Origin of the sequence: Pseudomonas sp. Teo4, assembly GCF_034387475.1 — a bacterium.
GTDB lineage: Bacteria > Pseudomonadota > Gammaproteobacteria > Pseudomonadales > Pseudomonadaceae > Aquipseudomonas.
Window position 1 is genome coordinate 1,552,215 of the sequence record NZ_JAXCIL010000002.1, and the last position, 57,142, is coordinate 1,609,356.

At 61.8% G+C, this 57,142-nt stretch carries 50 protein-coding genes and 1 tRNA gene (2 of these 51 only partly in view); 19 read left to right on the top strand and 32 right to left on the bottom strand.

The genetic code is table 11. The features are described 5' to 3' along the window. On the bottom strand, positions 1-208 hold the 5' end (the start) of the coding sequence (locus PspTeo4_RS23390) for a LysR family transcriptional regulator (protein WP_322366176.1). The gene continues 716 nt to the left of window position 1, outside the view; the window shows 208 of its 924 coding nt (coding positions 1-208); its start codon is at positions 206-208; the stop codon falls past the left edge of the window. Positions 209-418: 210 nt separating this feature from the next. On the opposite strand from PspTeo4_RS23390, the gene PspTeo4_RS23395 reads away from it, so the two are divergent. Both PspTeo4_RS23395 and PspTeo4_RS23400 read left to right on the top strand, forming a co-directional pair. Continuing rightward, entirely contained in the window at positions 419-1,699 is a 1,281-nt protein-coding gene (locus PspTeo4_RS23395; protein ID WP_322366177.1) for an aspartate aminotransferase family protein, read from the top strand. Positions 1,700-1,866: 167 nt separating this feature from the next. Beyond that, positions 1,867-2,025, top strand: a complete 159-nt coding sequence (locus tag PspTeo4_RS23400; RefSeq protein ID WP_009681539.1) for a YqaE/Pmp3 family membrane protein — start codon at positions 1,867-1,869, stop codon at positions 2,023-2,025. 124 nt (positions 2,026-2,149) lie between these two features. On the opposite strand, the gene PspTeo4_RS23405 is transcribed toward PspTeo4_RS23400, so the two are convergent. The 17 genes from PspTeo4_RS23405 to rpsU all read right to left on the bottom strand — a co-directional run bounded on the left by PspTeo4_RS23405 (position 2,150) and on the right by rpsU (position 22,304). Further along, the gene (locus PspTeo4_RS23405) at positions 2,150-3,952 is read right to left on the bottom strand and encodes a S9 family peptidase (protein WP_322366178.1); all 1,803 of its coding nucleotides are present in this window, start codon (positions 3,950-3,952) and stop codon (positions 2,150-2,152) included. Further along, the gene (gene pqqE, locus PspTeo4_RS23410; RefSeq protein WP_322366179.1) at positions 3,939-5,099 is read right to left on the bottom strand and encodes a pyrroloquinoline quinone biosynthesis protein PqqE; all 1,161 of its coding nucleotides are present in this window, start codon (positions 5,097-5,099) and stop codon (positions 3,939-3,941) included. The genes PspTeo4_RS23405 and pqqE overlap by 14 nt, the downstream gene beginning before the upstream one ends. After that, complete coding sequence (pqqD, locus tag PspTeo4_RS23415; protein ID WP_322366180.1) at positions 5,071-5,346, bottom strand: pyrroloquinoline quinone biosynthesis peptide chaperone PqqD; 276 nt, start codon at positions 5,344-5,346, stop codon at positions 5,071-5,073. Before pqqD ends, pqqE begins: the two co-directional genes overlap by 29 nt. Then, positions 5,343-6,098 carry a pyrroloquinoline-quinone synthase PqqC gene (gene pqqC, locus PspTeo4_RS23420; RefSeq protein WP_322366181.1) on the bottom strand — a complete coding sequence of 252 codons (756 nt, stop codon included), beginning with the start codon at positions 6,096-6,098 and terminating at the stop codon, positions 5,343-5,345. The genes pqqD and pqqC overlap by 4 nt, the downstream gene beginning before the upstream one ends. A 127-nt stretch (positions 6,099-6,225) precedes the next feature. After that, on the bottom strand, positions 6,226-7,137 hold the full coding sequence (gene pqqB / locus PspTeo4_RS23425; protein WP_322366182.1) for a pyrroloquinoline quinone biosynthesis protein PqqB: 912 nt from the start codon (positions 7,135-7,137) through the stop codon (positions 6,226-6,228). A 78-nt stretch (positions 7,138-7,215) separates the two neighbouring features. Continuing rightward, positions 7,216-7,287, bottom strand: coding sequence for a pyrroloquinoline quinone precursor peptide PqqA (gene pqqA, locus PspTeo4_RS23430; RefSeq protein WP_008365141.1), 72 nt, complete (start codon positions 7,285-7,287; stop codon positions 7,216-7,218). Positions 7,288-7,450: 163 nt separating this feature from the next. Continuing rightward, the gene (gene pqqF, locus PspTeo4_RS23435; RefSeq protein ID WP_322366183.1) at positions 7,451-9,736 is read right to left on the bottom strand and encodes a pyrroloquinoline quinone biosynthesis protein PqqF; all 2,286 of its coding nucleotides are present in this window, start codon (positions 9,734-9,736) and stop codon (positions 7,451-7,453) included. A gap of 271 nt (positions 9,737-10,007) precedes the next feature. Beyond that, entirely contained in the window at positions 10,008-10,802 is a 795-nt protein-coding gene (locus PspTeo4_RS23440; RefSeq protein WP_322366184.1) for a carbon-nitrogen hydrolase family protein, read from the bottom strand. A 14-nt stretch (positions 10,803-10,816) separates the two neighbouring features. Further along, on the bottom strand, positions 10,817-12,499 hold the full coding sequence (locus PspTeo4_RS23445) for an NAD(P)/FAD-dependent oxidoreductase (RefSeq protein WP_322366185.1): 1,683 nt from the start codon (positions 12,497-12,499) through the stop codon (positions 10,817-10,819). Positions 12,500-12,659: 160 nt separating this feature from the next. Then, positions 12,660-12,974 carry a transcriptional regulator gene (locus PspTeo4_RS23450; protein ID WP_322366186.1) on the bottom strand — a complete coding sequence of 105 codons (315 nt, stop codon included), beginning with the start codon at positions 12,972-12,974 and terminating at the stop codon, positions 12,660-12,662. After that, a complete protein-coding gene (locus PspTeo4_RS23455) occupies positions 12,952-13,224 on the bottom strand; it encodes a hypothetical protein (RefSeq protein ID WP_416196974.1) in 273 nt (90 codons plus the stop codon). The genes PspTeo4_RS23450 and PspTeo4_RS23455 overlap by 23 nt, the downstream gene beginning before the upstream one ends. Positions 13,225-13,362: 138 nt before the next feature. Next, positions 13,363-13,824: an Lrp/AsnC family transcriptional regulator gene (locus PspTeo4_RS23460; RefSeq protein WP_322366187.1), complete on the bottom strand. Its 462-nt coding sequence runs from the start codon at positions 13,822-13,824 to the stop codon at positions 13,363-13,365. Positions 13,825-13,932: 108 nt separating this feature from the next. Continuing rightward, positions 13,933-14,009 (bottom strand) — tRNA-Ile (locus PspTeo4_RS23465). A gap of 16 nt (positions 14,010-14,025) precedes the next feature. Continuing rightward, positions 14,026-17,769 carry an EAL domain-containing protein gene (locus tag PspTeo4_RS23470; protein WP_322366188.1) on the bottom strand — a complete coding sequence of 1,248 codons (3,744 nt, stop codon included), beginning with the start codon at positions 17,767-17,769 and terminating at the stop codon, positions 14,026-14,028. Between the two features lie 121 nt (positions 17,770-17,890). Continuing rightward, positions 17,891-19,744, bottom strand: a complete 1,854-nt coding sequence (gene rpoD / locus PspTeo4_RS23475; RefSeq protein ID WP_322366189.1) for an RNA polymerase sigma factor RpoD — start codon at positions 19,742-19,744, stop codon at positions 17,891-17,893. A 67-nt stretch (positions 19,745-19,811) separates the two neighbouring features. Further along, complete coding sequence (gene dnaG / locus PspTeo4_RS23480) at positions 19,812-21,794, bottom strand: DNA primase (RefSeq protein WP_322366190.1); 1,983 nt, start codon at positions 21,792-21,794, stop codon at positions 19,812-19,814. Positions 21,795-22,088: 294 nt separating this feature from the next. Further along, complete coding sequence (gene rpsU / locus PspTeo4_RS23485; protein ID WP_003255575.1) at positions 22,089-22,304, bottom strand: 30S ribosomal protein S21; 216 nt, start codon at positions 22,302-22,304, stop codon at positions 22,089-22,091. A 205-nt stretch (positions 22,305-22,509) separates the two neighbouring features. Here rpsU and tsaD point away from each other — a divergent pair, with 205 nt between their 5' ends. Then, a complete protein-coding gene (gene tsaD / locus PspTeo4_RS23490; protein WP_322366191.1) occupies positions 22,510-23,535 on the top strand; it encodes a tRNA (adenosine(37)-N6)-threonylcarbamoyltransferase complex transferase subunit TsaD in 1,026 nt (341 codons plus the stop codon). A 17-nt stretch (positions 23,536-23,552) separates the two neighbouring features. Here the strand turns inward: tsaD and plsY are convergent, their stop codons facing one another. Then, positions 23,553-24,122, bottom strand: a complete 570-nt coding sequence (gene plsY, locus PspTeo4_RS23495; protein ID WP_322366192.1) for a glycerol-3-phosphate 1-O-acyltransferase PlsY — start codon at positions 24,120-24,122, stop codon at positions 23,553-23,555. A gap of 74 nt (positions 24,123-24,196) precedes the next feature. Here plsY and folB point away from each other — a divergent pair, with 74 nt between their 5' ends. Together folB and folK are read left to right on the top strand one after the other, a co-directional pair. Then, on the top strand, positions 24,197-24,553 hold the full coding sequence (gene folB / locus PspTeo4_RS23500) for a dihydroneopterin aldolase (RefSeq protein ID WP_019471281.1): 357 nt from the start codon (positions 24,197-24,199) through the stop codon (positions 24,551-24,553). After that, complete coding sequence (gene folK, locus PspTeo4_RS23505; RefSeq protein WP_322366193.1) at positions 24,544-25,053, top strand: 2-amino-4-hydroxy-6-hydroxymethyldihydropteridine diphosphokinase; 510 nt, start codon at positions 24,544-24,546, stop codon at positions 25,051-25,053. The genes folB and folK overlap by 10 nt, the downstream gene beginning before the upstream one ends. Positions 25,054-25,238: 185 nt before the next feature. Here folK and PspTeo4_RS23510 read toward each other — a convergent pair whose 3' ends face one another. From PspTeo4_RS23510 to PspTeo4_RS23560, 11 genes are all read right to left on the bottom strand, one after another. Next, positions 25,239-26,342 (bottom strand): multifunctional CCA addition/repair protein, encoded by a 1,104-nt coding sequence (locus PspTeo4_RS23510; protein WP_322366194.1) that lies wholly within the window; start codon positions 26,340-26,342, stop codon positions 25,239-25,241. 59 nt (positions 26,343-26,401) lie between these two features. Beyond that, positions 26,402-27,970, bottom strand: a complete 1,569-nt coding sequence (locus tag PspTeo4_RS23515; RefSeq protein ID WP_322366195.1) for a SpoVR family protein — start codon at positions 27,968-27,970, stop codon at positions 26,402-26,404. Beyond that, positions 27,967-29,238, bottom strand: a complete 1,272-nt coding sequence (locus PspTeo4_RS23520) for a YeaH/YhbH family protein (RefSeq protein WP_322366196.1) — start codon at positions 29,236-29,238, stop codon at positions 27,967-27,969. The genes PspTeo4_RS23515 and PspTeo4_RS23520 overlap by 4 nt, the downstream gene beginning before the upstream one ends. Positions 29,239-29,358: 120 nt before the next feature. After that, positions 29,359-31,281 carry a PrkA family serine protein kinase gene (locus PspTeo4_RS23525; protein ID WP_322366197.1) on the bottom strand — a complete coding sequence of 641 codons (1,923 nt, stop codon included), beginning with the start codon at positions 31,279-31,281 and terminating at the stop codon, positions 29,359-29,361. Positions 31,282-31,563: 282 nt separating this feature from the next. After that, positions 31,564-31,896: a thiosulfate sulfurtransferase GlpE gene (gene glpE / locus PspTeo4_RS23530; protein ID WP_322366198.1), complete on the bottom strand. Its 333-nt coding sequence runs from the start codon at positions 31,894-31,896 to the stop codon at positions 31,564-31,566. A gap of 14 nt (positions 31,897-31,910) precedes the next feature. Further along, complete coding sequence (locus tag PspTeo4_RS23535; protein ID WP_322366199.1) at positions 31,911-32,777, bottom strand: symmetrical bis(5'-nucleosyl)-tetraphosphatase; 867 nt, start codon at positions 32,775-32,777, stop codon at positions 31,911-31,913. Further along, positions 32,777-33,157, bottom strand: a complete 381-nt coding sequence (gene apaG / locus PspTeo4_RS23540; protein ID WP_322366200.1) for a Co2+/Mg2+ efflux protein ApaG — start codon at positions 33,155-33,157, stop codon at positions 32,777-32,779. The genes PspTeo4_RS23535 and apaG overlap by 1 nt, the downstream gene beginning before the upstream one ends. A gap of 195 nt (positions 33,158-33,352) precedes the next feature. After that, positions 33,353-34,153, bottom strand: a complete 801-nt coding sequence (gene rsmA / locus PspTeo4_RS23545) for a 16S rRNA (adenine(1518)-N(6)/adenine(1519)-N(6))-dimethyltransferase RsmA (RefSeq protein ID WP_322366201.1) — start codon at positions 34,151-34,153, stop codon at positions 33,353-33,355. After that, on the bottom strand, positions 34,150-35,139 hold the full coding sequence (gene pdxA, locus PspTeo4_RS23550) for a 4-hydroxythreonine-4-phosphate dehydrogenase PdxA (protein WP_322366202.1): 990 nt from the start codon (positions 35,137-35,139) through the stop codon (positions 34,150-34,152). The genes rsmA and pdxA overlap by 4 nt, the downstream gene beginning before the upstream one ends. Further along, positions 35,136-36,455 (bottom strand): peptidylprolyl isomerase SurA, encoded by a 1,320-nt coding sequence (gene surA / locus PspTeo4_RS23555; protein ID WP_322366203.1) that lies wholly within the window; start codon positions 36,453-36,455, stop codon positions 35,136-35,138. The genes pdxA and surA overlap by 4 nt, the downstream gene beginning before the upstream one ends. After that, positions 36,436-39,240 carry an LPS-assembly protein LptD gene (locus PspTeo4_RS23560; RefSeq protein WP_322366204.1) on the bottom strand — a complete coding sequence of 935 codons (2,805 nt, stop codon included), beginning with the start codon at positions 39,238-39,240 and terminating at the stop codon, positions 36,436-36,438. The genes surA and PspTeo4_RS23560 overlap by 20 nt, the downstream gene beginning before the upstream one ends. A gap of 130 nt (positions 39,241-39,370) precedes the next feature. On the opposite strand from PspTeo4_RS23560, the gene PspTeo4_RS23565 reads away from it, so the two are divergent. Genes PspTeo4_RS23565 through PspTeo4_RS23575 form a run of 3 tightly spaced genes read left to right on the top strand, consistent with a single transcriptional unit; the run spans position 39,371 to position 41,812 of the window. After that, complete coding sequence (locus PspTeo4_RS23565; RefSeq protein ID WP_322366205.1) at positions 39,371-40,378, top strand: aminoglycoside phosphotransferase family protein; 1,008 nt, start codon at positions 39,371-39,373, stop codon at positions 40,376-40,378. After that, positions 40,375-41,046: an N-acetylmuramate alpha-1-phosphate uridylyltransferase MurU gene (murU, locus tag PspTeo4_RS23570; protein ID WP_322366206.1), complete on the top strand. Its 672-nt coding sequence runs from the start codon at positions 40,375-40,377 to the stop codon at positions 41,044-41,046. Before PspTeo4_RS23565 ends, murU begins: the two co-directional genes overlap by 4 nt. A gap of 1 nt (position 41,047) precedes the next feature. Then, a complete protein-coding gene (locus PspTeo4_RS23575; protein WP_322366923.1) occupies positions 41,048-41,812 on the top strand; it encodes a TerB family tellurite resistance protein in 765 nt (254 codons plus the stop codon). An 82-nt stretch (positions 41,813-41,894) separates the two neighbouring features. Here PspTeo4_RS23575 and PspTeo4_RS23580 read toward each other — a convergent pair whose 3' ends face one another. Beyond that, positions 41,895-42,893, bottom strand: a complete 999-nt coding sequence (locus tag PspTeo4_RS23580) for an alpha/beta hydrolase family protein (RefSeq protein ID WP_322366207.1) — start codon at positions 42,891-42,893, stop codon at positions 41,895-41,897. A gap of 95 nt (positions 42,894-42,988) precedes the next feature. Here PspTeo4_RS23580 and PspTeo4_RS23585 point away from each other — a divergent pair, with 95 nt between their 5' ends. From PspTeo4_RS23585 to trpE, 9 genes are all read left to right on the top strand, one after another. Then, positions 42,989-45,376, top strand: coding sequence for a PAS domain S-box protein (locus PspTeo4_RS23585; protein ID WP_322366208.1), 2,388 nt, complete (start codon positions 42,989-42,991; stop codon positions 45,374-45,376). 7 nt (positions 45,377-45,383) lie between these two features. Further along, a complete protein-coding gene (locus tag PspTeo4_RS23590) occupies positions 45,384-46,016 on the top strand; it encodes a response regulator transcription factor (RefSeq protein ID WP_322366924.1) in 633 nt (210 codons plus the stop codon). A 290-nt stretch (positions 46,017-46,306) separates the two neighbouring features. Beyond that, complete coding sequence (locus PspTeo4_RS23595) at positions 46,307-47,431, top strand: ABC transporter ATP-binding protein (protein ID WP_322366209.1); 1,125 nt, start codon at positions 46,307-46,309, stop codon at positions 47,429-47,431. A gap of 40 nt (positions 47,432-47,471) precedes the next feature. Then, positions 47,472-48,506, top strand: coding sequence for an ABC transporter substrate-binding protein (locus PspTeo4_RS23600; RefSeq protein WP_322366210.1), 1,035 nt, complete (start codon positions 47,472-47,474; stop codon positions 48,504-48,506). A gap of 161 nt (positions 48,507-48,667) precedes the next feature. Continuing rightward, positions 48,668-49,915 carry an ABC transporter permease gene (locus PspTeo4_RS23605; RefSeq protein ID WP_322366211.1) on the top strand — a complete coding sequence of 416 codons (1,248 nt, stop codon included), beginning with the start codon at positions 48,668-48,670 and terminating at the stop codon, positions 49,913-49,915. An 11-nt stretch (positions 49,916-49,926) separates the two neighbouring features. Next, positions 49,927-50,754 carry an ABC transporter permease gene (locus tag PspTeo4_RS23610; protein ID WP_322366212.1) on the top strand — a complete coding sequence of 276 codons (828 nt, stop codon included), beginning with the start codon at positions 49,927-49,929 and terminating at the stop codon, positions 50,752-50,754. Between the two features lie 210 nt (positions 50,755-50,964). Continuing rightward, positions 50,965-51,639 (top strand): ribulose-phosphate 3-epimerase, encoded by a 675-nt coding sequence (gene rpe / locus PspTeo4_RS23615; protein WP_322366213.1) that lies wholly within the window; start codon positions 50,965-50,967, stop codon positions 51,637-51,639. Then, a complete protein-coding gene (locus PspTeo4_RS23620) occupies positions 51,636-52,454 on the top strand; it encodes a phosphoglycolate phosphatase (RefSeq protein WP_322366214.1) in 819 nt (272 codons plus the stop codon). Before rpe ends, PspTeo4_RS23620 begins: the two co-directional genes overlap by 4 nt. A gap of 70 nt (positions 52,455-52,524) precedes the next feature. Further along, entirely contained in the window at positions 52,525-54,003 is a 1,479-nt protein-coding gene (gene trpE / locus PspTeo4_RS23625; protein WP_322366215.1) for an anthranilate synthase component I, read from the top strand. Between the two features lie 121 nt (positions 54,004-54,124). On the opposite strand, the gene estP is transcribed toward trpE, so the two are convergent. Beyond that, positions 54,125-56,014, bottom strand: a complete 1,890-nt coding sequence (gene estP, locus PspTeo4_RS23630; RefSeq protein WP_322366216.1) for an esterase EstP — start codon at positions 56,012-56,014, stop codon at positions 54,125-54,127. A 382-nt stretch (positions 56,015-56,396) separates the two neighbouring features. Here estP and PspTeo4_RS23635 point away from each other — a divergent pair, with 382 nt between their 5' ends. Beyond that, a complete protein-coding gene (locus tag PspTeo4_RS23635) occupies positions 56,397-56,990 on the top strand; it encodes an aminodeoxychorismate/anthranilate synthase component II (protein ID WP_322366217.1) in 594 nt (197 codons plus the stop codon). 9 nt (positions 56,991-56,999) lie between these two features. Then, positions 57,000-57,142: the 5' end (the start) of an anthranilate phosphoribosyltransferase gene (gene trpD, locus PspTeo4_RS23640; RefSeq protein ID WP_322366218.1), read on the top strand. 907 nt of this gene lie beyond the right edge of the window; only the first 143 of its 1,050 coding nucleotides appear in the window; it begins with the start codon at positions 57,000-57,002; its stop codon lies beyond the right edge, outside the window.

The following is a 57,142-nucleotide window of genomic DNA, read 5'->3' on the forward strand; positions in this document are numbered from 1 at the left end:
GCAGGGCATGGTTGTACAGGGTATGGGCGGCCAGGGTCGGCAGCAGCCGCTTGTTGCTGCGCTCGAACAGGCTCAGGTCGAGGCTGTGTTCCAGTTGCCTGATCTGCTGTGACAGCGCGGGTTGTGACAACGACAGGCGTTCGGCGGCACGGCCCACATGGCCTTCTTCATACACCGCGACGAAATAACGCAGTTGGCGAAAATCCATAAGTGATACTTATCGAAAAAGCTGGAAAAACGGAATGGCTTCAGCAGCCTGCGAAGCCTAGTCTATCGCCGTATTCCAGCAGGTTACAGCGCTGATTAAGGCGATTGTTACCTCGGATGAAAAACACTTTTGATAGGCAAGGCAAAATATCAAGCGCCGGCGTTTCGACCGGACCCTGCCCGCCCTTTACCGTGATTGGTTGGAGCCCCGATGAACCTGTTCAACCTGCGCCGTTCGGCCCCTGCCGCGGTCGCCGAGCCCAAGCGTGCGCCGGTGATCGTGCCGGATGCGCCGCAGTTGTCCCGTGAGCGTCTGATGCCGACTAGCGAGCGTGCCCCGCAGGTGTTCGTCAGGGGCCAAGGCTCCTGGTTGTGGGACAACGAAGGCCATGCCTATCTGGACTTCACCCAAGGTTGTGCGGTCAATAGCCTCGGTCATAGCCCCAGCGTGCTGGTCAAAGCCTTGGGCAACCAGGCCCAGGCGCTGATCAACCCAGGTTCGGGGTTCCATAGCCGTGGTTTGCTGGCGTTGGTCAACCGACTGTGCCAGAGCACCGGCAGCGACCAGGCTTACCTGCTCAACAGCGGTGCCGAAGCGTGTGAAGGGGCAATCAAGCTGGCGCGTAAATGGGGCCAGATGCATCGCAACGGTGCCTATCACATCATCACAGCCACGCAAGGGTGCCACGGCCGTAGCCTGGGCGCGCTGTCAGCCTCCGACCCGCTGCCGTGCAACCGCTGCGAGCCGGGCCTGCCAGGCTTCAGCAAAGTGCCATTCAATGACCTGGCGGCGCTGCATGCCGAGGTGGATTCGCGCACCGTGGCGATCATGCTCGAGCCCATTCAGGGCGAGGCAGGCGTGATTCCAGCAACGCGGGAGTATCTGCAGGGTGTCGAAAAACTCTGCCGCGAGCTGGGCATCCTGCTGATCCTCGATGAGGTGCAGACGGGCATCGGTCGCTGTGGCGCGCTGCTGGCCGAGCAAACCTATGGTGTGCGTGCCGACATCGTCACCTTGGGCAAAGGCCTGGGCGGGGGCGTGCCCCTGGCGGCATTGCTGGCACGCGGTACAGCCTGCTGCGCCGAACCAGGCGAGCTGGAAGGCAGCCACCACGGCAATGCACTGATGAGTGCCGCAGGCCTTGCCGTACTGGATACCGTGCTGGAGCCGGGCTTCTTCGAACAGGTCCAGGACAGTGGCCGTCATCTGCGCGATGGGTTGAGCCGCCTGGCCGGCCGCTATGGTCAGGGCGAAGTGCGTGGCCAGGGCCTGTTGTGGGCGTTGCAGTTGCAGGAGGACTTGGCTCAAGACCTGGTCCAGGCCGCCTTGCACGAGGGCTTGCTGCTCAATGCGCCCCAGGCTGATGTGGTGCGCTTTTCGCCAGCGCTGACCGTGAGCAAGGGCAACATCGACGAGATGCTTCTACGTCTTGCCCGCGCCTTCGCCAGGCTCCATGCGCAACAGCAAAACCGCCGCGAGGTGCCGGCCTGACCGGTAGTCGCGACTCACCCGATTTTCAACGAACCGTCTCGCGTTTCTGCGCATCGCCCTTGGCCAGCTTCATTTGGCTCGGGGCGTTTTTTTTTGCCTGGCGTTTGCTGTGGAACCTCTGGCTGGCGCGGCTAGTCTCTGTTGAAACCCCTTCAGGAGAGATTCACATGGACTTCATCCGCATCATCATCGCGATCATTCTGCCGCCCTTGGGCGTGTTCCTGCAGGTGGGGTTTGGCGGAGCGTTCTGGCTAAATATCCTGCTGACCTTGCTGGGGTACATTCCGGGAATCGTGCATGCGGTGTACATCATCGCCAAGCGCTAGCCTGTCAGGGCCTCATCGTCGCGGTTCGTCGCCACGACAAGCCGGCTCCCACAGAACCGCGTTGATCTTCAGATCACTGTAGGAGCCGGATTGCCGGCGATTGGGCTGCAAAGCAGCCCAGGTCTCACAACCCCAGCACCCGGCAATAGAACTTCCACTCTTCCTCCAGCGCATGCGCCAGGTTCTGCGCATTGCGAAACCCATGGCGCTCGCCTGCGTAGAAATGCCCCTCGGCCTCGACGCCATTGGCCTTCAAGGCCGCCAACATCGATCGAGTCTGCTCTGGCACCACCACCGCATCCAGTTCACCCTGGAAGAAAATCACCGGTGCCTTGATACCTGCTGCATGCAGCAGCGGCGTGCGCTGGCGGTAGCGCTCGGCATCCCGTTGCGGGTCGCCGATCAACCAGTCCAGGTAGTCGCCTTCGAACTTGTGCGTGGCGCGGCCCAGCGCAACGGGGTCACTGACGCCATACAGGCTGGCCCCGGCGCGGAAGACATCATGGAAGGCGAGGGCGCACAACGTGGTATACCCACCTGCGCTGCCTCCTCGAATGAACGCCTTGCGCGCATCGATCAGCCCCTGCCCAGCCAGATGCTCTACGGCTGCGCAGGCATCTTGCACATCGCATTCGCCCCAGCGCAGGTGCAGGGCCTGGCGGTAAGCCCGGCCATAGCCGCTGCTGCCCCGATAGTTGAGGTCGGCAACCGCAAAGCCACGCTGGGTCCAGTACTGGATGCGCGGGTCGAGCACCGGGTAGCAGGCTGAAGTCGGGCCGCCATGTATGAACACCACCAGTGGCGTCGGGCCTTGCACATCAGAAGCCGGGTAGAAGAAGCCATGGGCGATTTCGCCAGCGCTGTCGTAGTGGATCGGCTGAGGCAGGCTGACACGTTGGGGCGGCAGTACTTCGGCGCCACCTGCCAGTACGTGCACCTGGTGGGTATGGCGGTCGATGGCGACCACCGCTGGTGGGCTGACCGGGGACGCAGCGATGGCATAGAGTTGATCGGCATCCATGGCCAGGCTGCGAAAGCGCGTATAGGCGCTGGCGAAACGTTCGACCTGGTTACCCGGCGTACGTAGCCCCAGCTGCCCGAAACCATCTTCAAACCAACTGGCCAAGTAGCTTTGCGGCCCCATTGCCAACCAGCTGCTGGCGCCGAGTTGCCAAGGCGCGGCAGCGTGGTCGGCCGGTTCAGCGGGCAGGGCCTGCCAGCGGTCATTGACCTCGCCCCAGGGCTGCCAGAAGCCGTTACGGTCGGACAGGCAGTACAAGCGGCCTTGTGTGTCGAAGCGTGGTTGCTGCAGGGACTCGTCGCCTGCCACCACACACCGTGTCGGCCCCCAGACGCCGTCGGCATCCTGTTGGCGCTGCATCAGGCGGGTACGGGTCCAGGGCTGGGCAGGGCGGTCCCACTCGACCCAAGCCAGGCGCGTGCCATCGTCACTCAGGGTGGGGGATGCGTAGAAGTCAGCGCCTTCGGCGAGGACTTCACGGGTTCCCTCGCCGAGCGCAACCAGGCAGTGCTCGACACTCGTACCACGGCGCTCTTCGACGGCCAGCACCTGGCCGGCATGCCATAGCAGATCACCGTAGCGGCATTCCGGGTTCTGGGTAATCGGGCGAGGTGTAGCGCCCTCCAAGGCCTGGGTATAGATCTGTTGATCCTGCTCGTTGACGAACAACAGCCCGTCGCCCCCCAGGCAGAAACTGCCGCCGCCATACTCATAGACCCGGCTGCGCACACTGAAACCATCGGGTGTGAGGCAGTGCGCCTGCTGGTCGCGCCAGTGCCAGATACGGCAGGCGCCATCGGCCGGGCGGAATTCGTTCCAGAACAGCCCCGCCTCACCGACCTTGAGTTCGGCAAAGTCGGTGCTGGCAGCCACCGCCTGGGCGGCACTGAACTCAGCCACGGGCAATCACACGGGAGTTGCGCGCATTGCGGAAAGTCATCTGCTCGATTTCCAGTTGGGCTGTTTCAGCCTCTTCACGGGCCTTCAGAATGATGCCGTGGTCGGCCGACTTGGCGCACACGGGGTCGGCATTACTGGCATCGCCGGTAAGCATGAATGCCTGGCAGCGGCAGCCTCCGAAGTCTTTTTCCTTCTCGTCGCAGGAGCGGCAGGGTTCTGCCATCCACTCGTAGCCGCGGAAGCGGTTGAAGCCGAACGAGTCGTACCAGATGTGGTGCAGGTCATGGTCACGTACATTGGGGAACTGCACCGGCAACTGTCGGGCGCCGTGGCACGGCAGGGCGGTGCCGTCCGGGGTGATGGTGAGAAACAGGCTGCCCCAGCCGTTCATGCAGGCCTTGGGGCGCTCTTCGTAGTAGTCGGGGGTGACGAAGATCAGCTTGCACGGGTTGCCCTGGGCCTTGAGCTTGTCCCGGTACTCGTTGGTGATGCGTTCGGCGCGTTCGAGCTGGTCGCGAGTCGGCAGCAGGCCCAGGCGGTTGAGGTGCGCCCAGCCATAGAACTGGCAGGTGGCAAGCTCCACAAAGTCGGCTTCCAGCGCGATGCACAGTTCGATGATGCGGTCGATCTTGTCGATATTATGCCGGTGCGTGACGAAATTGAGCACCATCGGGTAGCCGTGGGCTTTCACCGCGCGGGCCATTTCCAGCTTCTGCGCGAAGGCTTTCTCAGAACCGGCTAACAGGTTGTTCACCTGCTCGTCACTGGCCTGGAAGCTGATCTGGATGTGGTCCAGGCCAGCTTTCTTGAAGTCGGCGATGCGTGCTTCGGTCAGGCCGATGCCCGAGGTGATCAGGTTGGTGTAGTAACCGAGCCGGCGAGCCTCACCGATCAGCTCGGCAAGGTCCTGGCGCACCAGCGGTTCACCGCCGGAAAAACCGATCTGTGCGGCTCCCATTTCGCGGGCTTCGGCCATCACCTTGAACCACTGCGCGGTAGTCAGCTCCTGGCCCTGGGCGGCGAAGTCCAGCGGGTTGGAGCAGTACGGGCATTGCAGCGGGCAGCGGTAGGTCAGTTCGGCCAACAGCCACAACGGCAGGCCGACCTCGGGTGTGGGCGGCAACTCAGGCGAAGACGATCCAGTGTTCGGCACGGGCCACCTCCATGAACTGCTCGATGTCGTCGGCTACTTCCGGGACACCGGGGAACTGCTGCTCGAGTTCGGCAATGATTGCCGCCACGTCGCGCTGACCATCGATCAGGCCACCGATAAGCCCAGCACTTTCGTTGAGTTTGATCATGCCTTCGGGGTACAGCAATACGTGCCCCTTCTGTGCTGGCTCGTACTGGAAACGGTAGCCGGGGCGCCAGTTCGGCACCAGCTTGCGATCGAAACTCATAGGGCGATTCCCTTGTGCCAGACCCGCTCGCGGGTGACGGAATGGTAGGGCGGGCGGTTCAGCTCGTAGGCCATGCTCATGGCGTCGAGCATGCTCCAGAGGATATCCAGCTTGAACTGCAGGATCTCCAGCATACGCTCCTGGCCCGCGCGGGTGGTGTAGTGCTGCAAGGTGATCGCCAGGCCGTGCTCGACATCGCGTCGGGCCTGGCCAAGGCGCGTACGGAAGTACTCGTAGCCGGCCGGGTCGATCCACGGGTAGTGCTGTGGCCAGCTGTCCAGGCGCGACTGGTGGATCTGCGGGGCGAACAGTTCGGTCAGCGAGCTGCTGGCCGCTTCCTGCCAGCTGGCGCGGCGGGCGAAGTTGACGTAGGCGTCCACGGCAAAGCGCACGCCGGGCAATACCAGTTCCTGGGAGCGCAGCTGGTCCGGGTCCAGGCCCACGGCCTGCCCCAGACGCAGCCAGGCCTCGATGCCACCGTCCTCGCCGGGCGCACCATCGTGGTCGAGCAAGCGCTGGATCCATTCACGGCGTACTTCGCGGTCAGGGCAGTTGGCCAGGATCGCAGCATCCTTCATCGGGATGTTGATCTGGTAGTAGAAGCGGTTGGCCACCCAGCCCTGGATCTGCTCGCGGGTGGCGCGGCCTTCGTACATCGCCACGTGGTAGGGGTGGTGGATGTGGTAATAGGCGCCCTTGGCGCGCAGGGCCTGCTCGAACTCGGCAGGGGACATCGGGGTTGTATCGCTCATTCAGCGTACTCCAGAAACAGCAGGGCCTCTGTGGGAGCTGGCTTGCCAGCGATCACCGGCGAAGCCGGTGCCATGTAGCGCGGTACCTGCATCGCCGGCGAGCCGGCTCCCACAGAAAGCGCGTGCCTCACAGTTCGATGCTCATGCCGTCGTAGGCGACTTCCACACCACGGCGCTCCACCTCGGCCCGTTCCGCTGAGTCTTCGTCCAGGATCGGGTTGGTGTTGTTGATGTGGATAAGCACCTTGCGCTGACGCGGGAAGCCATCCAGCACCTCGAGCATGCCGCCTGGGCCATTCTGTGCCAGGTGGCCCATCTCGCGGCCGGTACGGGTACCGACGCCGCGCCGTTGCATTTCATCATCCTCCCACAGCGTGCCATCGACCAGCAGGCAATCGGCGCCGTGCATCATCGCCAGCAGCTTGTCGTCCACCTGACCAAGCCCAGGGGCGTAGAACAGCTTGCCGCCGGTGCGGGTGTCTTCGACCAGCAGACCCAGGTTGTCGCCCGGGTGCGGGTCGAAGCGGTGCGGGGAGTAGGGCGGCGCAGCGCTGCGCAGAGGGAAGGGGGTGAACTTAAGGTTCGGGCAGGCTTCGATCACGAAACTGCCTTCAAGCTCGATGCGGTTCCACACCAGGCCACCGTTCCAGTGGCTGAGCATGTTGAACAGCGGGAAGCCGGTGGTGAGGTCCTGGTGGACCATGTCGGTACACCAGACCTGGTGCGGGCAACCTTCGCGCAGGCTGAGCAGGCCGGTGGTGTGGTCGATCTGGCTGTCGAGCAGGACGATTGCATTGATGCCGGTGTCGCGCAGGGCACGGGCCGGCTGCATGGGCGCAAAGGCCTGGAGCTGGGCACGGATGTCTGGTGAGGCGTTGCACAGGATCCAGTGCTCGCCGTCGTCGGACAGGGCGATGGATGACTGGGTGCGTGCTGTGGCGCGCAGGCTGCCATCGCGGTAGCCCTTGCAGTTGGCGCAGTTGCAGTTCCACTGCGGGAACCCGCCACCGGCGGCTGAGCCGAGAATCTGGATGTACATGGTTACTCTCTACCCGAAAAAGCGTATCCGAAAAACGAAAACGCCCCGGCGGGCCGAGGCGTCGAACCGCGACTGGGCTTAGCGGCTGGCGAAGTACATGGTCACTTCGAAGCCGATACGCAGGTCAGTGTAAGCAGGCTTGGTCCACATGGGTTTGCTCCTTCCGGGTGGGTTGAGGTTGTCAGTTGGCAGGTAGGTTGCCGCCCTGCTTGGACGGCGCCATAAACTGAGATTGCGCTATCTTACAAGAAAAATTTGTACCGAAAGGTTAATTCTTCGAAAAGCGCCGTTGCAGTCTGCGTAACAATCCACCTCAGGCTTGCTGCCAGGTTTCATCCGGTGGCGCTGCATTGGCCAGGCAAAGCCAAGCAGCATCAGGGTTTGAGCAAGCATGCAGCAGATCGTCCAGGTCGCTTTGCTGTGTCTGCAGGATAGACCACCGTAGGTCGGACAGTTCTCTCGAATGTGTAGCCAGATGTGCCTGCCAGGCCCACTCGACCACCTCGGCGTTCACCATGTTGGGTTCGCAGAACTGCGCCGCCAGGGCTTGGCGAGCGTTGGGGTCAAGCTGCACGCCTTCAAGCAGGAGGTGCTTGAGGTGGTCAAGAATTTCGTCATGGGAGGCATGCGGCGATTGCACGCCAAACAGCAGCCCGTTGATGCCTTCGATCTGACGGAAGGCGCTGAACACTGCGTAGCCCAGTTGCAACTCTACGCGCAGGCGCTGGTACACCGGCCCTTGCAGCAATTGGGCGAGCAATCGACCGGTGGCTTCATCTGCGGTTTGAAGAGGGCAGAACAGCAGCAGGGCATTTTCACTGCCCGCTATTTCAGCGTGATGCCAGCGGCGACGGGCCCACAGTCTTGGCTGTTCGGGTACCGAGCCGTTGCCTGGACATGCTTGCAGAGCGGCACCCAACCCCTGCAGCCCGTCATCATCGAGACCCACCGCCAGGCCATGCCACGGTGCGTGCTGCCATACGCCATCAAGTTGCAGTTGGTCGAGTACGCAAGAAGGCAGAGGCTCTGGTTTCGCTGGCTGCAGGACGTCCGGCAGTTGCTTGAGCAATGCCCGGATTGGGATCAAAGCAGGCTCTGGTTGCGGCCTGACTTGCCAGCTGTCGGGGTTGCGCAGCTGTGCCAGTGCTTGCTCGACGGTGCGGATCACTGCCGCAGGCAGCCCACTGGCACGTAATTGCCAGCATTCGCCTGATGCATCGAGGTGCAGCTGTACGCCGGCTCGCTCGGCACGTTCTTGCAAGGGTTTCAGCGCCTGTACAAGCAGGCCATGCAGACGCTCGCGCAGTGGCGATTTAATGCACCAACGCAGGTAGACGGCGGCGAACTGGCGTGTGGCAGGGAGTTCGTTGCTGACGGCCAAGGCCGCTGGCAGTGATCCGCGGCCAGCGGGCAGCTCGGTAATCGACAGCACGTCGGTCTCTGGCAGATGCCATTGGCCTTGGTTGCGCCATGGAAGGTTGTCGAGCAGTGCACGAAGCGCAAGCAGCCCGTTGTCGTCCAAGGCTGAAAAGGGTTTACCGGCACTGTCCCGGCGCGCCAGTTCAAGGGCGCTGGCAAGCTGTTCGCGGCTCTGCTGCAGGAGGGCAAACTCGGCGTTGAGTTGTCCGCTATCGGCTTGGCGAATGAAGCCGAACCAACCTTGCAACATGGCATTGGCCTCATCGGCGCTGGCAGATGCGCTGAGCTGCAACTCGATATGCCAAAGCAATTGTCCCGCGTAGGCGTACAGCGTCTCTGCCTTGAACCCTTGCAGCCAGCTGCGCTGGCGCAACGTTGCAAGCCAGCCACCGGGACGGGTGTCGCTTAGCAAGGTAACCAGCAGGTCGAGCGCCTGTTCAGCACCATCGCCCAAAGCTTCATGGGCGAATGTCATGGACCTAGCGGTGGCCGATAAGGCTGGAGGCGGACTCTGCCGTACCTTTTCTCCAGAAGCGAACTGGCTGCCGTATAGCTTGCCTAGCTGCTCCAACTCATCCAGCGTCTGTGGGCCAGTCAGGCTCAGGACCATTTGACCGCCCTGGTAGAAGCGCTGGTGGAAGCCTCTCAGTGCCTGCTGAAAGTCAGGGCTTTGCAGGGCGAGGGTATGCCGGTTACCGGCATGAAAGCCGCTTAGCGGGTGGTACGGCGACACCTCTTGCAGCAGGCTGAACTGGCGCTGGGCCTCAGGGTTGCGCGACCAGGCGATGAATTCAGCGTGGATGACTTCACGTTCGCGGCGCTGGCGCTCGATGCCCAGGTCAGGTTCGGCGAGCATCTGGCACAAGCGCTCCAGCCCACCGGCCAGAGCAGTGGTCGGCACCTCTAAGAAAAAGTCCGTGGTGCGTTCCCGTGTGCTGGCGTTGACCTGTCCGCCAAGCGTCTGGACATAGCGCATCAGGCCGTCGTTCAGCGGGAAGAGGGTGGTGCCCAGGAAGAACAGGTGTTCCAGAAAGTGGGCAAGGCCCGGCCAGCGAGGTGGTGCGTCGTGGCTGCCAGCGTGAACCCGCACGGCGGCTGCCGAACGCTTCAGGCGCGGGGCGTGGCGCAGAGTGAGCTGCAAGCCGTTGGTGAGGGTGAGGTGGCGGATGGCGTCAGGCATGGGAACTCCGGGGCAGGTGTTCATGCTAACCCATTTGTATTGCCTGGCCGGGCCTCATCGCCGGCAAGCCGGCTCCCACAAGGACCGCGCAGATCTTGAGATCACTGCAGTACCTGTGGGAGCTGGCTTGCCGGCGATGAGGCCGGTACAGGCAGCGCAAGACAGTTGCTCCCACAGGTACTGCAGTGGTTTTGAAGACGGTGCGGTCCATGCGGGAGCCTGCTTGCCGTAGCGACGAACCGCGGCGATTGGGCCGCATGGCGGCCCCTCGTCAGCTGCTGCGCGAATGCAGGTCCTGGCGCAGATCTGCCAGATACGGAAACGCCTCCCGTCCCAGTGTCACCCGCTCATGCGCAAGCTCAGCCAGCAACAGGCATTCATCATGCCCAGCCACGGCCAACTGGCTGCCATCCGGCCCAACGATGCTGCTTTGCCCGCAATACTTGATCTCGCCTTCGGCACCGCAATAGTTGGCATACACCAGATAGCACTGGTTCTCTTGTGCCCGAGCCCGCACGGTCACTTGGCAAACGAAGTCGTAGGGTTCCATGTTCGCCGTAGGCACCAGAATCAGATCGGCACCCGCCAGCGCCAGGCGCCGCGCATTTTCCGGAAACTCGATGTCGTAGCAGATCAGCATGCCGACCTTCCAGCCCTCCAGTTCGACCACCGGAAAGTGGTCGGGGCCGGCGCTGAACATGGAGCGGTCCAGCTCGCCGAACAAGTGTGTCTTGCGGTAGTTGCTCAGGCTGCTGCCGTGGGCATTGATCAACTGCACGCTGTTGTAGATGGACCCGTCATCGGCACGCTCCGGGTAGCCGTACACGATGGCGATGCGGTGGGCCTGGGCAATCTCTACCACGCTCATGGCCGACGGCCCATCAGCGGCTTCGGCGAGGTGTTCCACCTGTGCCAGTCCGATGTTGTAGCCGGTCAGAAACATCTCCGGGCACACCAGCAGTTGCGCCCCTCGCTCGGCCGCCAGCTGCGCCTGGTGCTGCAGCCGTTCAAGGTTGCCGGGCACGTCCAGTGGCTTGGGCGTGCCCTGGAACAGAGCAATGCGCATGGCGCCTCCTTGTCTCAGTCGGCCAGGGCGATGGGACCGATTTCATCGAATACATCGCCAGGGCCTGGGTTGTCCGGGTGGGTGCTGCCACCGAAGTGGCTCATGATACCCCACACCGCATTCAGCGAGGTCTGTACCGCGCCCTCGACCCAAGCGGGGGTCCATGAAACGTCGTCGCCGGCGATGAACATGCCACGTTGCTCGGCAGGCATGTCCTGTTGCATGAAGTGCGCGTACATGCGCTGGTTGTAGCGGTAGTGCCCCGGCAGTGCCCCTTTGAACGCCCCCAGGAAGTGCGGGTCGGCCTCCCAGGAAATGGTGATCGGGTCGCCGATGATATGCCCGGCGATGTCGGTCTTGGGGTAGATCTTCTTCAGCGCATCGAGGGCCAGCTGTACGCGCTTTTCCACCGGGTGTGGAAGCATTTTCAGGGCGTCGCTCATCCAGGCGTAGGACAGGCAAATCACCCCAGGCTTGTCGTCTCCGTTGTCGAACAGATACGTGCCCCGGGTCAGGCGGTCGGTGAGGGTCATGCTCATCAGGTCGCGGCCGGTTTCCGGGTCTTTGTCCTTCCAGAACGGGCGATCGACCATGACGAAGGTTTTTGACGACTGCATGTAGCGTGTGCGGTCCAGTGCCATCCACATCTTCTGCGAGAACAGCGACTCTTCGCAGTCGATCTGGGTGGTCAGCAGCCAGCTCTGGCAAGTGGCGAGCACAGCGCCGTAGTGGCGGGTATCGCCCCAGTTGTCGGTGACGGCCAGGCGGCCATCGGCGGCGCGGGCAATGCGTTTGACCCCAGTGCGCGGCGCGCCACCGTGCAGCGCGCTCAGGCTGGTGCCCTCTGGCCAATGGGCACAATGCTCCGGAACATGACGCCAGATGCCCTGAGGCACTTGTTCTACACCGCCGACAATCAGGTGCTGGTGGTCGTCGCAGTTGGTCATCACCACCCGGAAGATTTCCAGCATCGAGTTGGGGAAGTCCGAGTCCCAGCCGCCGGTGCCAAAACCGACTTGGCCGAACACTTCGCGGTGCTGGAAGCTCAGCTTGGCGAACGAGCGCGAGGTGGCGACGAAGTCGTAGAAGGTGCGGTCGTCCCACAGCGGCACCAGTTTGTTCCACAGTTCTTTGAGGCGTGGTACGTCGCGGTCGCGGATGGCTTGCTGGATATCGGCGAATTGGGCGCCGCTTTCCAGTGCGTCGGCCCAGGCGTCAGCTACCTCGTGGAACAGCGCAGGAAGGTCGGTTGCCTTCTCGGCGTAGTAGGTCTGGCCTTCCAGGTCGATCACCGTGCTACCCGAGGCAGAGGTCAACGGGTTAGGGAAGGGTTTGGTTTCTAGGCCCAGCTTGTCCACGTAGTGATAGAAGGCTGTGGACGACACTGGAAAACGCATGCCTCCCAGCTCGGCGATGATCCCGTCGGTACCGTTGAACGGCTGCGAGCGCAGCCGGCCACCCAGCTTGGAGGCTTCGTACACCACCGGCTTGAGGCCAAGTTTCATCAGCTCGTACGCCGCCACCAGGCCAGCGATGCCGGCACCGACGATAGCGACTTCCTCGCCATGGCGCTCAGCCGGAATGCTGCCCAGGCCAGCGGGGTGTTCCAGCCAGTTGTCGAAGGCAAAAGGGAAGTCTGGGCCGAAGATGGTGATGGGTTGCTTGCCGTCGGCGGGGTGGCGGTTTTTCTTGTTCATAAATGACCTTGCCAGAGGGCTGCGCAGGGGGCGGAGCCTGAGTATAGGAGATGGCTGGTGGTCATTTTATGAAGCGGGGTGTTCGTAATTAAGATGCAGAGTAGTGGCGAAATGTGTTTTTTATCGTCGTAATGTCGTCATGATGGATGCTTATGACGAATCAGTTCAGGGCTGCCAAGTGCTCCACTGTCTCTGGAAATTTTTGCACCAGTCGAATCAGCGCAACCGCCTGGGCGTTGGGTCTGGAGCGGCCCTGTTCCCAGTTTTCCAATGTGCGGGCGTTAGTACGCAGGTAGTTCGCAAACAGCGCTCTAGACATGTTGAGGCGATGGCGAAGCTCTACCAGCTCGCTAGGTTCCAGTGGAGTGAGTGACTGGAAAGCCACCTTGTGTGAGCGCAGCGTCATCTTGTCTGTGCGCTCATCAGCCAGGGCGTCGAAGCCTTCAGTGAGTTCAGTGAAGAGGTTGCGGGGCATGGGGAGTCCTCATGAGTTGTTCGCGTTCGAGCAAGTTCTTCAGCGCTTGCCGCTGCAGATCGGTCAATTCGTCCTGCATGTCCTTTCCGTACAAGGTGAATAACCAGAACTGCGCGCCGGTCAGCCAGTAGTAGATGACACGGATGCCGCCGCGCTTGCCCTTGTGCCGCAGAACGTCAGAGAAACGAAGCTTTCTGAGGCCTGGTTCCTTTGATGACGTCGCCTGCATGTGTGTACGGGTCACCCACATGGGTTACACAAAAGTTCACTCACATAGGTGACAACACCTCGCCGCTCTGCGCTAGCGTGAGTGATTTGCAGGGTGTAACGCTTGTAGGAAGCTTCCGAAAAGTTGCGAAGGCTGATGTACCGCTTGCAGGAAGCCTTCCTAGATCGGCTGTCCGCGATCGACCTTGCTGCTGAGGATGATCGACGTGGTGGTTTTCTCCACCCCATCGACGCTGCCAATCTGGTCGAGCAACTGGTCTAGCTGTTCTGGCGAATCGCTGCGCAGCCAGGCCACATAGTCGAACTCGCCGCTCACCGCACACAGCTGCTGCACTTGGCCCATCGCACTCAAGCGCCGCACCACTTCCTTGCCGGAACGTGGCTGCACCTTGATGCCCACATAGGCCTGCAGGCCACCGCCGACCAAGCGCTGGCCAAGACGCACGCCGTAGCCGGTGATGACCTTGTTCTTCTCCAGACGCTCCAGCCGCGAATTGACCGTGGTGCGGGCGATGCCAAGCTGGCGGGCGAGGGTGGCGACGCTTTCGCGGGCGTTGATCTGGAGGAGGGCGATCAGCTGGCGGTCGATTTCGTCCAGGGCGATGGCGCGGGAGTCCGGCATGGTGGATCTCTACGATGGGTGCGTTAGCCTAGCCACCCTGAGGCAGAAAGAGCAAGGCTGCACAGTAGGCACAAAAAAGCCGCGGCTGATGCGCGGCTTTATCGTATTTGGTGGGCCCACACGGACTCGAACCGTGGACCAAAGGATTATGAGTCCTCTGCTCTAACCGACTGAGCTATAGGCCCTCAGAAGGTGGGCGGATTATAACGAGGGTTTTGAAAGCGTGCCATCCGAAAGATCGGACAGTGCTATGCGAAGAAACGTAGCAGCGAACTCTTCCGGAGAAAGGGGCAGGCTTACGATGTAGCCCTGAATCTGTTCACAGCCTTCATTGGCCAGGAAACGTTGCTGGGCCTGGCTCTCCACGCCTTCGGCAATGATGGTCAGCTGCATGCTGCGGCCGAGGGCAATGATGGCGCGGGCGATGGCGGCGTCGTGGGGGTCGTCGGGCAGGCCGCGGATGAACGACTTGTCGATCTTCAGGATGTCCAGAGGCAGGCGCTTGAGGTAGCTCAGCGAGGAGTAGCCAGTACCGAAATCATCGATGGCCAACTGAACGCCCAGTTGCTTGAGCTGGTGTAGCACGGCCAGGGCTTCCTCGGCCTGGCTCATGATGAAGTTCTCGGTGATCTCCAGTTGCAGGTCGCCGGCTTTGAGTTGGTAGGTCTTGAGCAGGCTTTCTATGCGTTTGGCCAAACCAGGGTGGCGTAGCTGGGCGCCAGCCAGGTTGATCGACAGTGGACCGAAGGCGCTGTAGCGCTTCTTCCAGGCGTGCATCTGCCGGCAGGCCTGTTCCAGCACCCAGTCACCCAGTTGCAGGATGGTGCCGTTTTCCTCGGCCAGATGAATGAAGTGCTCTGGCGGGACTTCACCGAAAGTGGGGTGGCTCCAGCGAAGCAGGGCTTCGGCGCCGACCAGGCTTTGGGTCTTGAGGCTGAACTTGGGTTGGTAGCTAAGGCTCATCTCGTTGCGTTCGATGGCGCGCCGCAGTTCGTGCTCCAGGGCAATACGCTCGCTGGCCTGGACCGTGAGGTCGCGGGTGTAGGCCTCGACACGGTTGCGGCCCTTGGCCTTGGAGCGGTACATGGCTGCGTCGGCGTTTCGAATCAGTGTGGCGACGTCGGTGCCGTCCTGTGGATAAAGGCTGATGCCAATGCTGGCGCTGGTGAAGAATTCATGTTCTCCCGCTTGGAACGGCGCGTTGAAGCAGGCCAGCAACTTGTTGGCGATGGCGCTGGCGTCGCTGGGCTTGTGCAGGCCTGGAAGGAGGATGATGAACTCGTCGCCACCCAGGCGCGCCACGGTGTCGACGTCCCGTACCTGTTCCTTGAGGCGCTGTGCGATACCTTTGAGCAGCAAGTCGCCGACTGGGTGGCCGAGGCTGTCGTTGATGTGCTTGAAGCGGTCCAGGTCAAGGAACAGCACCGCACCCTGGCGGTTGGAGATTTGCGCGCAGGTCAGCACAGCTTGCAGGCGGTTCTCGAACAGGGCGCGGTTTGGCAGGCCAGTCAGCGGGTCGTGGTGGGCCTGGTAGTCGAGCTTGGCCTGGGCGTGCTTGAGGCTGGAGATGTCAGCAAATACTGCGACGAAGTGGGTAATTTCGTTGTCGCTGTTACGCACGCCGCTGATGGTCAGCCAGCCCGGGTACAACTCGCCGTTCTTGCGCTTGTTGTAGATTTCGCCTTGCCAATGGCCCTCGGCGGTAAGCTGGTGCCACATGGCGGCGTAGAAGGCGCTGTCATGCTGGCCGGAAGCGAGCAGGCGCGGAGTCTGGCCTAGGGCCTCAACCTCGCTGTAGCCGGTGATCTCGCTGAAGGCGCGGTTAACCGCACTGATGCGCTGGTCGATGTCGGTGATCAGCACGCCTTCGGCGGTGTTTTCGAACACGGTGGCAGCCAGTTGCAGCTTTTCCTGCATCAGGTGGCGTTCGGTGATGTCGCGGGCGATGGTCAGCATGCAATCGACGCCGGCAATCGGCAGCGGCCGCGCAGAGAGCTCGCAAAGGCGTATCTGCCCATCGCTTCGACGAATCAGGCAGCTGAAATCACGAACGAAGCCATCACGGTTGAGTAGCTCGATCAGGCGCTTGCGTTCGTTCAGGTCCACCCAGATACCAAGGTCCAGGGATGTCTGGTCGATGGAGGGGGTGAAGTCGTAGCCGGTGAGACGACAGAAACCCTCGTTGACCTCGATCAGCAGGCCATCGCTCTGGCGCGACAGCAGCAAGCCGTCAGGAGAGGCGTGGAAGGCTTTGGCGAACTTCTCTTCCGAGGTTTGCAGCTGTTGTTGTGTTTCCTTGAGTTGGCTGATGTCGCGCACCGCCACTACCAATGCCTGGGTGCCGTCGAGTTCGAAGGTTTCGGCCGATGTCAGGCCGGTGAACAGCTGGCCGTTGCTGCGTCTGAAGCTCATTTCCAGGTTGCGGATTCCGCCTTGGTGCAGGCGCTCGAGCAGCAGTGGTCCGGTACCGTCGACGCCCCACAGGTTCAATTCGGTGGCGGTGCGGCCGATCACCTGGCCCGGCGGAAGGCCAATCTGTTCCTCGAAGGCTTCGTTGACCTCCAGCAGGCAGCCGTCGCTGTGGCGGGCGATGAGCAGGATGTCGGGGCACTGTTGGAAGACCGAAGCGAATTTTTGCTCGGACAGGCGCAGGGCGTCTTCGGTCCGTTTGGTTTCGCTGATATCGATCATCAGCCCGCGCATCAATGGTCGATGGCCGTGTTCGATCATGCTGACGATATTGCGGATCCACACTGGCTGCCCGTCGGCCCGCATCACCCTGTAATCCAAGCTGTGGTCACGGCCTGCAGCGGTTTCGCTTTCGCTGAACGCCTGGGCCCACAGGGCGTCCTCGGGGTGAAGGATGCTGCGCCAGAAGCCGGGCTTGAGCCAGTCGTGCAGCGGGTAGCCGAGCAGGTCTTCGGCATGGGGCGAAACGTAGCTGTAGGTGAAGTCGTTGGCGTCGGCTTCCCAGGCAATCGCCGACAGGCTCTCGACCAGACCACGATAGTGGTATTCGCTGCTGCGCAGTTCCTGTTCCAGGGCAATGCGCCTAGAAATTTCAGAACTCAGCCGGCGATTGATGCGGATCACTGCGGCAAGTATGGCCACCAGCACCATAACGCCCGGCAGGCCGTAAAGCAGCATGTCGTGCCAGAAGGTGCGCTGGTCGACCACATTGCCAACCCAGCGTTGCTGAATCTGATTGATCTCGCTGCTGGACATGTCGGCCATGACTTTGTCGAGGATGCCAACCAGGATTTTTTTATCCCTGGGGGCGGCCATTGCCAGCTGGTAGCGATAAGGCGTTTCGCCGCTGACGTACAGGCCGTCGAGCTTCAGCTGGCGCAAGCTCCAGATGCTTGAGGCCAGGTCGCCGACGACTGCATCCACTTCGTCGGTGGCCAAGGCCTGTAATGTCGAGCTGACGTTGGGCATGGCCACCAGGTTGAGGTCCGGGTGGTGCGTGCGCAGCAGTTCGTGGGGTGCGTAGTTTTCCACCACGGCGATCTTCAGGCCGTACAGGTCCTTAAGCGTGCGGGGCTGGGGGCCGCCTTCGTGGGCAAGGATGACAATGGGGAAATCCAGGTACGGGCGGGTGAAGGCCAGGTAGGTCTGGCGTTCTGGCGTGGACATGATGCCAGGTAGCAGGTCTATGCGACTGGTTCGCGCCTGCTCCAGCACTTCGGTCCAACTGCTGGGCTCGACTGGTTTGAGCGCTACCCCAAGGCGCTCCTGAATCAAGGCGATGTAATCGGCGGCCAATCCCTGGTATCTGCCCTCCTGGTCGCGGAACTCGAAAGGTGGCCAGGAAGCATCGACACCCAGCCTCAGCTGCGGGTGGGCAGCTAGCCAGGTCTTTTCCTCGTCAGTCAGGGTCAGGGCGCCGGCCGTTGTGTTCCAAAGGATAAGGAGCAGCAACAGAATGGCCGGCATCAAGGGCATAGCGGCCTCGCATTCAGGTGGTCTGAAGTCGAGTGTAGACGGGCATTTCGCCTATGGGGTAGCCGTGTACCACAACCTTTTTTTGCATAAGAAAAACCCCGGCCTGGGCCGGGGTTCGTCATCACTCGTCGAGGAAGGAGCGCAAGTGCTCGCTGCGGGTCGGGTGGCGCAGTTTGCGCAACGCCTTCGCTTCGATCTGACGGATCCGCTCACGCGTTACGTCAAACTGCTTGCCCACCTCTTCGAGAGTGTGGTCGGTGTTCATGTCGATACCGAAGCGCATGCGCAGCACCTTGGCTTCGCGTGCGGTCAGGCCCGAGAGCACGTCACGGGTCGCTTCCTTGAGGCTTTCGACCGTGGCCACGTCGATCGGGGACTGCATGGTGGAGTCCTCGATGAAGTCGCCCAGATGCGAGTCTTCGTCGTCACCGATCGGGGTTTCCATGGAGATCGGCTCTTTGGCGATCTTCAATACCTTGCGGATCTTGTCCTCAGGCATTTCCATGCGCTCACCAAGCTCTTCCGGGGTCGGTTCACGGCCCATTTCCTGCAGCATCTGCCGGGAAATACGGTTGAGCTTGTTGATCGTCTCGATCATGTGCACCGGAATACGGATGGTGCGAGCCTGGTCGGCGATCGAACGGGTGATCGCCTGACGAATCCACCAGGTGGCGTAGGTCGAGAACTTGTAACCACGACGGTATTCGAACTTGTCGACCGCCTTCATCAAGCCGATGTTGCCTTCCTGAATCAGGTCGAGGAACTGCAGGCCACGGTTGGTGTACTTCTTGGCGATGGAGATCACCAGACGCAGGTTCGCCTCGACCATTTCTTTCTTGGCGCGACGGGCCTTGGCCTCGCCGATGGACATGCGACGGTTGATTTCCTTGATCTCGGCAACGGTCAGGCCGGTCTCGGTCTCGAGGTCGATCAGCTTTTGCTGGCAAGCAACGATGGCAGCGTCCTTTTCACCCAGGGCGGCAGCCCATTTGGTGTTGCGCTTGGCCAGGTCACCGGACCAGGTCTGGTCGGTTTCATTGCTTGGGAACAGGCGCAGGAAGTCGGCACGCGGCATGCGCGCATCACGTACGCACAGCTGCATGATGGCGCGTTCTTGCTGACGCAGGCGGTTCAGGGCGTCGCGTACACGCTCTACGAGGCTGTCGAACTGCTTGGGCACCAGCTTGATCGGCATGAACAGATCGGCCAGGGCCTGCATCGCACCGATGCTTTCGGCATGATCGCGACCGTGCTTTTTCAGCACCTTGAGGGTGATGGCGAGTTGATCCGAGACGGCACCGAAACGCTGGCGTGCGACTTCAGGATCCGGGCCGCTTTCGCCCTCTTCCTCGTCGTCACTGCTTTCTTCGCCTTCTTCGTCTTCGTCCTCTTCTTCCTTCGCAGCCGCGCCGGTTTTAGCGCCTGGAACAGGCACTTCATCGGTTTCGGCAGCGATGTTGTCGTCAGGGTCGATGTAACCGCTGAGAACATCCGACAGACGGCCACCCTCGGTAGTGACACGGTCATATTCGCTGAGGATGTAGTCGACAGTGCCCGGGAAGTGGGCGATGGCGCCCATGACTTCACGGATGCCTTCCTCGATACGCTTGGCGATTTCGATCTCGCCTTCGCGGGTCAACAGCTCGACGGTACCCATTTCGCGCATGTACATGCGCACCGGGTCGGTCGTGCGGCCGATATCGGTTTCAACGGCCGCCAACGCAGCAGCGGCTTCTTCGGCCGCAGCTTCGTCGGTGTCGGCTTCCGCCAACAGAAGGGCATCCGCATCCGGAGCACTCTCGAATACGTTGATCCCCATGTCGTTGATCATGCGGATGATGTCTTCCACCTGTTCCGGATCTGAAATATCCTCAGGCAGGTGGTCGTTGACCTCCGCGTAAGTCAGGTAGCCCTGCTCACGACCGCGGGTGATCAACTCTTTGATACGAGACTGCTGTTGCGCTTTTCCGGACATAACACCCTATCCACTGAAGGTCTTGGCGGGCAAAAAACAAGCCGAGGATTATACCCGAGCATGGGCCTCACGCGCCAGATGAGGTCGGCGTTTGTGCGGGAACATTCCGGCTCAGCAGGGCGAGGAGCTGAGATTTTTCCTCGCTGGTCAATTCGCTTTGACGTGATTTCCTGAGCAGTTGTTCCAGGCTGCGCTCGCGTTGGCGGGCGGACAAGCTAGTTATAGTGTCGAAAAACTGTTGTTCAAGGTTGTCGGCCACGATCAGCCATTCCTTTTCCGCCAGAGCCCGCAACAGGCGACCTTGTTCGGTGCCGTGCCAGCGTGCGATCAGCTGCATTGAGCTTAGCCCAGGATTTTTCTGCGCGGCTTCGATCAGCGCAACCAGTAGCTGGCTGTACAGGTGTTCTTCGTCGGCGAAATGGCTGGCGTCCTCCACTTTCCCCGCCAGAAGCGGGTGATGCAGCAGGGTTCGCAGGGCGGCCAGGGTGGGCGGTTCCACCGGCGCGGGCACTCGCGGCGGGGCTTCGTCACGTTGCTGCCAAGGCTTGCCGCCCTTGCGGTTCTTGTCCCAGGGCTTGTCGCTCCACTGCTTCTTGCCGCCCCCCTTGTTGGGCTTCCACTCCTGCTCCTGGTGGGCGGGGGCGTAGTCGTGCTGCGGCATGTCGCCGTAGTCGGGGGTGTAACTGGCCATGGCGTCGTAGTCGTAGCCAGGGTCGTAGTCCGGCACGCTGCTCGGGGCTGGAGCGTGTTGGGCCAGCTGTTCTACCTGCTGTGGATCGAGGCCGGTGATTTCCTTCAGGCGATTGCGCATCAGCTGACGCAGGTTGGCGCCTGGAATCTTTTCGATCAACGGTGCGGCCAAGGTCGCCATATGGGCCTTGCCTTCCAGTGAGCGAGGGTCGGCCTCGTTGCTCAGTTGCTCGAAGAAGTAGTCTGCCAGCGGTTGGGCGTGCTGGTTGATGCGGGCCATGAAGGCATCGGTGCCTTCGGCGCGTACCAGGCTGTCCGGGTCTTCACCTTCGGGCAGGAACAGGAAACGCGCGCGCCGGCCATCCTGCAGGGTCGACAGGGTCGACTCCAGGGCGCGCCAGGCAGCCTTGCGCCCGGCCTGGTCGCCGTCGAAGCAGAAAAGCACGCTGGGTACCACGCGGAACAGGCGCTTGAGGTGTTCTTCGCTGGTGGCGGTGCCAAGGGTTGCCACGGCATTGCGCAGACCCTGCTGGGCCAGTGCGATGACGTCCATGTAGCCTTCGACGACGATGATTTCATCGAGGTTGCGATTGTTCTTGCGTGCCTCGTACAGCCCGTAAAGCTCCTGGCCCTTGCGGAACACAGGGGTTTCCGGGGAGTTGAGGTACTTGGGTTTGTCGTCGCCCAGCACGCGGCCGCCGAAGGCGATGATGCGGCCGCGGCTGTCGCGAATCGGGAACATCACGCGGTCGCGGAAGCGGTCATAGCGCTTGCCGCTTTCGGCGTTCTCGATCAGCAGGCCGGCATCGATCATCACCTTTTGCTGCAGGCTGTCGGCGCCAAGGTGCTTGAGCAGGTTGTCCCAGCCAGGTGGTGCGAAGCCCAGGCCAAAGTCGCGGGCGATTTCGCCGGACAGGCCGCGGCCTTTGAGGTAGCCCACCGCCGCCTTGCGGGTTGGGTGGCTGCGCAGGGCCTGGCGATAGAAGCCAGCGGCGGCATCCAGCAAGGGATACAGCGGTGAGTCGGTCGGCTGACGGGGCTTCTGCGCGCGCCGGCCTTCCTCGCGAGGTACTTCCATGCCCGCTGCGCGGGCCAGTTCTTCCACGGCCTGGGGGAAGTCCAGGTTGTCGTGGTCCATGACGAAGCCCAAGGCATTGCCACCGGCCCCGCAACCGAAGCAGTAGTAGAACTGCTTGTCAGGGCTGACCGTGAAGGAAGGTGTCTTTTCCTTGTGGAACGGGCAGCAGGCGGAGTAGTTCTTGCCGGTTTTTTTCAGCTGGACGCGCGAACTCACCACGTCGACGATGTCGAGGCGGTTGATAAGGTCGTCAATGAAACTCTGGGGAATCAGCCCGGCCATGGCAGTCTCGTCATCTGGCAACTGGCAAGTCTAATCGCTAACGCGCCACATCGGAGTGGGTGCTGCTTTGGGGAAGTGCGAGGGAATGTGTGCTCGTCGCCAGCCGGTAAGGGCTCGTCAGTCAGGACGTGCACGACTGGTCGTAGACCAGCTCTGACGTGTTCAGGCAGGTTGCCGCTGTGCAAAGGAACTGCACTGGGCGCCTCAAGCGAGAAGCTCAAGGATTGAAACAACTGCTGCCATTAGCCCGGCATGGTGCCGGGCTGGGCAGAAGCTCTGCGTAGAACGTCTGTATTAGTACAGACGAACGGCGCGGCGCTGTTCGCGCTGAACTTTCTTGGCGTGACGCTTAACAGCAGCAGCTGCTTTGCGCTTACGCTCGGCGGTCGGCTTCTCGTAAAACTCGCGGCTACGAACTTCAGCCAGTACACCGGCTTTTTCGCAGGAGCGCTTGAAACGACGCAGAGCTACGTCGAAGGGTTCGTTCTCTTTAACTTTGACGGCTGGCATCCAGGGCTACCTTAATTCATTACCGGGGTAGACGTGCTCCTGGCAAAACAAAAGGTGTGCTGGAGAACGTCGGTTTTCAAGGGTTGCGGATGTTAACCCTTAGCTGGCCGGAATGCAAAGCCTCTGATCGAAAACCGCTGGTCGGCACCCGGCACGGGGACTATCATGCGCGGCTTCGAATTCAGCCCCCACAAGGGACGAACCCATGCTAGTACTGGGATTGGAAACATCCTGCGACGAAACCGGCGTCGCATTATACGACAGCGAGCGCGGTTTGTTGGCCGACGCGTTGTTCAGCCAGATCGACCTGCACCGCGTGTTTGGCGGAGTGGTGCCAGAGCTTGCGTCGCGTGACCACGTCAAGCGCATGCTGCCGCTCATCCGCCAGGTGCTGGATGAGGCCGGCTGCGTGGCCACCGAGATCGACGCCATCGCCTACACCGCGGGTCCTGGCCTGGTCGGTGCGCTGCTGGTGGGTGCCTCGTGCGCCCAGGCCCTGGCATTTGCCTGGGATATTCCGGCAATCGGCGTTCATCACATGGAAGGCCATTTGCTCGCACCCATGCTGGAGGAACAGCCTCCTGAGTTTCCGTTCGTCGCCTTGTTGGTGTCCGGCGGCCATACTCAGCTGGTGCGTGTCGATGGCATCGGCCGCTATGAACTGCTGGGCGAGAGCCTGGACGATGCGGCCGGCGAGGCATTCGACAAGACCGCCAAGCTGATCGGCCTCAACTATCCGGGTGGCCCTGAGATTGCTCGTCTGGCCGAGCAGGGCGTCCCAGGGCGCTTCGTGTTCCCGCGTCCGATGACTGATCGTCCTGGCCTGCAGTTCAGCTTCAGTGGCCTCAAGACATTCGCGCTCAACACCTGGCAGCAATGCCGCGATGCCGGTGACGACAATGAGCAAACCCGTTGCGACGTGTCCCTGGCGTTCCAGCAGGCGGTGGTGGAGACTCTGACCATCAAGTGCAAGCGTGCTCTCAAGCAAACCGGCCTCAAGCGCCTGGTCATCGCCGGTGGCGTGAGCGCCAACAAGGCGCTGCGGGCATCGCTGGAAGAAATGCTGGCCGGCATCAAAGGCAACGTGTACTACGCTCGCCCCAGGTTCTGCACTGACAACGGCGCGATGATCGCCTATGCCGGCTGCCAGCGCTTGCTGGCCGGGCAGCAGCAGGATCTGGCGATCAGCGTGCAGGCCCGCTGGCCTATGGAGCAGTTACCGCCGGTCTGAAAAAGACCGCAGGTTTGTCAGAAGTGGCGTTCGCGTCCGGCAAAAAGGTCCCGCAGATTGTTGCGGTGCCGCCAGACGATCATGACGGTCAGCACGCTGATTGGCAGCAGCGCTTCTGGCTCGCGCCATGCCAGTAATGGCAGGGTCAATGGCGTGGCGATCAATGCGGCCAGCGAGCTGGTGCGGGTGAGGTAGAACGTAAGCATCCAGGCGCCGATGGCCAGCAGTGCGGCGGGGAAGTACAGGCCCATGAGCATGCCGGCTGCTGTGGCAACGCCTTTGCCACCCTGGAAGTGGAAGTACAGCGGGAACAGGTGCCCAAGCACTGCGCAGACGCCAACCCAGCCCTGTTCCTGAAGGTCCAGGCCAGCAAGGCGGGCCAGCAGGACGGGCAAAAGCCCCTTGCACAGGTCGCCAAGCAGGGTCAGGATCGCGAGTTTACGGCCCGCCAGGCGTAGCATGTTGGTGGCGCCAGCATTGCCCGAGCCGCTGGAACGCGGGTCCGGGCTGCCTGTAAGGCGGCTTAGGACAATGGCGAAGGACAGCGAGCCGAGCAGGTAGGCGAGCAGCGCCAATAACCAAAACATGCTAACTATTCCGGGCGAGGACGCCCTGATTCTAACGGCGCCAGTCGCCCTTGTCGTGCTGTGGAGAGAAGTGCTTGGACAGAGTGTTCATCGAAGGCCTGGAAGTCGATACCGTCATCGGTGCCTATGACTGGGAGCGGGATATTCGCCAGTGCCTGCGCCTGGACCTGAGTTTCGCCTGGGACAACCGCCCCGCAGCGGCCGGTGACGATCTCAGCCTGGCGCTGGACTATGCCAGCGTTTCGGCGCGTATCCAGGCATTCGCCGAGCAGGCACGCTTCGAACTGGTGGAAACGTTCGCCGAGCGTTTGGTCGCCACGCTGATGGAAGAGTTCCATATCCCTTGGGTGCGGCTGAAACTGACCAAACCAGGTGCGGTCCCGGCAGCCCGTGGCGGTGTTGGCGTGGAGATCGAGCGCGGATGTCTCTGAGCACGGTATACCTGGGCCTGGGTAGCAACATAAACCGCCAGGCACACCTGTGTGCCGGGCTGGACGCGCTGGCGGGCATTCTCACGGACATGCGCTGCTCTCCGGCATTCGAGAGCCAGGCGGTAGGGATCAAGAGTGGCCCGTTCATCAACTTCGTGGTCACCGGCAAGACAGACCTTCCACTGATGGAGTTGGACCGCCGGCTCAAGTTCATCGAGGCGGATAACGGCCGCTACGCACCTGACCGCAAGGGCTTGCCACTGGATATCGACGTGCTGATGTATGACGATCTGCACGGCACCTTCGATGGGCTGGTGTTGCCCAGGGCAGAGATTTTGAAGAACGCTTTCGTGCTGTGGCCGTTGTCGCTGCTGGCGCCTGAGTTGGTGCATCCGGGGGCCGGGAAGAGCATGGCGCAGTTGTGGCAAGAGGCGAGCATCGATCAGGTGCTGGCGCCCGTGGCGTTCGAGTGGCGGGGGTTGCAGCTGACCCTGGTTTGACCCGGAGCTTGGGTCGAATCTGCTGGCCCTATCGCCGGAAAGCAGCTCCCACTTGGACCAGGCTGATCTTGGGATCACTGCAATACCTGTAGGAGCCGGCTTGCCGGCGATGAGGCCGGTACACTCACCGCAAGACAATTGCTCCCACAGGTGCTTCGCCACCCCTGTGGAAGTGGGTGTAAAGCTCAGTGTTTGTAGGCCTGCAGCGCCTCTAGCCGCTTGTTCTTCAATGCCTCTCCCAAGGCCTGCCCAGTCAGTCCTGCCTCCACCAACGGCTTCACGTCCACCTCTCTGGCCGCCGCTGCCGCTCCACGCAAATACCCAGCCTGTGGATAAGTTTGTTCGCCGCGCCCAAGCGCCGCCATCTCGCACGCGGTAATGAAATCCTCGAAGCGCTGCGGCCGCCGATACACGTCGAATTTCTGCAGCATCTCCAGCAAGGCTGCAGGCTCAAGGTCCAGAGCCCCATCGGCACGTGCGGAAAACTCTCCCATCAACACAGCCAGTTCCTGGCATTCACGCGGTGCCTTGAAGCGCTGGTTGACGGCCTTGATGGCTGTCGGCTCCACGGTGTGCAACAAGCAAGCCCAGCGCACGTGCAGCGGTTGGTGATGCTCGGCTGCCTGTACCAGCGCTGCCAGTGAAGCCTCTTCATTGGGGAGCTCGGGCATCATCTCCTGAAGTGCATCGCAGTCGCGCATCACCTGGAAGAACACTTGTGGCCGGTCCTCCATCAGTGCTCTTTCGATCTCTTTCCAGCTGCGCTCTGCGGTCAGTGCCTGCAGTTCGCCTGATGCAGCGATCTGCCGCATCAGCGCCAGAGTCTCGTCAGCGACCCGGAAACCGAGTGGTGCATAACGTGCGGCAAAGCGGGCAACTCGCAGCACACGAAGGGGATCTTCGGCAAACGCCGGGGAAACATGGCGCAGGATTCGATGTTCAAGGTCGGCTTGGCCGTGGTAAGGATCGAACACAGTTCCTTGGTCATTCTCGGCCATCGCATTGATGGTCAGGTCGCGGCGAATGAGGTCCTCTTCGAGCGTCACGTCCGGGCTGGCATGGAAGGTAAACCCGCCATAGCCGCGTCCGCTCTTGCGCTCGGTGCGCGCCAGCGCGTATTCCTCTCCCGTCTTGGGGTGCAGGAAAACCGGAAAATCAGCGCCGACCGGGCGAAAGCCCTTGGCGTGCATTTCTTCGACCGTAGCACCCACCACCAGCCAGTCGATGTCGCTGACCGGGCGCCCGAGCAGACGATCACGCACCGCGCCGCCGACTTTGTAAATTTGCATGTGCAGCCTCCATAACTGCCCACAGGATACCCTGTTGGCAGTTATGGCGGTGCGTCGAGCTAGAGGTGGTGAATGACAGCCAGGTCCATGCGGCCATAGTCGCCGCTATCGCTGTGCTCGCCGCGGGGCGGCATGTGGTGGGTTTTCATGATCTGGTCGCCTTGTACGGTTTCCAGGTGGATATCGAAGCCCCATAGCCGGTGCAGGTGCTTGAGCACTTCATCGGTGGAGTCGCCAAGCGGCTTGCGGTTGTGTTGCTGGTGACGCAGGGTCAGTGAGCGGTCGCCGCGGCGATCGATACTCCAGATCTGCACGTTGGGCTCGCGGTTGCCAAGGTTGTACTGGGCAGCCAGCTGTTCACGGATGATCCGGTAGCCGGCTTCATCATGGATGGCAGGCACCAGCAAGTCGTCGCGCTGGTCGTCATCGAGGATGCTGAACAGCTTGAGGTCGCGTATCACCTTGGGTGACAGGTACTGCAGGATAAAGCTCTCGTCCTTGAAGCTGCTCATGGCGAACTTGATGGTCGACAGCCAGTCGCTGCCAGCGATGTCCGGGAACCAGCGGCGATCTTCCTCGGTCGGGTTCTCACACATGCGGCGGATGTCGGTATACATCGCAAAGCCCAGCGCATAGGGGTTGATGCCGCTGTAGTACGGGCTGTCGAAACCAGGCTGGAACACCACGCTGGTATGCGACTGCAGGAACTCCATCATGAAGCCTTCGGTGATCAGGCCCTCGTCGTACAGGTCGTTCATCAAGGTGTAGTGCCAGAAGGTCGCCCAACCTTCGTTCATCACCTGGGTCTGGCGTTGCGGATAGAAATACTGGGCAATCTTGCGCACGATGCGCACCACTTCACGCTGCCAGGGCTCGAGCAGTGGCGCGTTTTTCTCGATGAAGTAGAGGATGTTCTCCTGTGGCTCGGCGGGGAAGCGCGCATCATCACGCTCACCGCCTTTTTCGGCTCCCTTGGGAATGGTGCGCCAAAGGTCATTGATCTGCCGTTGCAGGTGTTCCTCACGCTCGTTCTGGCGGCGCCGTTCTTCTTCGGCGGAAATGGGGTAGGGGCGTTTGTAGCGGTCCACGCCATAGTTCATCAAGGCGTGGCACGAGTCGATGAGGTCTTCGACGGCATCAATACCGTGGCGCTCCTCGCACTGGGCAATGTACTGCTTGGCGAACACCAGGTAATCGATGATTGAGGTGGCATCGGTCCAAGTGCGGAACAGGTAGTTGCCTTTGAAGAAGCTGTTGTGGCCATAGCAGGCATGGGCGATCACCAGTGCCTGCATGCACATGGTGTTTTCTTCCATGAGGTAGGCGATGCACGGATCTGAGTTGATCACGATTTCGTAGGCCAGGCCCATCTGGCCGCGGCTGTAGGATTTCTCGGTACTGAGGAACTGCTTTCCGTAGGACCAGTGGTGGTAACCCAAGGGCATGCCGACGGAGGCATAGGCGTCCATCATCTGCTCGGCAGTGATCACCTCGATCTGATTGGGGTAGGTGTCCAGGGCGTAACGCTCGGCCAGCCGGCTGATTTCCCGATCGTAGGTCTGGATCAGCTCGAACGTCCACTCGGACCCCGTGGAGATGGGTTGGCGTCTCTGTGCTCTGGCGGTCATGTGGCTAACCTGCGCTGGAAGAGTTCACGGAAGACCGGGTAAATATCGCCGGCCGATACCAACTGCTGCTGGGCGAATGTGTCGGGGAAGCCCTCGCCGATTCGCTCGTACTCGTACCACAACGCCTGATGTTCTCGCGGGGTGATCTCGACGTAAGTGTAGTACTGCACGTGCGGCATGATCTGCTTGGAGAGGATCTCGCGGCAGATCGGTGAGTCGTCGTTCCAGTTGTCGCCATCGGAGGCTTGCGCGGCGTAAATGTTCCAGTCGCTGGCCGGGTAGCGCTCGGCCATGATTTCCTGCATCAGCTTGAGCGCACTGGAAACGATGGTGCCGCCGGTCTCCCGGGAGTAGAAGAACTCTTCCTCGTCGACTTCGCGGGCGCTGGTGTGGTGGCGAATGAATACCACCTCGATGCGGTCGTAATTGCGCTTCAGGAACAGGTACAGCAGGATGAAAAAGCGCTTGGCGATGTCTTTGGTCGCCTGGGTCATGGAGCCCGATACGTCCATCAGGCAGAACATCACCGCCTTCGAACTGGGGTTGGGCTGTTTCACCAGCAGGTTGTACTTGAGGTCGAAGGTGTCGAGGAAGGGCAGGCGGTTGATGCGCGCCTTGAGGCGCTCGATCTCCGCTTCGGTGTCCTGAATGTCGGTGAAATTGTCGGGTTCTTCGACTTTAAGGCGATCCAGCTCCTTCTGAGCTTCGCGCAACAACGCACGGCTGCTGCCGGTCAGGGCAATACGCCGGGCATGGGCTGAGCGCAGGGTGCGTACGATATTGATCCGGGACGGGTTGCCTTCGTTGGCGATGCCCGCGCGGACCGTCTTGAACGTGTCGGCACCAGTCAGGTGGCGTTTGACCAGATTGGGCAGCTCCAGGTCCTCGAACATGAACTCGAGAAATTCCTCCTGAGTGATCTGGAAGACGAATTCATCCATGCCCTCGCCGGAATTGCCTGCCTTGCCGCGACCCCCACCGCCGCCGCCACCTTGGGGCCTGGGGATGTGCTCACCAGCGGTGAACTCCTTGTTGCCAGGGTGCACGATGGTCTGCTTGCCACCTCGACCGTGGTGCAGCACCGGTTCATCGATGTCCCGTCCCGGAATGCTGATCTGCTCGCCATGCTCCATGTCCATGATGGAGCGGCGGCTCACCGCTTCTTCGACGGCTTTCTTGATGTGTTCACGGTAACGCCGCAAGAAACGCTGGCGATTGACCGTGCTCTTGTTCTTGCCGTTCAGGCGTCGGTCGATAACGTAGCTCATGGTCCCTCCCGGTAGCTGGGAACAGCTGCACGCTTCAAGCTACGAGCTGCATACAAAAGCAGCCGCCGCCGCCCGCGGCTGACAGGGCAGCCTTGGGCGCGCGGCGTGTAGCTTGCCGCTTTATTGCGATTTCCTGACCCGCAGGTACCATTCCGACAGCAAGCGCACCTGCTTGTCGGTGTAGCCACGTTCCACCATCCGGGTGACGAAGTCGTTGTGTTTCTTCTGGTCCTCTTTGCTGGCCTTGGCGTTGAAGCTGATGACCGGCAGCAGGTCTTCGGTGTTGGAGAACATTTTCTTCTCGATCACCACCCGCAGCTTTTCATAGCTCAGCCAGCTTGGGTTCTTGCCGTTGTTATTGGCGCGAGCACGCAACACGAAGTTGACGATTTCGTTGCGGAAGTCTTTCGGGTTGCTGATGCCAGCTGGCTTCTCGATCTTCTCCAGTTCCTCGTTGAGTGCGATGCGGTTGAGGATCTCGCCGGTTTCCGGGTCGCGGTACTCCTGATCCTGAATCCAGAAATCGGCGTACAGCACGTAGCGGTCGAATATGTTCTGCCCGTATTCGCTGTAGGACTCCAGGTAAGCGGTCTGGATTTCCTTGCCGATGAATTCGATGTAGCGCGGCGCCAGGTATTCCTTCAGGTAGCGCAGGTAGCGTTCGCGCACTTCGGCCGGGAATTGCTCCTGTTCGATCTGCTGTTCAAGCACATACAGCAGGTGGACCGGGTTGGCCGCGATCTCGTGTGGGTCGAAGTTGAAGACCTTGGATAGAATCTTGAAGGCGAAGCGGGTCGACAGGCCGTTCATGCCTTCGTCCACGCCCGCCGCATCGCGGTACTCCTGGATCGACTTGGCTTTCGGGTCGGTGTCCTTGAGATTTTCGCCGTCGTAGACCCGCATCTTGGAGTAGATGTTGGAGTTTTCCGGCTCTTTAAGGCGCGAGAGCACGGTGAACTGGGCAAGCATCTTGAGTGTATCCGGTGCGCAGTGGGCCCTGGCCAGCGAACTGTTGATCAGCAGTTTGTCGTAGATCTTGATCTCATCGCTGACGCGCAGGCAGTACGGCACCTTGACGATGTAGATACGGTCGATGAACGCTTCGTTGTTCTTGTTGTTGCGGAAGGTGTGCCATTCCGATTCGTTGGAGTGGGCCAGCAGAATCCCGGAATACGGGATCGCGCCCAGGCCTTCGGTGCTGTTGTAGTTACCTTCCTGGGTGGCGGTAAGCAGCGGGTGCAGGACCTTGATTGGCGCCTTGAACATCTCGACGAATTCCATCAGGCCCTGGTTGGCCCGGCACAGCGCGCCCGAGTAGCTGTAGGCATCGGCGTCGTTCTGTGGGAATTCTTCGAGTTTGCGGATATCCACCTTACCGACCAGTGCGGAGATATCCTGGTTGTTTTCGTCCCCAGGTTCGGTCTTGGCAATGGCCACCTGATTGAGGATCGACGGATACAGCTTGACCACCTTGAACTTGCTGATGTCGCCGCCGAACTCCTGCAGGCGCTTGGTGGCCCAGGGTGACATGATGGTGTTCAGGTAGCGGCGGGGGATGCCGTATTCCTCTTCGAGAATGGAACCGTCTTCGGCGGCATTGAACAGCCCCAGGGGCGATTCGAATACCGGCGAGCCCTTGATGGCATAGAACGGCACTTTCTCCATCAACTGCTTCAGTTTCTCTGCCAGGGACGACTTGCCGCCGCCCACCGGGCCCAGCAGGTAAAGGATCTGTTTCTTCTCTTCCAGGCCTTGGGCCGCATGGCGGAAGTACGACACGATCTGGTCGATGCACTCTTCCATGCCATGGAAGTCGGCAAAGGCCGGGTAGCGGCGTATGACCTTGTTGGAGAATATTCGCGACAGTCTGGAGTTGGTTGAGGTGTCGATCAGCTCGGGCTCACCAATGGCCAGCAACAGCCGTTCGGCCGCCGAAGCGTAGGCGCTACGATCCTCTTTGCACAGCTCGAGGTACTCCTGTAGCGAGAGTTCTTCCTGGCGTGTTGACTCGAAACGTTGTTGGAAGTGGCTAAAAATGCTCATGACGTCACCTCGCTCGATACGTGGAGACGACGCCGGATCAGTCAGCTGATGCTGGCATGCAAGCGGCTCTGCCGATTGCTGTATACCCCCCAGAACACCCTGTAACGCTACCGATGACCCGCACGCCGGTGTACCGGCTCTCCCCTTTTTTGGATGGCCTGGGCTTAAGGATAGTTGGTAATACGCAAGGTCAAGGGCGTGAGGCCGAGAAGTTGCTCTCGACCGTTCGTCAGAAAAGGCGCGAGCCCGCACGGGGCGCGGGCTGCAGCAATAATGAAAAAATTATTCGGCGCTACCTTGGGCGGTCTCGGCCGGGTAGGTGGTGCGCCACAGCTCGAAGCCGCCATCGACGCTGTAAACGTCCGAGAAGCCTTGGCCAACCAGGTAGGCGGCTGCGCTCTGGCTGGAGTTGCCGTGGTAGCAGACCACCAGGGTCGGGGCATCCAGATCGGCGTTGCGGATGAAGTCGGCGACCGAGTGGTTGTCCAGATGCTTGGCGCCGGTGATGTGGCCGGCGGCAAAGGCTTGCGGGTCGCGAATGTCGACGACGACCGCACCTTCCTTCTTGCGAAGCTCCAAGGCCTGCTCAGGGGGGATGCGCTTGAATTCGCTCATGGGTACGGTTTCCTTCAGGGTTGGTCGTTCATTCTAGTGGGTTGTGCCGGTTGGCGTAGGGTGCCGTCGTCGGCGCAGTCGCAGCGGTGGTATTCGCCACTGTCGACGTTGTACAAGGTCATGGCGCCGCCCCACACGCAGCCGGTGTCCAGGGCGATCACGCCGGGTTCGTCGACACGGCCTTCCAGGGCTGCCCAGTGACCGAAGATGATCTTCACATGGCGTGAGCGGCGGTCCTTGTGCGCATACCAGGGCTTGTAGCCCCTAGGGGCTGTGCCCAGGCCTTCCTTGCTCTTGAGGTCGAGCTTGCCTTCGGCGGTGCAGAAGCGCATGCGGGTCAGGTAGTTGGTGATGACCCGCAGGCGCTCGACGCCCGCCAGGCTCTTGCTCCACTTGTTCGGCTCGTTGCCGTACATGCCATCCAGGTAAAGCTTCAGGCGCCCGTCGTCACGCAGTACCTCCTCGACTTCGCCAGCTAGCTCAAGGGCTCTGCCGAGGGTCCATTGGGGTGGAATGCCAGCATGAACCAGGGCAATGCCGCGCGGCTCGTCGTAATGCAGCAGCTTTTGCTGGCGCAGCCAGTCGAACAGCTGGTCGGCGTCAGGCGCTTCGATGATTTCACGCAGGGTGTCGCTTTTCTTCAAGCGCTCGACGTTGTGCCAGGCAGCGAGCAGGTGCAGGTCATGATTGCCCAGCACGCAGACCAGCGATTGGCGGATCGAGTAGAGAAAGCGCAGCGTCTCGAGCGACTCTGGGCCACGGTTGACCAGGTCGCCGACCAGCCACAGACGATCAACGGCCGGGTTGAACTTGACGCGTTCAAGCAGGCACTTGAGCGGTTGCAGGCAGCCTTGCAGGTCACCGACGGCGTAGGTGGCCATCAGTGCAGGGCTCCGGGTACCGCCAGGCGGAAGGGGGCGATCTCGGCGTCGAAGCGCTTACCGTCTTCGGCGAACATCTGGTAGCTGCCCTGCATGGTGCCCACGCGGGTGCTGATGACCGCGCCGCTGCTGTAGGTGTGGCTTTGGCCCGGGTCGATGGTCGGTTGTTGACCAACCACGCCTGCGCCGCGCACTTCCTCGACTTCGCCGTCACCGTTAGTGATCAGCCAGTGGCGGGACATCAGCTTGGCTTTGACCGAACCGTTGTTTTGAACGGTGATGGTATAGGCGAAGGCAAAGCGACTGTTTTCGGGGTCGGATTGGTCTTTGAGGTAACGGGTCACGACGCTGACGTCGATCTTGTAGCGGGGATCGGACATGCAAAGGCCTTGGGCGAACTGACGCAATAATGCAGTCTAGGCCATTGAGAGGGGGGAGGGCCAGCGGTGTGGGCCAGTAGAAACCGGTTAATCAGTTCTGGCCTCTTCGCGGGTAAACCCGCTCCCACAGAGGCTGCACAGATTTCCGGGACTGTGCGATTCCTGTGGGAGCGGGTTTACCCGCGAAGGGTCGGATCAGGCTTGCTGAATGGCCAGCTGGTCAGCCAGGCGCACGAACGCTGCCAGGTCCAACTGCTCAGGCCGCAGGCTGCCGTCGACGCCAGCCGCCTCGATGGCCTGGCTGTCGAGCAGGCCTTTCATGGTGTTACGCAGGGTCTTACGGCGCTGGTTGAAGGCCTCGCGCACCACGTGCTCCAACAGCCGAGCATCCTTGGCCGGGTGCGGCAGCACTTCATGGGGTACCAGGCGCACGATGGCCGAATCCACTTTCGGTGGCGGGTTGAATGCGCCGGGGCCGACGTTGAACAGGTGTTCCACGCGGCAGTGGTACTGCACCATGATCGACAGGCGGCCCCAGTCGCCACCGCCAGGGCCGGCGGCCATGCGCTCGACCACTTCCTTCTGCAGCATGAAGTGCATGTCGCGGATCAGCCCGGCATGGCTGAGCAGGTGGAAGATCAGCGGGGTGGAAATGTTGTAGGGCAGGTTGCCGACCACTTTCAGGCTGCGCGGCGGTACGCCCAGCTGATTGAAGTCGAACTTCAGGGCATCGCCCTGGTGCAGGCGGAAATTGTCGCGGCCGGCGAACTTGTGCTGCAGGATCGGCACAAGGTCCTTGTCCAGCTCGACGACGTCCAGCTGTGCACCGCTGCCAAGCAGGCCTTCGGTCAATGCGCCCTGGCCCGGGCCAATCTCCAGCAGGTGCTCACCCGCCTTGGCGTTGATGGCACGCAGGATGCGGTCGATGATGCCGGCGTCGTGCAGGAAGTTCTGGCCGAAGCGCTTGCGCGCGCGGTGTTGGTATTGCTCGTTCATGGTCGGTTCTCGGCCATCTGGTAGGCGGTTTCCAGCGCGACCCGCAGGCTGCCGGTGTCGACCTTGCCGGTGCCGGCCAGGTCCAGGGCGGTGCCGTGATCGACCGACGTGCGGATGATCGGCAGGCCCAGCGTCACGTTGACCGCAGCGCCGAAGCCTTTGTACTTGAGTACGGGCAAGCCTTGGTCGTGGTACATCGCCAGCACCGCGTCGCAGTGCTCCAGATATTTGGGGGTAAACAGGGTATCGGCCGGCAGCGGGCCGCGCAGGTCCATGCCTTCGTTGCGCAGGCGGGCCAGTGTCGGCTCGATGATGTCGATTTCTTCGCAGCCCAGATGGCCGCCTTCACCCGCATGGGGGTTGAGCCCGCACACCAGGATGCGCGGGTTGGCGATGCCGAACTTGTCGCGCATGTCGGCGTGCAGGATGCGGGTGACCCGCTCCACGCGCTCGACGGTGATAGCGTCGGCGATGTCACGCAATGGCAGGTGCGTGGTCACCAGGGCCACACGCAAGCCATGTGTGGCCAGCATCATCACCACTTGAGCGGTGTGCGTCAGTTCGGCGAGGAATTCGGTATGGCCCGAGAAGGCGATACCGCTTTCGTTGATCACGCCCTTGTGCACAGGGGCGGTGATCATCCCGGCGAAATGCCCGTCGAGACAGCCTTGGCCGGCCCGGGTCAGGGTTTGCAGAACGAAGGCGGCGTTGGCCTTGTCGAGCTTGCCTGGCACTACCGGCGCGGACAGGGGCGTATCCCACACGTACAGGCTGCCGGCAGGCGCGGGCTGGTCGGGCCATTGGCCCGGCGAAACCGGCAGCAGATTGACGGCCAGCCCCAGCTGCGCGGCCCGCTCGGCGAGCAGGTCACGGCTGGTGATGGCGATCAGGGGATGGGGCTGGGCGTCGGCGGCGAGCAGCAGGCACAGGTCGGGACCTATGCCAGCTGGTTCGCCGGGGGTGACGGCGAAGCGCAGGGGCTTCACTGTGCGACCTGGTCAGCGCCAGGCAGTTTGATTTCAACGTAGGCTTCGTCGCGGATCTGGCGCAGCCAGGTCTGCAGCTCTTCGTCGTACTTGCGGTTACGCAGAACGGTCAGGGCTTGCTGTTCGCGCGCCTGTTCAGTGCTGTCGGTGGCGCGGCGGCCCAGCACTTCCAGAACATGCCAGCCGTACTGAGTCTTGAACGGACGGGTCACGACGCCTTGCTGGGCGTTGGCCATCTGCTCGCGGAACTCAGGCACCAGGCTGTTCGGGTCGACCCAGTTGAGGTCACCGCCGTTGAGCGCCGAACCCGGGTCTTCCGAGAAGCTCTTGGCCAGGGTGGCAAAGTCTTCGCCGTTGTTGATTCGCTCGTAGAGTTTCTCGGCCAGTTGCTCGGTGGCCGCCTCGCTGCGAACTTCGCTTGGCTTGATCAGGATGTGGCGCACATGCACTTCGTCACGCAGCACGTTCTCGCTGCCGCCGCGCTTCTCTTCCAGCTTGATGATGATGAAGCCGCTGGGAATGCGCAGTGGTTGGGTGATGTCGCCAGTGGTCATGCTGCTGAGCAGCTTGGCAAACTCAGGTGGCAGCTGGCCAGCTTTACGCCAGCCCATCTCGCCGCCTTCCAGGGCGTTTTCGCTGGCCGAGTTGGCAATTGCCATCTGGCCGAAGTCGGCACCCTGGCGCAGTTGCTGGTAAACGTCACCTACCTTGCGCGCAGCTTTCTGGATGTCGTCCGAGTTGGCGCCTTCCGGGGTTGGGATCAGGATGTTGGCCAGACGGTACTCTTCCGACATCTGCATCTTGCCCAGGTCCGAGGCGAGGAAGTTCTTCACTTCCTGTTCGGACACCTGAATGCGCTCGGCCACACGGCGCTGGCGCACGCGGCTGATGATCATCTCGCGCTTGACCTGCTCACGGGCGTCGTCGAACGACAGACCGTCGTGGGCCAGGGCAGCGCGGAACTGGTCCAGGGACATGCCATTGCGCTGGGCAATGGTGCCGATGGCCTGGTTCAGTTCTTCATCGGTGATGCGGATGCCGGAGCGCTCGCCGATCTGCAGTTGCAGGTTCTCGACGATCAGGCGTTCCAGCACCTGCTGTTCCAGGGCGCCGGTCGGCGGCACGCCGCCGCCGCGCTTGGCGATGGTTTGCTGGACTTCGTGGACGCGTTGGTCCAGTTGGCTTTGCATGACCACGTCGTTGTCGACGATGGCCACCACACGGTCCAGAGGTTGCACCGCGGCGTGAACCGCGCTGCTCAGCAGTGCAGCGCCCACCAGCAGCGGGCGCAGACGATCAATAAGCTTGGTCTTCACGTGTACGGTAACCTTGAATGCCTTCGTCGAGGAAAGACTCGACCTTGTTGCCTACCACGCCACCGAGGCCTTTCAGCACGATTTGCAGGAAGATGCCATGGTCGCCTTTTTCGTTTTCTGGAACGGCTTGGCTGAAGTCGTCGTAGTCGATCCAGTAACGGTTGATCAGACGCAGCTTCCAGCAGCAGTTGTCATACTCGAAACCGCCCATGGCTTCCAGGGTGCGGTTGCGGTTGTAGTCGTGCTGCCAGCGAGCGATGACGCTCCACTGCGGGACGATCGGCCACATGACCGAGAAGTCATGTTGCTCGATCTTGTAGTAGTCCTTGACGTAGTTCGGGCTGCCTGGGGTGCCGTAGTCGCCACCACCTACCTGCCAGGTACCGGTCAGCGAGTCGTAACGAACCAGGTCGTTGCGGTAGCGGTAGCCCAGGTTGACGATCTTGTTCGGGTTGTCTTCCGGCTGGTAGTGGAACATTGCGCTACCCGAGCGCGGGCTGCGGCTGTCCGGGTCCCAGTTGTAGTCGGCATCCATGCGCCAGTCGCGGTTGAAGGCGAACATGTACTGCAAGGCGTATGGCGAAACATCCGACTGCGAGTCTGCGCGGGTGCGCCAGTCGATGCCTGGCATCTGGACCTTGCGGTCTTGGAAATACAGGGCCTGGCCGACGCTGACGCGTTGACGTTCGAAGCCGTTTTCTTCAATCCAGCGAGAGGTCACGCCCAACGACAGTTTGTTCTCGTCACCGATGCGGTCGCTGCCGCTGAAGCGGTTGTCACGGAACAGCGAGCTGTAGTTGAAGTAAGTTTCGCCGGTGTCGAAGACTGGAATGTCCTTCTGGTCCTCATACGGTACGTAGAGGTAGAACAGACGCGGTTCGAGAGTCTGGCGGTAGTTCTTGCTGAAGTACTGGGTGTCGCGGTCGAAGTACAGGCCGCTGTCGACACTGAATACAGGAACGCTGCGCTCCTGAGTGCTGGAGAAGTCGCCACGCAGGTCGCGAGTGGCAGCGCTGGCGCTGGCCAGGTCTGCCTTGCCCTCGCTGTCCAGGTCCAGATCATAGTGGGTATAGACATACTTCAGCTTCGGCTTGACGAAGCCATAACTGGCTTCCATCGGCAGGCTGATGGCCGGAGCGAGGTTCAGACGGGTACCGTTGGCGCGAGCCAAACCGAAGATGTTTTCGTCAAGTCGACGGCCATCGGCACCGGCGGTGGTATCAAGTACGCCATCTTCGTTGAACACTGGGCCGGTTTTCAGATCACGATCGAAGCGAACCGCTTCGGTCTGGTAGCTGAAATCGAAGCCGCCAGGGTGATACGGCAGCATACCGTTGAGGGTGAGCTGCGGCAGCTTGTCATACGGCGTGATTTTCGAGATGGTCGCCATCTCATAGGCATGCACGTTAAGGCGCGCCTGGTAGCCGTCGCCACGATAGGTCAATGCACCTTGCTGGTTCAGCGCATCACGGCTTTCAACACCAATCTGATCAGTTTCCAGATCCTGGAAGTAGAACGGATCGCTGATATCGGTGTAGTCAACTTCAGCCATCAGGCGCTCATCCAAGCCACCTTTGTGCTGCCAGTTGATCATCCAGCGCTGATCCTTGTAATCAGTCTGGTCCTTGCGATCGTCGTTCTTGTCGTTCAGGTAAGCGCCACCGAACTGGCCTTCGCTGGATTTGGTCAGGTAACGGAACTCACCTTCCATCAGCAGGCCACGCTTGGTCATGTAGCGCGGGTACAACGTGGCGTCATAGTTCGGCGCCAGGTTGAAGTAGTACGGGGTGACCAGCGTGAAGCCGCTGTCACTGGTCGAGCTGAACGACGGCGGCAGGAAGCCGGACTGGCGACGGTCGTCGATCGGGAAGTAGATGTACGGTGTGTAGAACACCGGAATATCCTTGACCCGCAGGGTGACGTTGGTCGCGGTACCGAAGCCGGTGGCCGGGTTCAGGGTGATGTTGTTGCCCTTCAGCTGCCAGGCGTTGCTGCCTGGTTCGCAGGTGGTGTACGTACCGTCCTTGAGGCGGATGATGGCGTTTTCGCCACGCTTGGCGTACAGGGCGTTGCCGCGGATATGCGACTTGTGCATCACGTATTCGGCGTTGTCGACCTGCGCTTCGCCGGTGTCGAGCTGAATCTGCGCTTCGTCGCCGACGACCAGCGAGCCATTATCGCGAATCTTGACGTTGCCCTTGAGCTCGCCACGGTTCTCGGCCTGGTACAGGTTGGCTTCATCGGCTTCGACCTGCATGCTGCCCTGGCGCATGACCACGTCACCGGCAAGTGTCGCGATCTGCTGCTCTTGCTGGTACTTGGAAACCTTGGCATTGATGTAGGTCGGCGACTCGTCCTTGGGCGTGGTGTCGGCCATGCCAGGGCGGGTCGGTTCGATATAGGCGCCACCGCAATACGGGCCGGTTTCGGCCAGCTGGGCTGCGGTGAGCTTATCGCGCGGAACCCAGTCCAGGTGACTGTAGTCTTCGCTACGCGACTTCAGGCCACGGCCCTTGCTCTCGGTGACCAGCATCGGCTTGTCGCCGGACTCGGTCGCTTCGGCCTCGGTACCGGTGCTGACGGCAGCACCCTCGTGCACCGGGCGCGGTGGCAAGTTGCTGACAGAGGTTTTGGGCTTGCAGTCCCAACCACCGGAGGCGGACACTTGGCAGTCAAACTGCTCGGCTGCCACCACGTACGACGTGGCCAGAGGTTGCAGGGCCAGCAGACCGCCGGTCACCAGCAACGGAAACTTTCTACGAAACGCGGGGGATTTCAATGCCATCTTATTAGTCCGGGCTTCCTGCGTGCCATCTGCCCGCGTGTGGGGCCGCACGCCTCTCGATGGTCTGAAAAAGATGCTGGATAATAAAGCATGACCCGCTTGACGGCTAGGGCCGTCGGAGACCCTTGTAATGCCTGATCACGATGTACGCCTGCAACAACTGACAGTCTGGCTCGATGAGCAGCTCAATCAACTTTTCCACATCAACGCCGCCGAGGGCAGCCTGACCGCCGCCAGCAGCGACGCAAGCTTCCGCCGCTACTTCCGCTGGCAGGGCACAGGCCGCAGCTTCGTGATCATGGATGCGCCACCGCCACAGGAAAACTGCCGGCCTTTCGTCGCCATCGATCACTTGCTGGCCAGCGCTAACGTCCATGTGCCGGTGATTCACGCCGAAGACCTCGAACGCGGCTTCCTGCTGCTGGGCGACCTCGGCCACCAGACCTACCTCGATGTCATCGATGCCGACAACGCCGACAACCTGTTCCACGACGCCATCGACGCGCTGCTGGCCTTCCAGCGCCTGCCGATGGACGCGCCACTGCCGAGCTATGACGATGCTCTTCTGCGCCGCGAAGTCGAACTGTTCCCCGAGTGGTATGTGGGGCGCGAGCTTGGCCTGAGCCTAAGCGAAGCCCAGCAGGCCACCTGGAAACGTGTCAGCCAGATGCTCATCGACAGCGCCCTGGCCCAGCCCAAGGTGCTGGTGCACCGCGACTTCATGCCGCGCAACCTGATGCAGAGCGAGCCGAACCCAGGGGTGCTGGATTTCCAGGACGCGGTTTATGGCCCGGTGACCTATGACATCACCTGCCTGTTCAAAGATGCCTTCCTCAGCTGGCCGCAGGCACGGGTAGAAGGCTGGCTGCGCGACTACTGGCAGAAAGCGCAAGCAGCCGGTATCCCGGTGCAGGATTCGTTCGAGGCGTTCCAGCGCGCCAGCGACCTGATGGGGGTGCAGCGCCACCTCAAGGTGATCGGTATCTTCGCCCGAATCTGCCATCGTGACGGAAAACCACGTTATCTGGCCGACGTACCGCGTTTCTTCGCCTATATAGATGAAGTGATCGGTCGCCGTCCCGAATTGGCGGAACTGGGTGAACTGATCGCCGAGCTGAAAGCCGGAGTGCATGCATGAAGGCAATGATCCTGGCGGCAGGCAAGGGCGAGCGCATGCGTCCCCTGACCCTGCATACGCCAAAGCCGTTGTTGCCGGTCGCGGGCCAGCCGCTGATCGAGTACCACCTGCGCGCCCTGGCGGCCGCAGGTTTCACCGAGGTGGTGATCAATCACGCCTGGCTTGGTCAACAGATCGAAGACCACCTGGGCGATGGGCACCAGTTTGGCCTGAGCATCCGCTATTCACCCGAGGGTGAGCCGCTGGAGACCGGGGGCGGTATCTTCAAGGCCCTGCCGCTGTTGGGGGACGCGCCGTTTCTTCTGGTCAACGGCGATGTCTGGACCGATTACGACTTCACCCACTTGCGCGCGCCGCTACAGGGCCTGGCGCATCTGGTGCTGGTCGACAACCCTGGCCATCATGGGCGTGGCGACTTCCGCCTGGTTGGCGAGCAGGTCGTGGATGGCGACGATGCGCCTGGCACGCTGACCTTCAGTGGTATCTCGGTACTGGACCCGGCACTGTTCGCCGGGTGTGCACCGGGCGCCTTCAAGCTGGCCCCGCTGCTGCGTATGGCCATGGCTGACGGCAAGGTCACTGGTGAGCATTACTCTGGCCACTGGGTCGATGTGGGCACCCGCGAACGCCTTGCCGAGGCCGAGCGCCTGATTCTTGAGCGCGCCTGAAATGTGGTGGCCGAGCACAGTGATAGGTGCTGGAGCCGGTTTCGCGGTGGCCAGCATACCCGGTGCCTTGCTGGGCGCTTTGCTGGGCCAGGCCATGGACCGGCGCCTGCGACTGCAGGGTTGGGAGGACATGCGCGAGCGTCTGGGTGGCCGCCCGGCATTGCAAGATGAGGAGTTACTGTTTGTTCTGCTCGGGCGTCTGGCCAAAAGTGATGGCCGGGTAGCGGAGCAGCACATTCAGCAGGCACGACAAGAAATGGTGCGCCTGGACTTGGCCGAGTCCGCCAGATTGCGTGCCATTGCTGCGTTCAACCGGGGCAAGGCGGGCAAAGATCGCCTGGCTGGCCACCTGCGTCGTATTCGCGAGCAGCCGCATGCAGCGGAGGGCACCTTGCGTGCCTGCTGGCGGATGGTCTGGGCCGATGGCAAGGCGGGGCGGCGCGAGCGTGAGTTACTGCTGGACTGGGGGCAGAAGCTGGGCTTGAGCCGGCGCCAGGTACAGGCGATGTCGCTGGAGTACGAGCCGCGCAAGCCCAATGTTCAGGGCGGCGCCATGACTTACGCGGCCGCTCTGCGTCTATTGGGCGTAGAGGCTGACACCGAGGGCGGTCAGGTCAAGCAGGCTTACCGCCGGCTGGTGAGTCGGCACCACCCGGACAAGTTGGCGGGCAGCCATGCCAGCGAGGCCCAGGTGCGTGAAGCGACCGAACGGACTCGCGAGCTGCACCAGGCCTATGCGCTGATCCGCAAGCGGCGGGGGCTTTGACGGCTCGCCTGCTCCTACAAGGGCGATGAAAACCCTGTAGGAGCCGGCTTGCCGGCGATTAGGCCGGAACAGCCCCAGCCATTCACTCCTGCGGACTCATCCACCCTCGCACCCGACGGAACAATTGCTCTTGCTCGGCAGCTTGATTGCCAGGAATCGCCGTGAGCGCCACCTGCCTATACTGGCTGTCCTTCTGCCGCTTGCTCGCCTGCAGGCGTTGCTGAGCTGCGCGACTGTCGCCAGTGCGGGTGGCGTAGTAAAGGTCGGCGGTCGGAACCTTCAAGCTCGGTGCCAAGGTTTGCAGGTCCTGCTCGACCCGCGCAGGTGTCTGTGGCGCAACCATCACCAACTTCTGTACCTGAGGTGGTTGTTTTTCACTCAGGTAACGTGCCGCCCAGTAAGCGCCACTGCCATGGCCGATAATGACGATGCTGCGGGCATTTTGCTGCTGTGCGTAGGCCACTGCTGCGTCAAGGCGGGCGAAGATGCGCTCGGCGTCGGCCTGGTCGGCCTGCTGGCCGGCCTCTTGTGCATCGGTACTTTCGGCGGTGTCGGCGTCGGCTGCGGTCGCTTGGGCGACGTTGGCATTGGCATCGTCCGGGGTGTCCTTGGCTGGTGCGCTTTCGCCCTTGGCGGGTTCGGGTGCAACTGCCGGCTTGTCCTCGACCCGTGCCAGCGGGCTGTCGGCGAGCAAGTCGGGGAGGGTGATGCTCAGGCTGTGCCAGCCAACATCAGGGAACTTGCGACGCAGCGGCCCGACCGCATTGGGCCAGTCGGCTGTTTCGCCAGCGCCTGGCACGATGATCACCGCACCTTGGGGGTCGCCATCATTGGCCGGTTTCCACAGGGCCAGAAAACTGTCCGCACCCGCTTGCAAGGTGTGTTGTTCAGCTTTGGGGGCCAGGCGCTCCAGGGCTTGGGCATCCTCCTGGCTACGCTCCAGCAAGGGCGCGCGAGTGGCGGCGGGCGCTGGCGTTTCGGCAGCGGCCTGTGGTTTTTCGGCATCGGCAGCCATGGCGCCGAGCGGTAGAAGCGAGGCCAGGCAGCACATTGCCAGCGTCGTGCGATAAAGTGTGGACATGAATCAACCCAAGGCCAGAATGATACCGGCAGCCTAATAGTATTTGCCCGCGACGGCCATGCTGCATGGCCGCCCTTGCCAAGACGAGCGTGTAGATGAAGCGAGTGCGTCGCCTGTTGGTTATCGGCTGCTTATGGCTGCCCTTGATTGCCTTGGCCAGGCCGGAAACACCCGCGCTGGTGGCGCTGGAGCCTGTGCAGCAACAGTGGCTCGAGGCCCATCGCAGCCTGCGGGTCGGCATTGTGCTGCAGGCGCCCTACGCCCAGTTCGACCGGCGCTTGCAGCAACTGTATGGGGCCAATGTCGAACTGGTGAACTGGCTGGCGCAAGCGCTGCACCTGGACCTTACCTGGCGCAATTTCCCCGACCAGGCCAGCCTTGAGCATGCCCTGCAGGCCGGTGAGGTTGACTTCGCTCCGGGCCTGACCCAGACGCCCGCCAGCCTGCGCCTGTGGTTGTTCAGCGACCCCTACATGCGCGTGCCGCAACTGGTGGTGGGGCCACGCACCGGTGCGGTGGCCGTGGAGCTGGAAAAACTCGGGGTCGAAGAGCGCATGGCGGTGCGCATGCCAAGCACCCTGGCTGACTACCTGCGGAGCAACTACGCCAACCTCAACCTGCAAGGTGTGCCGAACGAACGCCAGGCACTGCAATTGGTTGTCGGTGGCCAGGCCAGCTATGCGGTGCTGGATGAAGCCCAGCTCAGTCGACTGTCCCGCGAAAGTGAGTTCGGTGAGCTGGCGGTGGTCGGTGATATCGGCCTGCCACAGTTGTTGCGGGTTGGTTCGCGCCGTGACTGGCCGCTGCTGGCTGATGTGCTCGAGCGCGGCCTGCAGGCCATGCCGGCCAAGGAGCTGGAGCAACTGCACCAACGCTGGCTACAACCGAAATACCCCCGCTTCAGTGAGTCGGCCGGCTTCTGGCAAAACCTGGCATTGCTGCTGGGCTTGCTGCTGTTGTGTGCCCTGGCCACCTTGGCCTGGCAGCGCCGGCAGCAACGCCAGGTCGAACGCAGCCTGCTGGCGACCCGTGAAACCCTGGCGCAGCGCCAGACCCGCGAAGAAGCCCTGCGCCTGAGCCAGTTCGCCATCGACCAGAGCACGGTCGGCATTCTCTGGGTCAATTGGGACAGCCACATCCGCTACGCCAACCATGCTGCCGAACGCATGCTTGGTTACGGCGAAGCCCAGTTGCTGGAGCGCCCGCTGATCGATTTCGAACCGAGCCTGAATATGGACCGCTGGCTGGAACTGTGGAAGGCGGCGCGAGCCGGAGACGGTGGCGCCCGGCAGTTCGAAACACAGTGCCAGCGCGCCGACGGCAGCCGTTTGCCGGTGGAGTTGTCGCTGAGCTTCCTGCGCTTTCGCGATGCCGAGTACCTGGTGGTGTACATTGCCGACGTCACCGAGCGCCACCGCGCCCTCGCCGCATTGCGCGAGAGCGATGCGCGGCTCAAAGGGATCGCTGGCAACGTGCCTGGGTTGGTGTTCCGCCTGGAACCAGACCCCGCCGAAGGGGATCTGGAGTTTCCCTACATCAGCGAAGGCAGCGAGGCGCTGGTCGGCTACACGCCAGTACAAATCCAGCACCCAGACATGGGCCTGCGCAACCTGGTCCATCCGCAGGACCGAGCGGATTATCACCAGGTCCAGGACCTGGCCATCGCTACTGGCCAGGACTGGTCCTGGCAAGGGCGCATCCTGACCCGGGAAGGGGAGCAACGCTGGGCCGACATCAAAGCCAGTGCTCGGCGCCTTGCCAGTGGGCGGGTGGTTTGGGATGGCATCGTCTGGGACATTTCCCAGAGTAAACAGGCGCAGCTGGCGCTGGCCCGGTCTCAGGAGCAGCTACGTGAGCTGTCAGCGCACCTCGAGAGCGTGCGCGAGGAAGAAAAGGCGCGCATCGCCCGAGAAGTGCACGACGAACTGGGGCAGATGCTCACCGTGCTCAAGCTGGAGCTGTCGATGTGCGAACTGGCCTACGCCGAGCTCGACCCCGGCTTGAACGAGCGCCTTGCCAGCATGAAGCGCCTGATTGCCCAACTGTTCCAATTGGTGCGCGATGTCGCCACCGCCTTGCGGCCGCCCATTCTCGATGCGGGTATCGCCTCGGCCATCGAGTGGCAAGCCCGTCGCTTCGAAGCGCGCACGCAGATACCTTGCCTGGTGCAAGTGCCGGATAATCTGCCAGCATTGAGTGATGCCAAGGCCACCGGGCTGTTCCGCATCCTGCAGGAGGCCCTGACCAACGTCATGCGCCATGCCCAGGCCCACAGCGTGGAGATCGAACTGGTGCGCGAGGCAGAACAGTTGCGCATGACGGTCAGCGACGATGGCGTGGGCTTTTGCCGCGACCAGGCCCGGCCGACCTCGTTCGGCTTGGTTGGGGTGCGTGAGCGGGTGCTGATGCTCGGTGGCAGCATGGCGCTGGACAGTGAGCCGGGCGAGGGCACCAGCCTGAGCGTGGCTATTCCGTTGGAGTAGGAGAACGATCGTGATTCGAGTGCTGGTGGCCGAAGACCACACCATTGTCCGCGAAGGCATCAAGCAACTGATTGGCCTGGCCAAGGACATGCAAGTGGCGGGTGAAGCCTGCAACGGCGAGCAACTGTTGGAAACCTTGCGCCATACCCCGTGCGAGGTGGTTTTGCTGGATATTTCCATGCCCGGTGTGAACGGCCTCGAAGCCATTCCGCGAATTCGCGCACTCAGCGACGCCCCGGCGATTCTGATGCTGTCGATGCACGACGAAGCCCAGATGGCGGCGCGTGCGCTCAAGGCCGGTGCGGCTGGCTATGCCACCAAGGACAGTGACCCGGCCTTGCTGCTCACCGCCATTCGCCGGGTGGCCGGGGGCGGTCGCTACATCGACCCGGCCCTGGCCGACCGTATGGTGTTCGAGGTCGGCCTGACCGAGACGCGGCCGCTGCACACGTTGCTTTCCGAGCGGGAGTTTTCAGTGTTCGAGCGCCTGGCTCAGGGCGCCAACGTCAATGACATCGCCCAGCAGTTGGCGCTCTCCAGCAAGACCATCAGCACCCATAAAGCGCGACTGATGCAGAAGCTGAAGGTCAACTCGTTGGCGGAGCTGGTGAAGTACGCCATGGAGCACAAGCTGGTGTGACTGTTCTGGTTGCGACAACAACCCTCTGAGCCCTGTGGGAGCGGGTTTACCCGCGAAAGGGCCTGGCCTGCCATTTGCGGCGCCTGTGCTGGCCTATTCGCGGGTAAACCCGCTCCCACAGAGTATGGCGCAAGGCCTGTGGTCTATTCCAATTCCGCCATCCTTGTAGGGCAATCCCTACAAGAAGTCTTCCATCCGGATGATGGCATTCTCTCAGAACCCCCGATTTCCGGGGGCTTGCACCTTGTCTAGTCTGTGTCTACGCAGTCATCCAACAAGAAGGTGCAGGCATGAGCGAGGCGAATTCAAAAGCGGCCACCAGCGAGACGCTGGTCAGCTTCCGTGGTGTGCAAAAGAGCTACGACGGCGAGTCGCTGATCGTCAAAGACCTCAACCTGGACATTCGCAAGGGTGAGTTCCTGACCCTGCTGGGCCCCTCCGGCTCGGGCAAGACCACCAGCCTGATGATGCTGGCTGGTTTTGAAACCCCCACCGCCGGTGAAATCCAGCTGGCCGGGCGCTCGATCAACAACGTGCCGCCGCACAAGCGTGATATCGGCATGGTGTTCCAGAACTACGCACTGTTCCCGCACATGACCGTGGCCGAGAACCTGGCCTTCCCGCTGAGCGTGCGCAACCTGAGCAAGACCGACATCAGCGAGCGGGTAAAGCGCGTGCTGAACATGGTCCAGCTGGACGCCTTCGCCAAGCGCTACCCGGGGCAGCTGTCCGGTGGCCAGCAACAGCGTGTGGCGCTGGCGCGGGCGCTGGTGTTCGAACCGCAACTGGTGCTGATGGACGAACCGCTCGGTGCGCTGGACAAACAGCTGCGCGAACACATGCAGATGGAGATCAAGCATATCCACCAGCGCCTGGGCGTAACCGTGGTCTACGTGACCCACGACCAGGGTGAAGCGCTGACCATGTCCGACCGGGTAGCCGTGTTCCATCAGGGTGAGATCCAGCAGATCGCCGACCCGCGCACCTTGTATGAAGAACCCTGCAATACCTTCGTCGCCAACTTCATCGGTGAAAACAACCGCATCAACGGCACCCTGCTGGCCAGTGATGGCAAGCGTTGCCAGGTGCAATTGGGGCGTGGCGAGCGGGTCGAGGCACTGGCGGTTAACGTCGGTCAGGCTGGCGAGCCCGTCACCCTGTCGATCCGTCCCGAGCGCGTGCGCCTCAACGGCCACAGCGAAAGCTGCGTCAACCGCTTCTCCGGCCGGGTGGCCGAATTCATCTATCTGGGCGACCACGTGCGGGTGCGCCTGGAGGTTTGCGGCAAGGCTGACTTCTTTGTCAAACAGCCGATTGCCGAGCTCGACCCGGCGCTGGCCGTGGGCGATGTGGTACCGCTGGGCTGGGAGGTGGAGCACGCGCGCGCGCTCGATCCGATTGCCGAAGCCCATTGATGGATTGTTTCACCAACCCTGTACTGTGGAGAGAATAAGAATGCGCAAGCAGTTGAAACTGACCGCCCTGGCCCTGGGCCTGTTCGCCGCCGGCCAGGCCATGGCGGCGGACCTGACCGTGGTGTCCTTCGGCGGTGCCAACAAGGCGGCCCAGGTCAAAGCGTTCTACGAGCCGTGGGAAAAGGCTGGCAACGGCAAGATCGTTGCGGGTGAGTACAACGGTGAAATGGCCAAGGTCAAAGCCATGGTCGACACCAACAGCGTGTCCTGGAACCTGGTGGAGGTGGAGTCGCCAGAGCTGGCCCGTGGTTGTGACGAGGGCATGTTCGAGGAACTCGACCCAGCCCTGTTCGGCAACGAAAGCGACTATGTCAAAGGCGCTATCCAGCCTTGCGGCGTAGGCTTCTTCGTGTGGTCCACGGTACTGGCCTACAACGCCGACAAACTCAAAAGCGCGCCTACCAGCTGGGCCGATTTCTGGGACACCAAGAAATTCCCGGGCAAGCGCGGCCTGCGCAAGGGCGCCAAGTACACCCTGGAATTCGCGCTGATGGCCGACGGTGTGGCGCCCAAGGACGTCTACCAGGTGCTGGGCACCAAGGAAGGCGTGGACCGCGCCTTCAAGAAACTCGACGAGCTCAAGCCCAGCATCCAGTGGTGGGAAGCTGGCGCCCAGCCGCCGCAGTACCTGGCCTCGGGTGACGTGGTCATGAGTTCGGCCTACAACGGCCGTATCGCTGCGGTGCAGAAAGAAAGCAACCTGAAGGTGGTGTGGAACGGCGGTATCTACGACTTCGACGCCTGGGCCATTCCGAAGGGTGCCAAGAACGCCGACGAGGCGAAGAAGTTCATCGCCTACTCCGTGCAGCCTGAGCAGCAGAAGACTTACTCCGAGAACATCGCCTACGGCCCGGCCAACTCCAAGGCTGTGCCACTGCTGGCCGATGCGGTGAAGAAAGACATGCCGACCACGCCTGAAAACATCGCCAACCAGGTGCAGATCGACGTGGCCTTCTGGGCCGACAACAGCGAGCAGCTGGAGCAACGCTTCAACGCCTGGGCGGCGAAGAAGTAACAACCCGGGAAGCGGGGCCGCTGTGCGGCCCTATCGCTGGCAAGCCAGCTCCCACAGGGATCGCACATTCCCTGAAATCAGTGCAGCACCTGTGGGAGCCGGCTTGCCGGCGATAGGGCTGCGCAGCAGCCCCAATTTCAGCCTGTTTCACGGAGTTCGCCATGGCCATTGCAGTGCCCCTAAACGAAGGCGCAGGTCCAAGTCTCAAACAGCGCCTCAAGCACGCCGAGCGGGTCAACCGCTGGAAGGCGCAGGCATTGATCGCGCCGCTGGCGCTGTTTCTCCTGCTGGTGTTCCTGGTGCCGATCGCGGCGCTGCTGTACAAGAGCGTCGGTAACCCGGAAGTGGTTGGCGGCCTGCCGCGTACGGTCGAGGTGATCGGCCAGTGGGATGGCAAAAGCCTGCCCGGCGAAGATGTTTACAAGGCGCTGAGCCAGGACCTGGCCGAGTCGCGCAAGAACCAGACCTTGGGCGACCTCTCCAAGCGCCTGAACATGGAGCTGGCCGGCTACCGCAGCCTGCTGGCCAAGACTGCACGGGCGCTGCCGTTCAAGGCCGAGCCTGCTTCTTATAAGGATGCCTTGCAGGCGCTCGACGAGCGTTGGGGCGATCCTGCCTACTGGCAGGCGATCCGCCGCAACACCAGTTCGGTGACGTCGTTCTACCTGCTGGCTTCGCTCGATCACCGTATCGATGACCTCGGCGAGCTGGCCAAGGCCACCCCGGACCAGGCCATCTACCTGGATATCTTTGCCCGCACCCTGTGGATGGGTGTGGTGATCACCGCCATCTGCCTGGTACTGGCCTACCCACTGGCCTACCTGCTGGCCAACCTGCCGACCCGGCAGAGCAACCTGCTGATGATTCTGGTACTGCTGCCGTTCTGGACCTCGATCCTGGTGCGGGTGGCGGCGTGGATCGTGCTGCTGCAGTCGGGTGGCCTGATCAACAGCGCGCTGATGGCAATGGGCATCATCGACCAGCCGCTGGAGTTGGTGTTCAACCGCACTGGCGTGTACATCTCGATGGTCCACATCCTGCTGCCGTTCATGATTCTGCCGCTGTACAGCGTGATGAAGGGCATTTCGCCGAGCTACATGCGTGCGGCGATCTCGCTGGGCTGCCACCCGTTCGCCAGCTTCTGGCGGGTGTACTTCCCGCAGACCTACGCAGGTGTGGGTGCCGGCTGCCTGCTGGTGTTCATCCTGGCGATCGGCTACTACATCACCCCGGCGCTGCTGGGCAGCCCGAACGACCAGATGGTCAGCTACTTCGTGGCCTTCTACACCAACACCAGCATCAACTGGGGCATGGCCACCGCACTGGGCGGGCTGTTGCTGCTGGCAACCGTGCTGTTGTACCTGATCTATAGCTGGCTGGTCGGCGCCAGCCGTCTGCGCCTGAGCTGAGGAGCCTTGTCATGCTGAGCCCATACATGTCGCCCGTGGAGCGGGTCTGGTTCTACAGCCTGCGCATTCTTTGTGGCTTGATCCTGCTGTTCCTGGTCTTGCCGGTGCTGGTGATCGTACCGTTGTCGTTCAACAGCGGCAGTTTCCTGGTCTACCCACTGCAGGGCTTTTCGCTGCAGTGGTATCACGACTTCTTCGCCTCGGCCGAGTGGATGCGGGCGCTGAAGAACAGCATCATCGTCGCCCCCGCAGCCACCGTGCTGGCCATGGTGTTCGGCACCCTGGCATCTATTGGTCTGACCCGCGGCGACTTCCCAGGCAAGTCGCTGGTGATGGCGCTGGTGATTTCGCCGATGGTGGTGCCGGTGGTGATCATCGGGGTGGCCAGTTACCTGTTCTTCGCGCCATTGGGGATGGGTAACAGCTTCGCTTCGTTGATCCTGGTGCATGCTGTGCTGGGTGTGCCGTTCGTCATCATCACGGTGTCGGCGACTTTGCAGGGCTTCAATTACAACCTGGTGCGGGCTGCAGCCAGCCTGGGCGCCTCGCCACTGCTGACCTTCCGTCGGGTGACCCTGCCGCTGATTGCGCCGGGTGTGATTTCCGGTGCGCTGTTCGCCTTTGCCACCTCGTTCGATGAAGTGGTGGTGACACTGTTCCTCGCCGGCCCCGAGCAGGCGACCCTGCCGCGGCAGATGTTCAGCGGGATTCGCGAGAACCTGAGCCCGACCATCGCGGCGGCGGCTACCCTGTTGATCGCGTTCTCGGTGATCCTGCTGCTGACCCTGGAGTGGTTGCGTGGGCGCAGCGAGAAGTTGAGGACCCAGCAGCCGGGCTGATCAGTACCGGCCTCATCGCCGGCAAGCCGGCTCCCACAGAGTCTGCGTAGTTCTTGAGAACTGTGCTCTACCTGTGGGAGCGGGTTTACCCGCGAAGGGGCCGGCACAGGCAAAACCAAGCACCGGTCGTCACCGCGTGATACCAATCAGCCCCTATCCGCTTCCCTGAGTTACAATGCGCGCCACCGTGATTCTGCCAACAGGTGCGCCATGCAGCCCTACGCTATTGCCCCCTCCATTCTCTCCGCCGATTTCGCCCGTCTGGGCGAGGACGTCGACAAGGTGCTGGCCGCCGGGGCCGACATCGTTCACTTCGATGTCATGGACAACCATTACGTCCCCAACCTGACCATCGGCCCGATGGTATGCACCGCCCTGCGCAAATACGGCGTGACCGCGCCAATCGACGTGCACCTGATGGTCAGCCCGGTCGACCGCATCATCGGCGACTTCATCGAAGCCGGCGCCACTTACATCACCTTCCACCCGGAAGCCAGCCAGCACATCGACCGTTCGCTGCAGCTGATCCGCGACGGCGGTTGCAAAGCCGGCCTGGTGTTCAACCCGGCCACCAGCCTGGATGCGCTGAAGTATGTAATGGACAAAGTCGACATGGTCCTGCTGATGAGCGTGAACCCAGGTTTCGGCGGGCAGAAGTTCATCCCCGGCACCCTCGACAAGCTGCGCGAGGCCCGCGCCCTGATCGATGCCAGTGGTCGTGACATCCGCCTGGAAATCGACGGCGGCGTCAACGTCAACAACATCCGCGAGATCGCCGCCGCGGGTGCCGACACCTTCGTTGCCGGTTCGGCAATTTTCAACGCGCCGGACTATCAGGAAGTCATCGCCAAAATGCGCGCCGAACTGGCCCTGGCCCGCCCATGAGTGGCTTCGAGCAGCTGTTCCCGGGGGCGCTACCCAGGCTGGTGATGTTCGATCTGGACGGTACCCTGATCGACTCCGTCCCCGACCTGGCCGCTGCTGTGGATCGCATGCTGCTCGAACTCGGGCGCCAGCCCGCTGGCCTCGACGCGGTGCGCCAGTGGGTGGGCAACGGCGCCCAGATACTGGTACGCCGTGCGCTGGCCGGCAGTATCGAGCATGAAGGTGTCGATGACGCACTGGCCGAGCAAGGGCTGGCGCTGTTCATGGAAGCCTATGCCGAAAGCCATGAGCTGACCGAGATCTACCCCGGTGTGAAGGACACCCTGCGCTGGCTGCGCAAGCAGGGCGTTGAGATGGCGTTGATCACCAACAAGCCCGAGCGTTTCGTCGGTCCGCTGCTGGACCAGATGAAGATTGGCCGATATTTCCGCTGGATCATCGGCGGCGACACCTTGCCCCAGAAGAAGCCAGACCCGGCTGCACTGCTGTTCGTCATGAAGATGGCGGGCGTTACCCCTGAGCAGTCACTGTTCGTTGGCGACTCGCGCAGCGATGTGCTGGCGGCCAAGGCGGCAGGGGTGAAATGTGTCGGCCTGACCTATGGCTACAACCATGGCCGACCGATTCATGACGAATCACCCAATCTGGTGGTCGACGACCTGCGCGCCTTGCTGCCTGGTTGCGCAGACCCGGCCACTGGGATAACGTTGGCGGACCTTCAAGCCTCACAAGACAGAGAGTCCACCGTGGCGGTTACTGGCAAATTCTGGATGAAAGTCATCAAGGCCCTGGCCCGTTGGCGCTGGCGCGCCTGACTTCTGCCCGCCGGCGCCTGCCGGCCCGTCCGCTTGCCCGACCCTATTGCTGCTTGCCACGAGGCTACCCATGACCCGCGAAGAATTCCTGCGCTTGGCCGCTGCCGGCTACAACCGCATTCCCTTGGCCTGTGAAACCCTGGCCGACTTCGACACGCCGCTGTCGATCTACCTGAAACTGGCCGACCAACCCAATTCCTACCTGCTCGAATCGGTGCAGGGCGGCGAAAAGTGGGGCCGTTACTCGATGATCGGCCTGCCATCGCGCACCGTCATGCGAGTGCACGGCTACCACGTCAGCATCCTGCAGGATGGCGTCGAGGTGGAAAGCCACGATGTCGAAGACCCACTGGCGTTCGTCGAAACCTTCAAGGACCGCTACAAGGTTGCCGACATTCCTGGCCTGCCACGCTTCAACGGCGGCCTGGTCGGCTACTTCGGCTATGACTGTGTGCGCTATGTGGAGAAGCGTCTGGGCGCTTGCCCGAACCCGGACCCGCTGGGCGTACCGGACATTCTGCTGATGGTGTCCGACGCAGTGGTGGTGTTCGACAACCTGGCGGGCAAGATGCATGCGATCGTGCTGGTAGACCCGGCTGAAGAGCAAGCATTCGAGCAGGGCCAGGCGCGCCTGCAAGGCTTGCTGGAAACCCTGCGCCAGCCGATCACGCCACGGCGTGGCCTGGACTTGAGCGGCCCTATGGCTGCAGAGCCGGAGTTCCGCTCCAGCTATACCCGTGACGACTATGAGAACGCGGTGGGGCGTATCAAGGAATACATCCTGGCGGGCGACTGCATGCAGGTGGTGCCGTCGCAGCGGATGTCCATCGACTTCAAGGCCGCACCCATCGACCTGTATCGTGCGCTGCGTTGCTTCAACCCGACGCCGTACATGTACTTCTTCAACTTTGGCGACTTCCATGTGGTCGGCAGCTCGCCAGAAGTGCTGGTGCGAGTCGAAGACAACCTGGTCACCGTGCGCCCGATTGCCGGTACCCGCCCGCGTGGTGCCACAGAGGAAGCCGATCGTGCGCTGGAAGACGACCTGCTGTCGGATGAGAAAGAGATCGCCGAGCACCTGATGCTCATCGACCTGGGCCGCAACGATGTGGGCCGCGTGTCCTCGACCGGTAGCGTGCGCCTGACCGAGAAGATGGTGATCGAGCGTTATTCCAACGTCATGCACATCGTGTCCAACGTCACCGGCCAGTTGCGCCAGGGCCTGACCGCCATGGATGCGTTGCGGGCGATCCTGCCGGCCGGCACCTTGTCTGGCGCGCCGAAAATTCGTGCGATGGAGATCATCGACGAACTGGAGCCGGTCAAGCGTGGCGTTTACGGTGGTGCGGTGGGTTACTTTGCCTGGAACGGCAACATGGACACCGCCATCGCCATTCGTACCGCGGTGATCAAGGACGGCGAACTGCATGTGCAGGCCGGTGGTGGCATTGTTGCCGACTCGGTGCCGGCGCTTGAGTGGGAAGAGACCATCAACAAGCGCCGGGCGATGTTCCGGGCTGTGGCGTTGGCTGAGCAAACGTCCAAATAAATTGTTGGGCGGGGGCTGCTTGGCAGCCCATCGCCGGCAAGCCGGCTCCCACAGGTAGCGCGATGCCCCCGAGGTACTAGTGGGAGCCGGCTTGCCGGCGATAGGGCCGGTGCAGGTCAGCTCAAAAATCGACGCTCACCCCCACGCTCACCCCCTGCTGCGTCAACTCATCGCTCTTGCGCCAGTTGTAATTCCCTCGCAGGTGTACCCCCGCTACCAGCTCATGGCTCACTCCCAGGCTCGCCCGGGTCAGGTCACTGTTCGGCGTATACCCGGTCAGCGTGAAATCATTCGCCGACAAGCTGGTCAGGTGCATCGTCACATCCTGCTGGTCATCCTCGAACTCATGCTCTTGCGCCACCTCGGCGAACAGACGGGTGCTTGGCAAGACCTGCATACTGCCCTGCAATCCCACCCCCAAACGCCTTGATGTGCGCTCTTGGTCATCGAAGCCAAGCGCCGTCGAACGCCCGCTCTTCTCGTCATAGCCATCCACCTTCACCCTCGCATAATCGGCGCTGAGGAATGGCGACAGTTGCCAGTCACTGCTGTCTGCTGCCAGGTTGTAACCAAGCCGCGCGGTAACTGCCCAGGCCTCGCCATCGGTATCGCCTTTCTCGCTACGCTCGGTCACCCCCAGCGCAAAGGTGCGCTTGAGGTCGCGATAGTCCATGTGGCCCACGCTCAAGGCAGTGTCGGCCCACCAGCGCTCCTGCCGATACTGGGCAAAGGCAGTGGCCAGATAGCTATCGAGTTTGTAGTCCGAATTCTGTTCGCCGGCTTCAAGCTTCTGCTGATACACACCGCCAGCCAGCCCCAGGCGCCAGGCGTCGTTCAGCCTGTAGCTGCCGCCCAGTGTCAGGTTGTAGCCATGGCCGTTGCCGCTGGCTGCGCTGCCTTGCTCGTCGAAGTCCAGGTCCTGCGCACCGGTGGCGACAAACGGCTGCCATTGGCCAACCGCTTGCCAGGGCGTTTGCCACTGGTTGCGCAGTTCATCCTGGTGCGCGCGGATGCTGGAATGGGCCATTTCCGGCAGCAAGGTAATCTCCCAGGGGGCGGAGAGGATCGAATAGGCGTAGTCGGCAATCAGTAGTTGGCCAGCGATGGTTGGGTGAACCGAATCGTTGAACAGCAATTTGGTGGGGTCGGGCGATGTGCCGTTTTCACCGTAGATCGGGTTGGCCACACAATTGTTGCCGCTGTAGCAGGTGCTGATCAGGCTCTGCCCGTCAGCCAGGCCAAACGGGGTGGGGTCGGCGACCGCTTCTTGCAGCAGAGCGGGTACGTTCAGCGGGATGATCTCGGCGTCGATCTGCCCAAGCTGGCTGACCAGCGACTGGTTGAACACACTCGACAGTTGCGACAGTGGGCCTTGCAATGGCGTGCCGCTGAAGCCCGGCGTCAGGCCAATGTCGGGCAGTAACCAGACCATGATGTAGCGTGCACCGCCTTGCTGCAGTGCTTTGGCGCTCGCCGCCAGTCGCCCTCCTGCCTCTGCGGCGTCTGCAGGGCTGTTCACCAGGCCTTGGAAGAAGTCGTTGCCGCCGCCGGTCAGGTAGTAGAGGGCGTTGGGGTCGGCGCGTAGGCCATTGGCCAGGTAGCCTGGGCGTTCACGATAAACCGTCCCTTCGTCCGGGTTGCCGGGAGGCACTATCAACTGGGATGTGCCGGTAATCGAGTCGAGGATTTGTTGGGTGGTGTAGCCACCCACTGCCCAGTTGTTGCCGTCCGGGCGGATACCCACCGATGTCGAGGGGTTGAGGTCGTCCGGCGCAATGCCCAGCCGCCCTCCGAGGATCATGGAGGACACCGGGGCGAATGTGCCGTCGGCCTCTCGGTTGGTGTAGCGCAGGCTGTCGGTGCCACCCTCCAGGTCCGGGAACTGGCCCGCGTCGCCGAGGCTATCGCCGAATACGATCAGCGATGAGTAGGGCGAAGGTGCCGCCAAGGCCTGACTGCCGGCCAATGAGAGGGCGCAGAGTGTGAAACGCAGAAAATGCGAACGTTGCATGGGTAGATATCCTTTTCATTGTTTTTATGGGAACAGCCCGATTGACCTTAACAAAGCAAAGGTCTTTGTTCACAAGTCCATTCGTTACCCCGTGTTTACGGGCATATTGCGCCAGGCGCCCCGGTAAGCTACTGTGCCGGGACGTATGAGCGAGACCTATCCTGTGTTGATCGTCAGCAAACTCTTGATGCGCGTAATCAAGGCCCACGCCCGTTGGCGTTGGCGCGCCTGACTTTTTCTCCTGCCGGCAAGTCCGGCCCGCCCCTGTTTGCCTTCCTCTGTGTTTCACCCGCCACCGCACGATGCGGCTAGCATTTGCGTTCGTTTTGGCGTGTAGGAAGGTTCGAATTCAAAAGTCAGTAGATTCAAGAGGTTCATCCCGATGTTACTGATGATCGACAATTACGACTCATTCACTTACAACGTTGTTCAGTACCTTGGCGAGCTGGGTGCCGAGGTCAAGGTCATTCGCAACGACGAATTGACCATCGCCGAGATCGAAGCCCTTAAACCAGAGCGCATCGTCGTGTCTCCCGGCCCATGCACGCCGAGTGAGGCGGGCGTGTCGATCGAGGCCATCCTGCATTTCGCTGGCAAGCTACCAATTCTGGGCGTCTGCCTGGGGCACCAGTCCATCGGCCAGGCATTCGGCGGTGATGTGGTGCGGGCGCGCCAAGTGATGCACGGCAAGACCAGCCCGGTGCGGCACCGCGACCTGGGCGTGTTCGCCGGTCTCAACAACCCGCTCACCGTGACCCGCTACCATTCCTTGGTGGTGATGCGCGAAACCTTGCCCGACTGCCTGGAAGTGACCGCTTGGACCGCCTTCGAGGACGGCTCGGTCGACGAGATCATGGGCGTGCGCCACAAGACGCTTAACATCGAGGGTGTACAGTTCCACCCCGAGTCCATTCTCACCGAGCAGGGCCACGAGCTGTTCGCCAATTTCCTCAAGCAGACCGGCGGCCACCGCTAAGGACCGAACATGGATATCAAGAGCGCGTTGAGCCGTATCGTCGGCCACCTGGACCTCAGCACCGAGGAAATGCGTGATGTCATGCGCCAGATCATGACCGGCCAGTGCAGCGAGGCGCAGATCGGCGCCTTCCTGATGGGCATGCGCATGAA

Coding starts and splice junctions, on each gene's coding strand:
- PspTeo4_RS23395 (WP_322366177.1), top strand. CDS start 419: ATGAACCTGTTCAACCTGCGCCGTTCGGCCCCTGCCGCGGTCGCCGAG.
- PspTeo4_RS23400 (WP_009681539.1), top strand. CDS start 1,867: ATGGACTTCATCCGCATCATCATCGCGATCATTCTGCCGCCCTTGGGC.
- pqqD (WP_322366180.1), bottom strand. CDS start 5,346: ATGAGTTTCGATCGCAAGCTGGTGCCGAACTGGCGCCCCGGCTACCGT.
- pqqC (WP_322366181.1), bottom strand. CDS start 6,098: ATGAGCGATACAACCCCGATGTCCCCTGCCGAGTTCGAGCAGGCCCTG.
- pqqB (WP_322366182.1), bottom strand. CDS start 7,137: ATGTACATCCAGATTCTCGGCTCAGCCGCCGGTGGCGGGTTCCCGCAG.
- pqqF (WP_322366183.1), bottom strand. CDS start 9,736: ATGCCTGACGCCATCCGCCACCTCACCCTCACCAACGGCTTGCAGCTC.
- PspTeo4_RS23440 (WP_322366184.1), bottom strand. CDS start 10,802: ATGCGCATTGCTCTGTTCCAGGGCACGCCCAAGCCACTGGACGTGCCC.
- PspTeo4_RS23445 (WP_322366185.1), bottom strand. CDS start 12,499: ATGAACAAGAAAAACCGCCACCCCGCCGACGGCAAGCAACCCATCACC.
- PspTeo4_RS23450 (WP_322366186.1), bottom strand. CDS start 12,974: ATGCCCCGCAACCTCTTCACTGAACTCACTGAAGGCTTCGACGCCCTG.
- PspTeo4_RS23455 (WP_416196974.1), bottom strand. CDS start 13,224: ATGTGGGTGACCCGTACACACATGCAGGCGACGTCATCAAAGGAACCA.
- PspTeo4_RS23460 (WP_322366187.1), bottom strand. CDS start 13,824: ATGCCGGACTCCCGCGCCATCGCCCTGGACGAAATCGACCGCCAGCTG.
- PspTeo4_RS23470 (WP_322366188.1), bottom strand. CDS start 17,769: ATGCCCTTGATGCCGGCCATTCTGTTGCTGCTCCTTATCCTTTGGAAC.
- rpoD (WP_322366189.1), bottom strand. CDS start 19,744: ATGTCCGGAAAAGCGCAACAGCAGTCTCGTATCAAAGAGTTGATCACC.
- dnaG (WP_322366190.1), bottom strand. CDS start 21,794: ATGGCCGGGCTGATTCCCCAGAGTTTCATTGACGACCTTATCAACCGC.
- rpsU (WP_003255575.1), bottom strand. CDS start 22,304: ATGCCAGCCGTCAAAGTTAAAGAGAACGAACCCTTCGACGTAGCTCTG.
- tsaD (WP_322366191.1), top strand. CDS start 22,510: ATGCTAGTACTGGGATTGGAAACATCCTGCGACGAAACCGGCGTCGCA.
- plsY (WP_322366192.1), bottom strand. CDS start 24,122: ATGTTTTGGTTATTGGCGCTGCTCGCCTACCTGCTCGGCTCGCTGTCC.
- folK (WP_322366193.1), top strand. CDS start 24,544: ATGTCTCTGAGCACGGTATACCTGGGCCTGGGTAGCAACATAAACCGC.
- PspTeo4_RS23510 (WP_322366194.1), bottom strand. CDS start 26,342: ATGCAAATTTACAAAGTCGGCGGCGCGGTGCGTGATCGTCTGCTCGGG.
- PspTeo4_RS23515 (WP_322366195.1), bottom strand. CDS start 27,970: ATGACCGCCAGAGCACAGAGACGCCAACCCATCTCCACGGGGTCCGAG.
- PspTeo4_RS23520 (WP_322366196.1), bottom strand. CDS start 29,238: ATGAGCTACGTTATCGACCGACGCCTGAACGGCAAGAACAAGAGCACG.
- PspTeo4_RS23525 (WP_322366197.1), bottom strand. CDS start 31,281: ATGAGCATTTTTAGCCACTTCCAACAACGTTTCGAGTCAACACGCCAG.
- glpE (WP_322366198.1), bottom strand. CDS start 31,896: ATGAGCGAATTCAAGCGCATCCCCCCTGAGCAGGCCTTGGAGCTTCGC.
- PspTeo4_RS23535 (WP_322366199.1), bottom strand. CDS start 32,777: ATGGCCACCTACGCCGTCGGTGACCTGCAAGGCTGCCTGCAACCGCTC.
- apaG (WP_322366200.1), bottom strand. CDS start 33,157: ATGTCCGATCCCCGCTACAAGATCGACGTCAGCGTCGTGACCCGTTAC.
- rsmA (WP_322366201.1), bottom strand. CDS start 34,153: ATGAACGAGCAATACCAACACCGCGCGCGCAAGCGCTTCGGCCAGAAC.
- PspTeo4_RS23560 (WP_322366204.1), bottom strand. CDS start 39,240: ATGGCATTGAAATCCCCCGCGTTTCGTAGAAAGTTTCCGTTGCTGGTG.
- PspTeo4_RS23565 (WP_322366205.1), top strand. CDS start 39,371: ATGCCTGATCACGATGTACGCCTGCAACAACTGACAGTCTGGCTCGAT.
- murU (WP_322366206.1), top strand. CDS start 40,375: ATGAAGGCAATGATCCTGGCGGCAGGCAAGGGCGAGCGCATGCGTCCC.
- PspTeo4_RS23575 (WP_322366923.1), top strand. CDS start 41,048: ATGTGGTGGCCGAGCACAGTGATAGGTGCTGGAGCCGGTTTCGCGGTG.
- PspTeo4_RS23580 (WP_322366207.1), bottom strand. CDS start 42,893: ATGTCCACACTTTATCGCACGACGCTGGCAATGTGCTGCCTGGCCTCG.
- PspTeo4_RS23585 (WP_322366208.1), top strand. CDS start 42,989: ATGAAGCGAGTGCGTCGCCTGTTGGTTATCGGCTGCTTATGGCTGCCC.
- PspTeo4_RS23595 (WP_322366209.1), top strand. CDS start 46,307: ATGAGCGAGGCGAATTCAAAAGCGGCCACCAGCGAGACGCTGGTCAGC.
- PspTeo4_RS23600 (WP_322366210.1), top strand. CDS start 47,472: ATGCGCAAGCAGTTGAAACTGACCGCCCTGGCCCTGGGCCTGTTCGCC.
- PspTeo4_RS23605 (WP_322366211.1), top strand. CDS start 48,668: ATGGCCATTGCAGTGCCCCTAAACGAAGGCGCAGGTCCAAGTCTCAAA.
- PspTeo4_RS23610 (WP_322366212.1), top strand. CDS start 49,927: ATGCTGAGCCCATACATGTCGCCCGTGGAGCGGGTCTGGTTCTACAGC.
- rpe (WP_322366213.1), top strand. CDS start 50,965: ATGCAGCCCTACGCTATTGCCCCCTCCATTCTCTCCGCCGATTTCGCC.
- PspTeo4_RS23620 (WP_322366214.1), top strand. CDS start 51,636: ATGAGTGGCTTCGAGCAGCTGTTCCCGGGGGCGCTACCCAGGCTGGTG.
- trpE (WP_322366215.1), top strand. CDS start 52,525: ATGACCCGCGAAGAATTCCTGCGCTTGGCCGCTGCCGGCTACAACCGC.
- estP (WP_322366216.1), bottom strand. CDS start 56,014: ATGCAACGTTCGCATTTTCTGCGTTTCACACTCTGCGCCCTCTCATTG.
- PspTeo4_RS23635 (WP_322366217.1), top strand. CDS start 56,397: ATGTTACTGATGATCGACAATTACGACTCATTCACTTACAACGTTGTT.